Origin of the sequence: Algoriphagus sp. (assembly GCF_029254265.1) — a bacterium.
Taxonomy (GTDB): domain Bacteria; phylum Bacteroidota; class Bacteroidia; order Cytophagales; family Cyclobacteriaceae; genus Algoriphagus.
Genome location: NZ_JAQWXX010000108.1, coordinates 1 through 55,178 on the forward strand (window position 1 = coordinate 1; position 55,178 = coordinate 55,178).

Here is a 55,178-nt window from a genome sequence, read left to right on the forward strand (position 1 = left end):
CAGAATTACCTAGACGAGTTTTGTTACAAGCTCAACAGAAGATACTTCGGTCAAAAACTCTTTGACAGACTCATCATTGCTTCGATTTAATCATACTGGCAAGATTGCGGATATACATACTTTATTATTATCATTTTTAAAGAATTTTTTAAAAAAAACTCTAAACGATTGCTCACCAGAATGTCCAAATGGGGGATTCCCAATATCATGCGCAAGACAAGCAGCAGCTACAATATGACCAAAAGTTGAAGGCCCTATTTCTCCAGTACCCTCATCAACTTCTATCTTTGGTTCATTTTTCAAAATAAAAATACCCGCAAGTTTGCCAAGGGAGCGTCCGATACTTGAAACTTCAATACTGTGAGTTAGACGATTATGAACAAAATCGCTTTTGGGTATAGGAAAAACTTGAGTTTTATCTTTAAGTCTCCTAAATGGAGAAGAAAAAATTATCCTATCCAAATCTCTTTCAAACTCAGTTCTAGCATCTGTGATTACATCATAAGTTTTAGCACCAAATCGCTTGGGTGTAATTAATTTACTCCAATCAAGTCTCATATTATAAAAATTTTAAGTAGTCAATTTCTTTTTCTCTCCCTTAATCCTCTCTAACAGCTTCTCCGCTGGCTCCCAGTCCGCTTCCTTGCGGCAGGCTTCCAACTCCACTTCAGTAAGCAACTTGCCTTCAAAGGCTTGCTTCAAGATACTTTGTCGCAGTGATTCTGATTTCAGTAGATTGATCTGTATAGTCTCGGCCAACTTATCCGCCACTGATAGACGGGATTCGATTTCCTGAACGATTTGGGTTTGTAATTCCAATGCTGAAGGAAAAGGGATAAGATAATTTTTTAGTGAAGTTGAGTCTACGCTTTCCACTGTTGTACCATCCTTTGCACAAGTTTCCCTAATATCTCTTTCTCTGGATTTGCAAAACCAATAAACAAAAACTGGATCTAAATCTGAATTTGGAGTAAATGCCTGTAAATCTTGATTTACAGTAAGATCAACTTTTGAAATTGCAATAGGTAAGGTCCTTCTTAAAATTCCACTCCTTACAACAAATAATACTGAACCTCCACTTATCCATTTTGTAGAGGAGTTTTCAATTGCTTCTTCTGTAATTTTGTCAATAGTATTTGATATGAACTTTTCTTTCATGTCTTTAGGCGAAACCCACAAGACCGTTCCACTTTCCCAAAAAGAATGATTTGCCTTTGATGGGGTACCCCCACCTTTCCAAGAACCGCAATCCCTGAATTTTTTCCATTGCCATTTTTCACCATTAGTAAATCCCCCCTCAAAAGCCTTTTTCAGTACGGCTTGGCGGTAGATTTCGAGTTTGGCTTGGGCGGATTTGAGATTGGCGATGGCATGATCCAACTCGCTAAACAACTCCTCGATCCGGGCTACAATCGCTCTCTGCTCGGGGAGGGGGGCAACCTGAATTGGTAATATTGAAAACTTTGATTTGTTTAAAATTGGAAGGGTTGTAGATGAAGATGAATGAACAATCTTATTTTGAAAATCCTGGCTTATTATCTGATAGTACAGAAATTTACTTTCTATACTTCCATTTGGGATTATAGCATTTATTTGTTGATTGAAAGATCCTTCTCGTTTGATAAACCCAGTTTTTCCAATCGTTGCACCTATGCACGTTACAAGAATTGAATTTTTAGGCGCTTTTCTAGCACTTGCATATGCCTTCGATGACAAAAAATCATTCGACTCAACAGTAAGGATTCCTTGATTTAAATCTGTTGGCTTATAAAATGGGAAATCTTTGGAACTATAATTAGAAAAATCGTTTTTGGAAGGAGTTCCTCCAGTAACTATTTCTCCTATTGTTTTTAACTCAACCTCAATCCAGTCTTTTTTCATCCGAATAGTGAGGTTTGAGCTTCTTTCTTTGGATAAAAGACTCCAATTATCACGAATGGATTATTAGCTCTGCGTGTATGCCATTCTTTGGTAGTTCCCAGAAAAAAGTAAAGTTCTTTGTTTTCCAAAAAATTGGTTTCGTATTGCTGGCGCACTTTTTCCAAAGCGACATCTTGATCACCATCGGCATCTCTAAGACAGTTCCAATAGAGCTGACCAATCTCCCAATCCTCGATCATAAGCTTGGAAACTCTACCCTCATCATCTTCAAATTCGTACTTGAATTTCCAAGGTACTTTCGGGAATATTTCTTTTGCCTCTGCTTTGGGTTCATTAAACATATCCATCTGATCTTGTAAGGCCTTCCAAACTGGTTTCCAATCAGCTTCATCCTTCTCAATAATCAGACGCTTTATCTTTGTCGGTTTGAAAGTTGCCAAAGAGATATTTTTAGGATCTTTAGAGTCTTCTATTAGTTGAGTTAGGTTGGTATAGACATTTTGCAGGCATATGATCTTTCTGGCTGACCAGTTACTTTTGGTGTCTATCGTGTCTCCAATGACAATGTCTTTGAATTCATAATCCTGAGGTGAGTAGCTCTCAGGACGGAAATCATCAGATCGTTTTACCAGATCCAATTCTATCCATGTATATTTTCTGGATTTAACTTTCCCGGTAGATTTCATTCCTTTGAGATAACTTAATGGCATTGGATAAATTCTTATCCAAGTACCATCTTCCCGCATTCCTGCCGTGCAGACTAATTCATCATAGCTTCTTGAAGGCAAAGGATAAGTGGTGACTGTCAAAAGTATCTTTTCTCTAGGCATACTTTATAAATGTAAAAGTTCGTACTCGAAATCAGGTAATTGACAAATCGCCTCTGCCAAATGCTTGCGATGGCACTGGCAGATATTTGCTTCAAAACAGGTAATTGCAACCCGATAATGTGTCTTGATCAGCTCCATTATTTCTTCCTGTTGGGATAAAGTCTGAGGAAGTACTGTCTTTTTGTAGTCTTCAAAAAGTACATCATAATCCTGCTGGGTATTCAGTTCTTTTCTTTTGTTAGCTACAATTCCCACCTCGGGAATATGGATAAACCGAATTCCTACCCCATCACAAGCCATTTGTAATTGGGATTTATTGAAGCCATACTTCATACTGAAAGAGTTCTTCCTCACATCACACAGCACTTTGATATCAGCCGCCAGAAGCTTATTCATGTATTCCTCTAAGCTGAGTCCTTCATAGCCAATAGTAAAAAGTGCTTTTTTGGAAGATTGGGGTATCACAGATTTGACAATTGCCATTTCCTTGGTATTCAGATATCGGTCAGCTACGGTACTGTTTATGGCATAGTAAGGGAAATTAACATAGGTATAGCGGATCAGTTCTCTGGAAGTCTTGCCCTCAAATTTTGTTTTAAGCTTGGTCACTGCTATTCTATCCTCAGGCTTTAAATTTTTCCAATAGAGAGCCTGATCGAGTTTTTTCCAAGTTTTGTCACTTTCAGCAACCTGTTCGTACTTCCTCATGGTGGAAAGATCTGCGTTTGCCTGAAAAGAAAAACAGCCAAATTTGTAGGGGACAAAATGAAAACTTTTATCCTCTTGATAGGTAGTGAAAAGCATCAACAGCTTTTGTAGCTGAAGTTTTTCCAGTTCACCTCCAAAAGCTTCCAAAATTGCCAAAACCACTTTTCTTCTATAATACATCATTGTTACAAAGGTAATCCTAACTTTTCTTTAAGCTGAAAGCTCCTTATTTAACTCCTCAAATAAGTTGGCAGTTTCTGTCCCAAACATTTCCCACATTTTTCCTCTTCCGCCCTCACGATCAAAAGGAGTATAATCCAGATCATCCATTCCGATATGGAAACTGGAAGCAATATGATCTTTGATCATTCGCAGCCAAGCCAGTTGCTCTTCGGTGAACTTGTTATGCTGTCCGGCATTCTGCTGGAAAATCCACTTGCGAAAATTCTCATTTACCGTCGCATCATAAGATGTAAGCTGAGCGTCTATTCCAACTACTTTTCGGATCAGGGAAACCAATGTGATCAATTCTTTTTTGGGTGAGTTCTCCTTCACCTGTTCCAGTTGCTGATAGGCTTCCCAGATATAGTTAGGAGCAAGCAGTGGTCGATCCAGTTTGATTCGATCCAGAAGATCCTTCACCATTTTTAGGGTCAGTTCTCTTCTTCGGTAAGGTTGATCATAGAAGATCTCCAAAGCGATGATTTCATCTTTATGCGCATGAATGTATTCGGTAAAATCCTGAATGACCTGTTCTGCTTTTTCGGTGGTGAAGGTATCCCATTCTGCTTTGGTCACCTTGTCTAAGTTGACTCCATCGATTACCTGATCATGAGCTTTTCGTACTTTCTCTACATATTCGGTAAGTTCTCCTGTAAAGACTTGCGCAGCAGTAGTCCGAAGCTGATCCACCTCTAGTGTAATTGCTTTGGATATTTCATCCGGAGCCTCCCCTATTTTGTTTTGGGCTACTTCGGATTCGATCCGTTCGATCTCATCTGGATTGTAAGCATTCAGTAGGTTCTTGATTACGGTTTGTAAGCTTTTCCCCTCTGCCAGTTCAGAAAACTTCTCTTTCTCCGAAGGACTCAATTCTTTTTCCAGACGAAGCAATCTGTTTGCAAGAGAAAGAAACAAGTCTTCATCCTGTGCACCCATTTTGATTGCACCAAGCAAATCCTTTAAAGGCACTGTTGGTTTGCGCTCCAACGGTCTGCTGTCTGTTTTCTTTGATTTGATCGCACCAATGGCATCTACGATGACAAAATGTGTTTTGGTATGTTTGGCGGTACGGGTTACTTTTTGCAGATCATCAAAGTTGATCGTTCGTGTTCCTCTGCCTTTCATCTGCTCAAAGTAATTGCTGCTTTTCACATCCCGCATAAACAGCAAAACTTCCAATGGTTTTACATCCGTTCCGGTTGCAATCATATCCACTGTTACAGCAATGCGAGGAGCCCAGGAATTACGAAAACGGTTCAGTACAGACTTGGGATCTTCTTCGATCTTGTAGGTGATCTTTTTGCAGAAATCATTGCCTTCCCCAAATTCCTCTCGGACGATATTGATGATATCATCTGCATGGCTATCTGTCTTTGCAAAAATCAATGTTTTGGGCACTTCAAACTCCCCATCCTCATCAAATCGATCTGGGAAAATCGTTGGTAACGCCTCTTTAAATGCTCGGACAATTGTTCGAATCTGACTTGGATTGACTACATCCTTATCAAGTTTGTTTGGGGTATAGACCAAGTCATCATCCAGCTGTTCCCACCGTTTCTTTCGAGTAAGCTTTTCCCGTTTGTCAACAAACTCTTTCGCTTTGATGATCGACCCTGCTTTTGTGATTTCTGTTTCAATGGTGAAAACATCATAAGGCACATTCACACCATCTGCAACAGACTCTTCATAGGTGTATTCAGAAACAACATTTTGATTGAAGAAAGCAAAGGTGCGCTTGTCAGGCGTTGCAGTCAAACCAACCAGAAATGCATCATAGTAATCCAACACCTGTTTCCAGAGATTGTAAATCGAACGATGACATTCATCGATGATGATAAAATCAAACTGTTCAATCGGGTTTTTCTGTGTGTATGCAACAGGCAAAGGATCCTTTTTCTGCCATGTCCATCCTGATTCATTTGGATTCTCTTCTTCAGCAGATTCCTCCAGCTCCTTGCCCTGCAAGATGGAATACAAACGTTGTATGGTTGAAATACAAACCTGACTATCTGAAGCAATGTAGCTTGAAGTCAATCGCTGCACATTATATAATTCGGTAAACTTCCGGTTGTCATCTGTCGGTTGATATTTCAGAAATTCCTGTTCGGCTTGTTCGCCCAGGTTCTTGGTATCTACCAAAAACAGGATACGCTTTGCTTTGGAGAACTTCAACAAACGGTACACAAAGGTGCAAGCAGTAAATGTTTTACCTGCACCAGTCGCCATTTGAATCAATGATTTTGGGCGATTGTCTTTGAAAGACTTCTCTAAGTTCCGTATTGCTGTGATCTGCGCTGGACGTAACCCTGCTTCATCTAAAACAGGAGTATCTAAGAGTCTTGCACGAAGGGTTTCTGCATGTCCATTCCATTCAGCCAATGTTTCGGGCTTGTGAAAATGAAAAACAGGACGTGAACGAGGCTTTGGATCATTGTAATTCGTGAAACGTGTAATTGTCCCCGTGCTTTCATACACATAAGGCAAATCATCATGTTTCAGGTATTTCAGCTTGCTAGTTGCATATTCCCGTGATTGATCCTCCACCACCGTCAATCGCTCTCCCTCCTCTTCTCGTTTTGCTTCAATCACTCCAACAGGTTTGCGATCAACAAATAAAACATAATCTGCAGGACCGGAAGAAGTCTGGTATTCACGGATTGCAACACCCTTACCAGCTGAGAGATTAACCTCGTTTTTTGATTGCACCAACCATCCAGCCTGCTCTAATTGTTTGTCAATTAGATCTCTTGCGATTTGCTCAGGGTTTTGGTTGGAACTAGGAGTCATGAAAAAGATTTAAAAAGAATTTCAAATTAGAGATTTAATTTGAAAAAGCTAATGTGGTTTTTAGTAGTGGCTAATTATTTCTTTAAAATCTTTTCTCCAATAGCAATATGGACAAAGGAAAATGAATCTTAGTTATTCGGAAGATTCTTAGATAAAGATAGGCACCAAGAAAAAACTAAAAATACCCTGTACAGGGTATTTTATCTAAAAGACTAAATAACTAATTTGCAAACTGAATTATCGTTTACCAACCAAATTATTTAATACTGGTTGCTTCTTTTTTGTAGAACTTGTTCTGGGTCATTCCTTTTACATCACATACCAGCAAAAAACGACGGCTAATCAATCGCCTGAATCAATAAGATTTAAGGTTTTAAATTTTAAGCTTTTGAAATATTTACATGAGTAGGTTTCCAGCAAAAAATATATTCTTTCCAACAATAATCATTCTTCTTGGGCTCACTTATGCCCTAGGCTCGGGATTAGGAAAGACCATTTTCCCTCAGCCTTTGAAGCTTTTCTATTCTAATTCAGAAGATCCGGTAGCCGACTTTTCCTTTACTCCTGATAATGTCTGTGCTGACACCCCTATTAAATTCACAAATTTATCCACAGGCACAGATCTAACTTATAGCTGGGATTTTGGGGATGGAACTCCGGCATCAACGGTCAAAGACCCTACTCACACCTTCAATACAGCAATTGGCGGCGGAACAAAAACATTTACGGTTACTTTAACTGTTACCGAAAATGGAGTTCCAATTTCGGTTAAAAAAGATGTGACTATAAAAGAAATCCCGTCGATGAATGTGACTAGTGACAAGGGAGATACTGACTTTGAAAATCTGAAATATTTTATCGTTTGTGAAAATCAGCCATCAGAATTCACCTTTTACAATGCAGCAGGGACAAATGAGAAAAACACACTATACCAAATTGAATGGGGAGACGGTAGTCCGGGTTTTAGCGGTACAAATTGGACAGAATTAAAGCATATCTACGCTGTCGGTATTTACAATCTGACCTATTCAGTCACCTCAGAAAACGGATGTAAAATTTCCAAAAAATATGGTGTATTTATTGGTTCAAATCCAGCCGTAGGACTTGGAAACCCAGGAAACACCAATGTCTGCGTTGGTGAAGCCTTAACTTTCCCTATCACAGGGACTGAAAACAATCCAGAAGGTACAACTTATACAGTCACCTTTTCAGATGGATCAACCCCTCAGGTTTTCACACATCCTGCTCCACCATCTGTCACACATATATTTACGAACACATCTTGCGGCTCTGAAGCCGATGGATTCCAAAATTCATTTTCAGTAAAAATTGTCGCTCGAAACCCATGTTCAGCCTCTCAAGCTTCGGTAGTACCAATCTATGTTTCAGAACCTCCAAAACCGGTAATTAAATTACTTGAAGAAACCATATGTGTAGAACAAAGCATTACGATTGAAAACACGACTGTTTTTGCAACGGAAGTAAATAATAATGGGCAGTGCAGTCAAGAAGGAAAGTTTGTTTGGGAAATATCACCAGCAACAGGTTGGACCTTGCAGAGTGGAACATCTCTAGGAACCCGTCCAAACCCAAACACCCCCAACTCATGGATTTCTGGGTCTAAAAACATTACTCCAAGATTTGACACTCCTGGCATATATACAATCAAGTTGATTACCGGAAATCGATGTGGAATCAAGGAGGAGATCAAGACGATATGTATTATCCCAAAACCTGAGTCATCATTCACTTTAGATAACATGGAAGTATGTGGTCCTGCAACCGTAATGGCTACAAACACCTCCAATATTTTGGGGACATGCGGCACTGCAAATCCAGAGACTTTCAACTGGACTGTTTCTTACTCCAATGGAACTTGTGGAACAACTTCCGATTGGGAGTTTACCGATGGATCAAATAAAAATTCTGAGAGCCCAAGTTTCCTTTTCAAGAACCCTGGAATTTATACAATCAGGTTGACGATTGATGCAAGTTGCGGCAATGTCTTCAAAGAAGAAAAAATCACCGTGACTGCACCACCTGTAATAAATATATCTGCTATTCCTGATTCATGTGGGCCAACAACTATTACTCCAAAAGCAACAGTGGGAGTTTGTGATTCCGGCACCCCAACTTATAAATGGACTTTCGAAGGTGGAGTTCCTGCAACTTCTTCCAGTTTGGATCCAGGCCCTGTTACGTTCTCAAGTCCTGGACTTAAGAAAATCACTTTAGAGGTTACCTCTACCTGTGGAACGACCATTTCCGAAAAAACATTTACCGTAAATGAGCTACCTATTGCGGATGCAGGACCAGACACAGAAATCTGTAATGGAGAAGAAGTAAATCTAGACGGGACTGTACCCAGTGGCACAGGGCCGTTTATTTATCAATGGACCAGTACGCCTGCTTCACCAATACAGGATGGCAATTCGGCTACCCCAACGGTTAAACCAAATCAAACGACTGTTTATAAATTAACAGTGAGAGACCAAGTAACGAACTGTATTGCTACTGATGAGGTCGAAATCAAAGTAATCCCAGCACCAATAATCCTATTTGAAATTGCAAATCAGGAAATCTGTTCGGGTGAGAAAAGCAATTCGGTGAAAATCACTTCTAATCCACCAGGAGAAGTAATTGAGTGGACTGCGATCTCGGTAGGTGTAACAGGACTGACGAGTTCAGGAACATCAGAAATTCCCGCTCAAACTTTAGTCAACACAACCGGATCTCCACAGGATGTTATTTACACCGCAACAATAAAGGCTCCTACCCAGGGAAATTGCATAATTACTCCAGTGAAATACATTATTAGAGTAAATCCAGAACCTATTTACGTAGACGAAAATTTGGCTGTTTGTAGTGACCAGGAATTTGATTTTCAACCCAAAAATTTATTATCAGGCACAAAATTCACTTGGACGGTAAGTGCTCCAGCCGGTTTGCTTGGCGCTTCCAATTCAAGCTCTCCTCAAGGCTCGATTAAGCAAAAACTCCTAAATGAAACCATCAATACCATAGATGTAACCTATTCAATAATTCCATTTCTGGGAGATTGTCCGGGAAAACCATTCGATTTAATTGTTACCGTAAAGCCTGCCCCAAGTCTCATTTACGACCTGCCTAATCAAGAAATTTGCTCCGGAGACCTTTCCATGCCTGTCAAGATTACCACAAATCCTGCGGGCGGATCCATCACTTGGATATCAACCGATAATGGTGTCCAAGGGGTGGTCACGACAGGAACCGATGAAATCCCTGCTCAGACTTTGATAAACAATACCGGCGCTCCAATTGAAGTGATATTCACTGCGAAAATCGCAAATTCTACTACCGGAGAATGTAGTCTTGCACCTCCTAAATACACCATACGAGTAAATCCAAACCCCGCTTATTCGAATGAAACAAGGGTTATTTGTAATGATCTGGAATTGAATTTCCAGCCTAAAAATTTGGTACCAAGTTCATTATTTACCTGGACTGTGAATGCTCCAGTTGGAATAAAAGGAGCTTCAAATTCTACGAGCCCCCAGACTGCAATCAAGCAAAATCTCCTTAATGAATTGACAATTCCACTTGAAGTTACTTATACCCTCACACCTTCACTAGGTCCTTGTACTGGCCAGCCTTTTGAATTGAAGGTTACTGTCCAGCCTTCTCCCTCCATCAACTTTTCCAGACAAGACCAAGAAATTTGTACTGAATCTCAAACAGAAGAAGTGAGCCTAAGCTCGGAGGTTGCTGGAGCCCAATTCTCCTGGACAGCAGATCCAAAAGGTGTTCAAGGTGTTACTTCCTCAGGTACTGGAAATCAAATCCCTGTTCAAACTTTAATCAATCCCACCACTGCTCCAATTACAGTTGAATATAAAGTAAGCGTGAGCACAAATACTGGAGGTTCTTGTTCAGGGGTACCAAAGACTTACCGAATTACGGTTAATCCTTCCATTACTTTGACTGACCAAGTTTCAGATTTTAATGGATTTGGAATAAGCTGTTCAGGTGCCAATGATGGATCAATCAAACTCAATCCAACGGGTGGAAATGGAGTTTTTACTTATTCATGGACTGGTCCAACTGGCTTCACCTCAAATTCAAAAGATCTGGCAAATCTTAAACCTGGATCCTATCAAGTTAGTATTTCAGATCAGTTTGGTTGCTCCATTTCAAAAACATATCAGATAACTGAGCCACAGCCAGTCCTAGCCAATGTGGTTTCAAAAACTAATATCCTTTGTGCAGGTGATGAATCAGGAGCTATTGAAATCTCTGTATCAGGAGGAATAAGTACTATTCCTTATCAGTTTGAATGGACAAGAAATGGAGTTTTATTTTCTTCAACCTCTCAAAATTTATCCAGCGTTCCAGCAGGTACCTATGACGTAAAGATCATTGATGCTAACGGATGCTTTAAAATTCTTTCAGGAATTCAGCTTACAGAACCTGCTGCTGCATTGGTGATCAATTATCAAAAAACAGATATCAGTTGTTATGGAGCAAATGATGGTGCACTGGATTTGGACGTGAGTGGCGGGCTACCTCCCTATTCAATAAGCTGGTCCTTTGGTTCAGGTCAGAATTCTTTTGACAATCTTGGCCCCGGAGATTATACCCTCATAGTAGCTGATCAAAGTGGTTGTACAAGATCTCAAACCATTACCATAGAGGATGCTCCTCTATTTGAAACTATCCCTGAGATAACGCAGATTTCTTGCTTTGGAGAACAAGATGGGTCTATTAAACTCAATTTGAATGGTGGTGTAGGCAAAACAACAATCCGATGGGATCATGGACCCGAACTTGAAAATCTTTTCAATCTCCCTGCTGGTTTTTACGCTGTGACAGTGAAAGACGAAACTGACTGTGAGATACGAAGTGAGTTCAATATAGTCGAGCCAGCGCTGCTTCAACTTGAACCAAGGGTGACAGATGCACTGGACTGCATTAATACTCAAAGTGGAGAAATAAGCTTAGGGATTACAGGAGGAACCCCTCCTTACACCGTTCAATGGAGTAATGGGGGCACAACTGAAGTTTTAACAGGGATTACCTCAGGTCAATATGCTGTGACCGTAAAGGATGCTTCAGGGTGTTTTATAAATCAGTCCTTTGATATTAAAAGACCACCCGCATTAAGTATCGTTGGCTTCCGGTCGACGAATGTTCAATGTAGTCCTAGATTGATAGAGGAAGAATTTCAAATAACAGTCACGGGAGGTGTAGCCCCTTATACTATTCAATGGTCCGGCGGAAACGTATCAACTGACGGGAAAACTATGGTTACTAATTCTCCAGGATTATATGAAGTGGTAGTCACAGATGGAAAAGGATGTGTTAAAAACGAAACATTTGAAGTCGAAAGTCTTGACGTAATTCCTGAGGCTGAAATTGAATCGGCAGCCTTTGAGCAGTACAATTCCTACTTGGTGAATTTCGAGATTCAGTTTTTGAACAAATCATTTGGTCAAATAACCTCCTACTTCTGGGATTTTGGAGACGGTACGGAAAGCTTTGAAGAAAATCCAAAACATACCTACACTTCTGAAGGTGAGTATGAAGTAATTTTGACGGTCACTGATATTTTTGGATGTTCTGCAGAAGTAAAAAAGAAAATCTCTGTTTTCGATTATTATTTGGTTGTCCCAAATGTTTTCACTCCAAATGAAGATGGTATCAACGATTATTTCTTCCCGAAGTATATCAATATCGAATCACTTGAATTCTGGATCCTTAATAAATGGGGTGAAACCATCTTCTATACTGATGATCTAAATTCACAAGGCTGGAATGGAAAAATTAACCAAGAGATAGCCTTACCCGGGAATTATGTCTACAAATTAAAATTCAAAACTCTGGATGGAAGAACCCAAACCCAGACGGACCTCTTTATGCTGCTGAAATGAGAAAGTTTTTGAAAATAGTAGTTTTAGTTTTAATCATCAGCTTTGATGGGAATGCACAGGATTTTCATTATTCTCAGTTTTACGCTGCTCCTCTCTATCTAAATCCCGCACTTACAGGAAGTACAGAGCTTTCACGGATAGGACTTAATTATCGTAAACAATGGCCCGGTCTTGACCATGACTTCAATGCCTATTCTGCCTATTTTGATCATTATAGTTTTGACCTGAGAAGCGGGATTGGATTTGCAGTAAATAGCTTTCAGGAAACCAATATGAAAGTCAATACCACAGATGTCTCAGCTTTTTACTCTTACAACCTTCAAATTTCAGATTCTTGGAATTTCAGAATGGGAACACAAGTTTCATGGGTAAGAAGAAGTGCCGACTTGGATAATCTGATTTTTGGCGACCAAGTGGATTTGTTAAACCGAACCATTAATTCTGGAACAATAGATAATGTTCCTGATTTTGAGCCCTATTCTTATCTTGATATTGGATTTGGAGCACTATTGAACAATGAAAATTTTTGGTTGGGCTCTTCCTTCCATCATGTCAATGAACCGGGATTGAGTTTTTATCCGGATGATGAAGTTGGTTTTCTTCCCATAAAATGGAGTGTTCATGGAGGCTGGAATTTCCCTTTGGGAGCCAATCAGTTCTTTGGATCCAAGTTTGACAACATGGCCTCTGTCATGGTTAACTACAAAAAGCAAGGACCTTTTCAACAATTCGATATTGGGAGTCAATTCCTTTATAGATCTTTGATTACTGGTCTTAGCTACCGGGGAATCCCAGGTATGCGTGGATTACCCAATCAAGATTCAATCATTTTTTTAGTAGGCTTGAAACTCGATACAGGAATGGTGATTGGTTACAGCTATGACTTTATGGTTTCCAATATTGGCAGCCAGACTAAAGGTGCCCATGAAATATCCATCCGATACCAGTTCTTTATGGGTGATCCTAAATATCGAAATCAGAGATCGACCATATTAAGATGTTTTGATTTTATGATGTAATCCATAACTAATCTAGCGGGACTAAGATTCTTAAGAAAAAAGAATGACCATGATTAGCTCTTCAATCAAAATCCGAAAGCCAATCTTTCACCCCAAATCACTCCCCTTATTTCTTAGAATCATTTAGCACCAAAAGGGGATAATGCGTGATAGAGGCCATGTCTTGGGTAAAATGATGGGGGAAAAGTCCACCGGAATCCCGGGCTACCATTGCTATCAATCCGGTATCGCTGTTTTTGCTGAGGTAAAAATTAATCCCCTCCAATACTTTATTGCTAAACACGGTGACAGGCTCAGTCTCCAGGCTATGATTGAATCCGGAGACCAGAGCTTTCCTCACCAAGCCCTGTTGAAAGTTAAGTTTTGTGTTTTTTGGGCGGACGTTTACGATCCGGAGCCTTGGTTCTATCATTAGTGAAGTGATGTCTTCCAGGATATCCAAGGTTGTCTCATGTTCCAACTCTTCCAAGTCAGTAGCAAGGATCACGCGGTTCTTCCCATTTCTGTTGAATTCTTCAAAGCGGACAGTTTCCGGAATGACAAGGATAGGCAGCTTAATGCTACCGATGACTTTCATTGTGTTGCTTCCTATAAAAATCTTTTTTAGTCCACTGGCACCTTTGGTACCCATCACAATCAGATCTCCCCCTTCGCGCTTTATCCAACTGGTCAATACAGAAATGATATCACCTGTTACTATTTGGGCTTCACAACGAAGATCAGCACCAAAGTTATCCTGAGTAGTTGCCAGGAGTTGGCTTAGCTTCTGTTTTGCTTCCGCTTCATTTTCATCAGCTGGGTTTGCATGAATGATCGTTAGTTTTGCCGAGGCTCTTTTGGCTATTTCAGCAGCAAACTTCAAGGAAGTTCCTGCCTCATTTGAAAAATCTACAGGAGCGATAATTGAACTTAGCATAGGGATAATTTTAAAACTTAAAATCAAAATATAAAAGAATTTGGATAAATCGAAACGAATTCAATTCCTAAGTCAATGAAAACCCTTTTAACTGCAGCTTTCCTGTTTTTCTTTTTCTCCAAAGCATTTACCCAAGATTATCGGTTCAACCCTCCTTGGAATTCACCTCCTGAAAGTGCCGTCAATTTTACTATTCCTGGGATTGACAATGTTCCAGATCTTTATGGGGACATCAATGCCCCCCAATTAGTCGTTTTATTTGCAGGAAATCAGTTTATGGTAATGAATAATCTGTTTGCTGCTGGGTGAGGTTTGAAACTTTGCCCTACTATACAAACCATCCCGACAATTGTAGGGACTACACCTAGACCTAATCACGTTCCTACTACTTCTAGAAGGGGAGGAATTAATCTAAAACAATAAGTCTATAACCCAAAACTTCACATCAAACCTAATCTCTTATACCTATCCTCCAAGAGACTTTCATAATCATTTTGCATCTCCCTCCAGCAATCCCAAGTCAAGAGGAAGATAAAAAGTAGGTTTATTTAGGGTTTATAGAGGGATTTGTCAGATTTTATTTAGGGTAAGTACAATTTAAACGTAACTAAACCCTATCTAAAGCTTCTCTTATTACTCTTGTATTCATTAAGTTAGATAGACTAATATTTTTTTTGTTTACTTTTTTCTAACTTAAGGTTATCGTTGTGTGACCTTTAGACTTTTAAGCCATGGCCATCTTATCTGATCAAAACCTTATTTTACCAAAGGGAAAACTCGGCAATCTAGTTTTCTATACCCTCAATGGCAAAACGGTGGTTCGCAGCAAACCATCCGGCAATCATAAAAACAAATTCAATCCCAGCCCACTTCAATTGATTCAGCGGGAAAAGCTGACTACCATTAATGGTTTTTTGAAGCCGATCAAGCAGGTCTTGAACTTTGGCTATCAGCAGTTTCTAACCCAAAGTAAAAAGGGAATGCATTGGGCTTTTTCTGAACTCAGTGCAAAAGGCTATAATCATACTTTGGAGACTAAAGTCGATCCTTCCTTTCTAAAGATAAGTAAGGGAAATCTTTTGGGACCTGAAGATTCACAGCTAAGGTTAGAAGGCGGTACTATCCAAATCACCTGGAAAGACAATTCATTTGAAGGAAATGCCAGGGCAAATGATGAAGTCTCGGTGCTTTGCTATAATGTAGAAGAGAAAAGGTATAAATGGTTTCAAGGCTTGACCCGAAGAAATGCAATACAGGCGCAGGTTCCATTTGATATTGAGCTGGGGAGAGGATCATGGCATATTTATCTGATATTTGCTCAGGAAAATGCCAAAACCAGGCAATACCTTCTGGCTGATTCGGTGTATTTGGGAAGAATTTAGGATAAAAAATGCTATGGTAAAGATTACTCAAGCAGGGATATACTATCCCTGCTTGAGCAATCTAAAAGACTCTTTTATAAAATAGATTTTCAATAGGTTAATTCTAGCTTCAATTTACCGCTAAGTTTAGGGATAGTAGCTGTTCTCAAAATTAATCTCATTTAAATAGGAGATTAAAGCTCCTTACTTCTTTTTCAAATTCTTGTATTTGCCAAACCTATATCCAATCAAAAACTGGTACTTATAACCCAGAGACCAAGTGTCCAATGTCCCCGATGAATCCAATTCATTTTCATTAAGGAATTCTTCCAGCAATGGAAATTTATTGAGCAATCCTTGAAGGATTTCATTTTGAACATCTTCCGAATCAAACTCAAAATCACCTTGTAATTGTGCCTTAAAATTATACCTGGAAACGGAAGGACCAACCAAAACCAAATCTAGAGTCCAGCGATCATTGAAAACAAATTGGTATCCCAACTGTGCTCCGATACTTAAGATATTTAATCTTGAATTCAAATTTGCTTCTTCAGGCATTTCAGCCCCAGAATAAACTATTCCTCTGTCCGATTTGAAACCAAGTGCTGTGACATATGGCCCAATATAAACACCTCTAGGTGCCGCAAATTTATTTTCCTTTTTCAGGTAAAACCTATACTCCCCCCCTATTTTGTATCCGCCTTTATTTTCCTCTCTTTTCCCCACAATGTTTTCTCCAAAATTCGCTATTCGGGGAAACTCTAGATAACCAGCAGTCACTACAAAACTTTGATTTTGCTTTACAACTCGCTCAAATGATAAATTAAAGTGGTTGGCATAAATCAAATTACCTGTCAAATCGATTTTAATGGTATTCCGTCTTAAGCTAATTGCAGTGCTATCTTGAGCTTTGGAAAATTGTGAAGAGAATACCGCCAAAATGAAAAAAAGGAAAAGTCTCATAATTAGGAAAGGTTGGATGGATCATGTTTATCTCTTAAAGGTCGAACTTTATCCCTGAAGTTTTTGAAAATCAGACCAGACTTCATAATGATAAAAGTCATATTTCGTCAAATTAGGGCAACATATTCCTCATTTTCCGATCTATCTAGTGTCATATTAAAAACATGTATTGTGTTCAGAAAAATTCGACAACAATATATTTCAGGGCATCTGGATTTGTAAACCTAAGTTTCCTCCAAAAAAATAACCTGCCCGAATACTCAAGCAGGTTAATAGATTAATAAGAAAGGACTGATTTTACAATCTTCCTCTTCTTTTCACCAATTCTTTTCTGATTTCATTTGCCTTATCCTCTGTGATATTATAATTCCACATGGTAAGAATAGCTAATAGAGCTGTCACCACCGGAACAATAACATCTGCGATTCTGAGATTAGTTAAAGTTTCCATGGTTTGTGTAGGCATATTTTGATCCCAACCGACAATAGATAAGATCAAACCACTAAGGCCAAGTGCAAGTGCAGACCCTATTTTTACCATCAGCCAATACACTGCTCCAAAGGTCCCCTCTTTTCTAGGCATTCCATTATTCAATTCATCCAGATCACAAAGATCCGCAGTCATACTCATCATTAGAGTGAAGAGACCACCAATTCCAAATGACATAAATGGTACTTGGATAAACATGAGCCAGGTAATCTCTGGATTAAATCCCCACCACTTCATACTATATCCAATTATTGAAATGAATGTTGAAATAATAAATGCATTCTTTTTCCCCCATTTCTCAGCCATTTTGGTAATAATGGGAATCACCAAAAACATGGTAGAAGCTGCCGCTAAGGTATTGTACCAGGCAGGCCACTGCCCAGCTGCTCCATAGTCTCCATTAAACATGTAATAGACTATGATGAATAGCGAGAACTGTGCAATAATCTGAAAGCCATTAAACACTAAAAAGGTGGCTCCGCATACTCTTAAAAATTGCTTATTAATTAATATCTCTTTCATTCCTTTGAAGAGATTCAACATATTTTTCTTGAAATCCTTTAGAGACAGATCGGATCTACCAGTGAGATTGGTCTGATCTATTTCCTTACAAAGCAAAGCTGGTAAAAGTGCAAGGAACAAACAGAGGATTCCCGTTATTATTGCGACCGTTCTTACTCCTTCGGTTTGGGTTGGAAATATATTTGGCTGTGCAATCACCCACCAAATCCAAGGTGCTATCATCCATGCCAATTGCCCAATGATTTGAGATGAAGCCATTAGACGGGTCCGCTCATTGTAATCCGAAGTCATTTCGTAACCCAAGCCTATTAGGGGGGTTGCAAAAATCGTATAGCCTATATAAAAGACAAATGACAAAAGAAGAATGTACCAAAAATGAAAAGTGGATGAATCCTCTGGATTTAATTGCCACATAATGATAAATGTGATCCCTGTAATAAAAGCCCCAAGAAAAATGTATGGCTTTCTCCTTCCCCACTTGGATCTGGTATTATCGGTAATATAACCCATGATTGGATCAGTAATGGCATCCAAAAGTCTAGGGATAGAGGATAATAAAGCTGCATCCAGCGGATCCATTTTATAAGCCACGACCAAGTAGTACATGAATGCTCCTAGCGCTGCGGGAAAAAGTTGATTTGCTAAATTTCCTGCTCCAAAGGCAAATTTCTGCATCAAAGGAACGATGTCCTCGGGAGCGGTTTTGTAGTGGGACATATTTTGGGTTTAAGGTTATTTAATAAATGAGAATGAAGTACTCAAAAATCATTTAGGTTTCAATATTTTGAAAATCAACAAGTTTCTAAGATATAGGAAAAATTCAAAAAAATTAATCCTTTAGAATGATTCTCATTGGATTCAATTCCATTTTAAACACTGTATATCTTATCGATCATAGGCCTCTTTCACCACTTCGAAAGTTAACTTTTTGTTTCTATCAACATCTACAATTCCCCAGTACTCTTCGTTAGGAGTCCCATCATAAGGAACTCCGCTACTATTGGGAGCCCATCCGCCTTGATCTAGCACAGCTGGGTTTCCGGCTTTCCACAGCTCATCCGAGAATGCAAAGAGGGTAACTCCAGATCCCACTTCTTGATTCGCAAAGACAGATTTCAAAATATTTCTATTCGCATCTGCCTGTGCTTTTTCATTTACGCCCTGTTCATATCCCGCTTTGGAGATGGTCATGTAACTATCCCCTCCTGCTTCAGACAAATACATAGGTTTATCACTTACAGCTTCCCATTCTTTATAAAGATCAGTCGCATCATCCCATCTGTAGACATTCATCCCCCAGACATCAATTTCTGTCCCCATACTGAGCGCTAATGAATCAGGCAGATCGCCATGCGCGGTCGTTACAGGATGATTCGGGTCATTTTGATGAATAAGTTTAGCAGCATCATTCATGGCCTTGTACCAATTCTTAATGTCATTTTCAAACCACTGAGGATGATAATTATACTCATTTCCCACCTCCCACATTAGGATAGCATTGTGATCTTTAAACCTATTGACGTAATCAATAAAAGTTCCTGAGAGAATATCAAATTCACCATCCTGATTGTACCCGAAACCTATGATCACTTTCATCCCCGCCTTATCCATTTCATCCAATACAGCTTTTTCCTCTATTGGCGAATAAACCCGGATTGTATTGATTCCTGCCTCTTTCATCAGGGCTAAATCTTCAGTGAGCGGTTTAAAATTCCGAACAGTATCACCTTTAGCAACCGGGTTGTAACAAATACCCTTGATAAAATAAGGAGATTCATTGACAAGTATTTTTCGGCCCTCCAGACTTATCTGGTCTTTTTCTTTTTCAGAAGTGCAGGCAATAGAGATAAGAAAAAAGAGAAATAGCAGCTTTGAGTAAGTATTCATTTTGTTTGGTTTCAATTGTTAATCCTTGGAAGGGGGTACTAAAACATCCTGCATCAGTGAATCGAAATTTCCATTGTACGTTTTAGTGATTTTTTCGCCACCACGAGTTAAGCCCTCAAACTTGCCTTCATCCACCATTTCCCAGAGTGGATATTTTGCCTGGCCTGATAAATTGATCAACCCAAAATGATTTTCAGATCCTTCAGGGTTTTTTGCATCCTTCCATTGCTCGTCAAAAGCTTCAAAATAAAAGCATGAAATACCCTCTGTATTTGTCCACTCTCTCATATGCTGATAATATAAAGCTTGCTTGTATTCATCTGTGGCTCTAGACCCTTCAGGCCCATAAAACCCGTCAGAAACTGTGGCCCAGCCAGTTTCTCCGATATGAATTGATTTCTCCACTCCTATACTTTTCATATAAGATCGAACCGAATCATATTGTGACTTTGCAAAATCTCTTGCCCGGATCATTGCAGCATCAATTTTCTCTTTTTCAGAAAGGTCAGCTAGACTATCACTTTCCCTCCAAAATGCAGGGTTATAATGGGTATTGTGATAAGGATAGGTATGCATAGATATAAAATCGACTGCTTTGTAAAGTGCTACCAAATCTTCTGTATGATACGATGCGTCACCTCCACCCCAAGAAGAAAAATCATCTGAACTGGTAATCCAAATATCAGCTGGAAGCCCCCCACTTTTTTTCAGGTCCTGAAGATGATTAACCCATTTTAAAATGTATTTAGGTTGGACGAAATAACTGGTTGCCCACCTTACCATAGCCTCGTTTCCGACGGCTATCATTTTTAGAATGTCAGGATATTGATTGGCCAGTTTTACTACTCTTTCTATTTCTCCCGCGTTTGCCGGACTTTCTGCTTCATGATTAGGTTCTAGGTCAGTCCATGCATTTTCACAGTCTATCCAGGCACCCATCATTACATACATTTCAAAGTTTGGGTCCTCGGATTTCATTTGAGAAATGGCTTCCAAAAGATTGGGAACTTCCATGAATTGAACGTTATACGTTCGAAGCACTTTTATATTCATTGCCTCCAGAATTCTCAAATCTTCTTTAAGTTCTTCCATCGTAGGTTGAATATCTCTGCTTTTTGCCCTGTAGCCACCGTATGAAATGGCCTGATAGTCAGGGCTCCCTAAAATATCAGCAGCAGATACTGTTTTTCCTCCCTCTATCTTTTGATTACAACTCAACAGCGAAAAAGTGAATAAACTTACTATCAGTATGTTAAATCCTATTTTCATGTGTTTATAATTTGTTTTCAATTGTCACATGGAATCTCGAATGGTTGATAATCATACCAGTGTGTGACTTTTTAGTCATGCTCGATTTCATGTGATTACAATTTTTCTTTAAGGCCATCCCGATAGCTATCGGGAGGAATCTCGCATGGTTGATAATCATACCAGTGTGTGACTTTTTAGTCATGCTCGATTTCATTCCTCTATTTGTTTACAAATACATGAATCTGCTCAATTTCTCCAGTCCTTTGGAAAAGCATTTGACTAAAATCCTTACCTAGTTTCAAGGAAGAAATTATTTTACTCGATTCATTTTTGAAGTGAAGTTCTATTCGCTCTTCATTGGATAAATGATAAAGAATCGGCACCTGACAATAGGTGAAAGCCAAAGCACCAATTGGTACGGGTATCTCCATTGGTGAGAAATCAAGATCAAGGTAGGAAAATGCTTCTTCATGCTTTAAAAACTCATTCTTTTGCAATAAATCAGGTTTAAATTCCACAGAGCCATCCAGTACACGAACTCCCAGTTCTCCGAAACGAGTTAGAATATCCTCTTTCACCTGTCCTGTCATTCCCGGCTGCTGGGCACCTTTTCCTCCAGGAGTATGGGAATATGGATCAGTTGGAAACGCCCCATAGAGTTCAGGTGATTTATGCACACCTATTCCCTCATTGATTTCATAATAATGTTCCACCAATTGACCAATAAGCCTCTTATTGTTATTGTTTTTAATTGCCTCGATACAGCACTCCTGTGCCGCAACTGCAAGTTTGGAAACCATATGCCAATAAATAGATCCAAGTCCTTCATAGCCATAAAAAGTACCGGATCTTCCGGTGAATGCTTTATGATTGAAAACCTCCTCAAAAATCTTCAGAAGAGAATTACTCTCGGCTTTCACCAATTCATCATACTTTGAATCAAGTCCATTGAGCGCTGTTTTAAGGCTTTCCGCATTATTGAAATTTCCATTAAAGTGGAAATCTCCCAGGACATCCTTTTCAATTATTTCCCGGTTTCCATCATGGAGCAAGCTTTGAAGCAATTTCGATTTTTCAACTGCCTTAGCTGGAATCAGGTTTCGATTGACAAAAAGCGGTAGTTCTTTATTGGGGTAAAGGATAAAGCTATTCTGATCCGCTCGGTATAGATTACTTTTTCTAAGCGCATCCAATACTGAAAGACTTTCTTCAGAAGACAAGAAACCAGAACTCAAGGCTGCTACTTGCCCTTCCAACATTTCGCTTAAAAAGGAAATAGAGACTTCATTTTCATTTTCAACTGTCATCAAATTGTAAGCATGATACAAGTCGTCTGTCCGCTTATTTGCGCGGATAGAATGATCCAGATACCGAAGTGCCAATTTTGTGAATTGCTTTAGCTCTTCTAAATCAAGGTTAAATTTTCTTGCGGAGAATCCGGAAGAATAGATTTTTGCTCTAAAACTACTAGCTGATTCACCCAATCCATCCATGATTTTTCGACGATCTTGGTCAGAAACCGGGCCTGACAAAACCTGCTCATTATTGATTAGGGTATCCATTATACCCTTGAATAAATGACTTAATTCTTCAGAAAGCGAAACCTCCACAAGATTGGAATCATGAAGTAGATTTTGGAAAAAGGATAGAAATCTCCTCATATAATATAAGGTGACCATCGAGACTCCATTTCCTACCAAAGCATTGTTTGCATCATTCCACTCAGGACGCTGCGTATTCATCCAAATTCCGCCCTCTGGGATGAAATTCGATACTTTGGAAAGTACGGTTGCCAGAATCTTTTCAAGAAAATTGACTTTGTATATTTCATTTTCAGAACTAAATAAAAGCGCTCCGTCACTACCCATTTGCTCTCGCTTTAGACGGATTTCATGATCTGACTTTTCATCGAATTCGATGGTGTCTTTGGGATTCTTGATAATATCCTTGTAGGGCTTGATTTTGTAAGGAACATTCGCATAGACGAATAAATCAGCATTAAACAACCTTTCAAGTCCGCCTTTTTTGTGATTTTCAAGAAACTCCAAAAACTTGAGCAAATAGATAATCTGATGATCACCCCAATAACCAATATAAGACCAGGGATCATCAGGCTCGATGATCTCCCAATCAAAGCCGTCTTTGGTGACGCGATAAGGATTATACCCATCGAAAGTACTCGCATTCAAAAACTTATGAATCATACTTTCAATATATTCCGGGTAAGAGTGAGCCAATGCTTCCCAGTTTTGAAAGATATCTCTCCAATTCCCCTGATAATCCAGGATTTTAGATCCGTCAGTTTCATTTTGGGTATTGATGGAGAATTTGTTCCATGGCCTACTTGGATCACCGTGTCTGCGACTGAATTTGAGCGGGAGGTATTCGAAGCATATTCTGCTGAAATCTTTATCCTTGCTTTCTCCGGCAAGTTTCATAAGCTCTTGATGTGAAAACTTCTCCGGTAACGCGTCTAAAACTCTTTTGCTTGAGTTAAACACATTTTTGTTGGCTTTAGAGAAGAATTTTGAAAAGTCTGCTTTTTCTATGTTGTAATTATCGTCAAAAATGCCCCCTCTCATGATATTGAACATCACATTAGCGAAATGTCGTGAGTTTTTTCGCCTGTCTGAGGTCAATTGGATTCCATCGGCAGAAGCAGTCAGAGCTTTTAGATTTTGAGTACCTGACCGAACATCTTCCTCAATTTCTTCCCATAAGTTCTGATTTTTCTTGATCGTTTCTGTGAGTTCAATCACAGCAGACGGACCTTTGTTGACATCAGCAAGTGTCATCCATGTTTTTTCTTCTCCACTAGTTAAGCTGAGTTCATTTAGAACAAAATAAGCTCCTCTTTCTGCGCGCACATCAGTCTCCCCTTTGATCGGAAGCCCCTTTCTGAAGTGATCCAATTGTAAAGAGGATAACAGTACTTCAGAATGATCCAATCCTAAAGACCAGGCAACATTTGCTTTTAGAGCCTCGCTTGGCTCAGCCTTATCGACAATGATAGCACTTAGTGTGAAAAGCCCTAAATGGGATTCCCCAATAAGTTCTGTCTTTTTATAGGCATCGATTAAGTTACTTGAAGACTGTTGAAGACCAGGATCCACTCCATATGGAAGCACATTTTGAATTCCATCGACAAGCTCCACTTTAAGTGTTTCTTTGGAATTGTTAACCAGTTTACATTTCCGTACAAAGCCAAATTTGTTGCTTGAATTCCAGCTGTATTGGAAACTCAGGCCCAAGTCATGATTGATTTCTTCAAAGATGATTTTATTCCCAAATTCACTTTTGTAAAGATTTCGAGTGAGGTCATAAACCCCTGTATATCGATCTGAAAAGGGTTCCCAAATTCTTTTTTCGCCGTTCTGATGAATTCGAAAAACACTTTTGCTCCCTGTAATATCATAGGAATCAGTGATCTTATCGTCTGAGTAATATGGGAAAAGCGCAAAATTGTTGTTTTTCCTACCCGCAGTCAACCCTCCATTGCTTGCAATAAACATCCAGTGATTGGAATCACTGACGATACTCATAAAAAAAGGTCTTAAGGAATCACTGTTTGTGATTTTGTAAAATGCTTCGTTGTTTACTAGGATATAATCCATTTAAAAGAGTTTAGGTCTGATATACCATTTATTATAAGCACTAAAATACAGTTCTATAAATCAAATAACCTTATTTAAGTACAGAACTAAAATGGCTCTTCAATATTATTTTTTTATTTGAGATCCACAAAACCTTCATTTTAAAACAGCTTTTGTAACATAATTGATAATTTTTTTATCAAAATCGAATAAAAAACACTCATAAAAGTGTCTTTTCTCACAGATTTTATCATATTCATGCGTTTTAAAGAATTATTAAATGCCTCAAGTCATAAAAAAAGGAAAAGAACATATTCGGATATGTCCTACCAACACCCTAAAAATTGAATATTCTGCCGATGGTGGCGAAACTTGGAACCTAAGATATATGGGTAATCCTGCAGGCCCAGGTAGTTTCACGGACTTAGAAGATGGAGGAAAAGAACTCCTTGCCACCACAGACAATGGCTCCTTCTACTCAAAGAATAAAGGTAAATCCTGGCTCAAAAGAGGATAAAATCTACCTCCCTTTGATTCTTTAGAGTCTAACTTCCGATTAAACTTATTTCAGTAGTAACCAATTTTGATCAAGTTTTAAAGTTGCCAAAAGGATTTTTCAATACTATAAAATCCTTTACGACTTAAATTAACTTCATAATTGAATCTGGCAATTGGATCAATTCCAAGAATTTTAACTTCTGTGGAGATGTAATTCTGTGCAAGTTGGAAAAATCAGAATAGCCTTTAAAAAATCATAGGTAATTTGTGCTATGGACAAACAAATCCTTATCGACCTTGTCACGAAAACTATGCCCTATGGAAAATATAAGGGCCGTTTACTCTGTGACATCCCCGAACATTACCTAGTATGGATGCATGGACAGGGTTTTCCGGAAGGCAAACTTGGGATGTGGCTTCATACCCTCTATGAAATCAGACTCAATGGTCTGGAAGGAATATTGGCAGAGCTGAAAAAGAACTATTCTAAAATTTATTAATCAGTTTTTTAATCTGGATCCTCGCTATTTTTTCTAATTCCAGTAGCCAGAAATTGATTTTACTTAAGTCCAAAATCTGATTTTTATACGGGTTCCCATGTCTTTTTTACCAAATCGTTTCGAAATTATTAGCTTTTTGAGATTGGAATAGTTTGAAGGAAATTTGCTTGAGAAAGCGGTTTATATATTCTACTTTAATACTCTTAATCAAAATTTTACCCAAATGACCTCCCGCTTCTCCCTAATTTTCTTTCTCGTAGCCGCAGTATTTTCACAGGCTCTTTTTGCACAGGAAAAAAAGACCTATAAGGAACCTAAGTTTGATTTTGATTGGAGTAATCCTACAGTTTATCCCGATCGAATCATCCTGAATATCAGTGAGGACCCAGCGCACAGTGCCAATATCACTTGGAGAACATCCGCTAAAATAAAATCAGGAGTAATTGAATATACCGAAGCTTCTGCAGATCCTAGATTCATTATGAATGCATTTAGACTGGCAGCGATCTCCACTTCATTTCAAAGTCCGGAAATTGAGGAAAACAAAGTAAAATCTACTTACCATTCAATTTCCTTAAAAAATCTAAAGCCGGCTACTACCTATGCCTACCGAGTAGGAGACAGTGAGCGCTGGAGTGAATGGTTTCAGTTTACCACGGCTTCAGAAAAAACTGAAGAAAAATTTTCCTTCCTATATGTTGGTGATGCCCAAAATTACATTCTTGAACTATGGTCCCGGCTAATTCGAGAAGGATTTAAAACCGCTCCGGATGCTAAATTCTTTATTCACGCAGGAGACTTAGTAAACAACGCGCATCGGGAACAACAATGGCACGAATGGTTTACTGCTGGTGGATTTATTCATAGCATGATTCCTTCTATGCCCACCCCGGGAAATCATGAGTACCAACCAAAATCACCTTCCGAAGAAGCCTCCAAATACAGAAGCCTTTCAGTACAGTGGAGACCTCAATTTAATCTGCCTGAGAATGGTCCAAAAGGACTGGAAGAAACTGCCTATTTTGTGGACTATCAAGACGCTCGTATCATCTCTCTAAACTCAAACGTAGAACTTGAACGTCAAGCGGAGTGGTTAGATAGCCTCTTATCCAAAACCACTAAAAAGTGGATTATCCTCACCTATCACCATCCAATGTATTCTGCTTCCTCAGGTCGTGACAATCCTAAAATCAGAGAAATCTGGAAGCCTATTTTTGACAAGTACCATGTGGATCTGGCCCTACAAGGTCATGATCACAGCTATGCAAGAGGTCGGGTATCTCCAGGGGAAAATCTACTTGAAGGTGTAAACCTCCGGGATCAAACAGGCACTGTCTACGTGGTATCCGTCAGCGGAGGTAAGATGTATGAGGTCGGAGGAGATTGGGACGAATTTGGTGCACAAAAAGAGCGAAGCGGTGGTAACACTCAGCTTTTTCAAGTGATCACAATTGAGGGAGACCGATTACTTTTCGAGTCTTACACGGCAATCGGTGAGCTTTATGATTCCTTTGAATTGATCAAAACCCCAAATGGACCAAATAAATTTATTGAGCTTCGTGCCAATGCAATACCGGAACGGGTAGAAACTAAAAAATAAAACTAAAAAGGAAAATATGGGCTGAAATTCGATTTTTGCTTTCGTTTAAGATTTCAGCTAATTTTGATCAATTCATTTTTACCTAACCCCAGCTAATATGTTGAAGAAAATTTTAATCGGCCTCGGAGTCTTGTTCCTAGCTTTTGTTGCATTCTTTGGTTACGGAATTTTATTTCCTACAAGTCCTCCTACTACCGCAACTTTCTCCGGTCAGGGTGTAGATATTACAGTTAATTATTCCCAGCCTTCCAAGAAAGGCAGATTGATCTTTGGCGATGAAGCCTCTGGTGCTTTACAGCCTTATGGCACTTATTGGAGATTAGGGGCGAATGCAGCCACGGAAATCACCTTCAGCCAAGATGTTAATTTTGCCGGACAGGCGGTAGCAGCAGGGACCTAAAGAATGTACGCTGTACCTGGAGCAACATCTTTTGAGATTTCCCTAAATTCAGAATTAGGAGTTTTCTTGGGTGTTCAGGAGCCTGATTATTCCAGAGATGTAGTAAAAGTGAACGTGCCAGTTTCTACCCCGGCTGCGGAAGTGGAAGTATTCACTATCAGTTTCGAGGAATCCGGTTCTGAAATACTAATGAATATCGCTTGGGAAAATACCTTAGTGGCTGTTCCGATCAGCGTACAATAAACCGTATTTAAATGGCTTTTTCAGCAAAAAAATGGGTACTCCTGCCAATAGGGGTACTCATTTTTCTTGGTATTACTTATTGGATCATCGGGCTTATCCAGTACCGACTCAATGTGATGGATGTGGAAGAATATGATCCCATCTCGACTTTGGTCGTACCCGAGCATCCGCTTACCAAATCTAAATTTCCTTTTATCGATGTCCATAATCACCAATGGATCATGCCAATCCAAGATTTGGAAGATTTGGTTGAGGAAATGGATTCGCTAAATATGGGCGTAATGGTCAATCTGAGTGGTTTTCGCGGTAAAATCCTAGAATGGTCTTTAGATAATGTAGCTGAAAATTACCCAGAGCGATTTGTAGTTTTTCTTAATATCAATTTCGAAAATCTCGATGATCCAGGTTGGCCGGAAGAGCCCTTGATGATGTTGGAGGAAGGGGTAAAACAAGGAGTAAAAGGGCTAAAGGTTTACAAAGAACTTGGGCTGAATGATCAGGATAATGATGGAAATCGGATCCCTGTCAATGACCCTCGCCTCGATCCGATCTGGGCAAAATGTGGTGAATTGGGAATTCCAGTGTTAATTCATTCTGGTGAACCTAGCTCATTCTGGGAACCAAAAGACAAGTTCAATGAGCGCTGGCTTGAGCTAAAGCAATATCCGAGTCGCTACCGAAACCCTGAAACGCTTCCTTCCTTTGATTCGGTTATGGCTGAGCAACACGCCGTATTCAGAAAACACCCCGACACCAAATTTATCAATGCCCATTTGGGATGGTACGGAAATGACCTGAAGAAACTTGGAGAACTCATGGATGAGTTCCCAAATATGTACACCGAAATTGGAGCCGTTTTGGCAGAATTAGGGCGACAGCCAAAGGCAGCAAGAACTTTTTTCATCGCGTATCAGGATCGGATTCTTTTTGGAAAAGACACCTATAAGATGGAGGAATATTACACCTATTTCCGAGTACTGGAGACCGAGGATGAGTATTTCGATTACTACAGGAAGCGGCATGCCAACTGGAAGATGTATGGAATGGGATTGCCCGATTCAGTGCTTCGGAAGGTTTATTATAAAAACGCGATCAACGTTATCCCTGGTATAGATCGATCAGTTTTTCCTCTGGAAGACTAGTTTTTTTTAATAAAAATTCAAGGTCTTCAGTGAAAACCTCCATGCAATTTGCGGTTAAAAAAGCCAATCAATTTTTAAACACTTATTGCGTTTCGTGGAGACACGAACTGCGGCGATGAATGTGATTCCGGGAATCGATCGTTCAGTTTTTCCGGTTGAGGAGTAGTGAATTATTAAATCCCCCTAACCCCCTTTGGAAAGGGAAATTTAGGTCCGCGTAGGAATGAATTTTTGACTACAAATGGGATTTTATTTTTAAAAAAATAGAAAATTACACCTCCTAGGTTTTAAGATTGAGGTTTAGAAAATGCGATTCCCCCTTGTTATGGGGGCAAGGGGGATTGAAGCCATTCTGCTTTATTCCTAAATTAATCCTGATTCTGAAAATATTGATAAAAAACAAATCCTCCTTGTGATACCAACGGTGGGCTAAGGGGAAAATAACGATAAGCAAAATCTTTCATCTGATAGGCGCGTTGGGATGACGCAAAAGCGGGCCGGCGTTCGGCCTAGTGCGGTGGAAGCTTTTTTGCGTCTTGGCCTTTTGGTTCTTTTGGGCCAAGCCAAAAGAACAATAGAAAACCCTCAATCTAACTTTTCAAATTCTGATTCTTATTTTACTTCTAAAACCTTTCCAAGTATCTATCCTTGCTTATCCCCTGATAAAGGAATAATTTGTCCTTCAGGTAAATACTTATCGCTCCAGCCCAAAAACCTATTATCATATGAAGAGACATTCTGCAATCCTCGCTCTTGCACTAAGTTCATTTTTTGCCTGCACCGAATCCAAGCCCAAACTGACTGACGAAGAATTCGCCCAACTCAGCGATGCTCAAAAGCGTTCTGTGGAATTTGCCTTAGATGGTATCGAAGTGCCTGATGAGCGATTAGTACTGACACTTTTCGCATCTGAACCGATGATGACTAATCCCACGAATATGGATGTAGATGATCGTGGCCGGGTCTGGATCGCCGAAGCTTATAACTACCGTACTAAACTGAATCCCCGTAATCCAACCAAAGCAGAAGGTGATCGAATCCTAATCATGGAAGACACCGATGGTGATGGCGTAGCGGATACTTCGAAAGTTTTCTACCAAGGAAATGACATCAATGCTGCTTTAGGAATTGCAGTCTTGGGCGATAAAGTTTATGTTTCCGTCAGCCCTTATCTCTATGTATTTACTGATGCAGATGGGGATGATGTTCCAGAAAAGAAAGAGATTCTATTCTCTGGTGTGGGTGGTGAGCAGCATGATCATGGGATGCATGCGGTGACTTTTGCACCTGATGGCAAACTGTATTTCAACTATGGGAATGCCGGCGAAGGACTCCGTGATGCGCAAGGCAACCCAATCATTGATCCGATCGGTAGACCGATTACCAATGAAACCCAAACCTATCAGGAAGGAATGGTATTCCGAATGGATCCGGATCATACTAATGTCGAGATATTAGGCTGGAACTTCCGTAATAACTATGAAGTCGCAGTAGATAGCTACGGTAGAATGTGGCAATCAGATAACGATGATGATGGTAATCGAGGAACTCGAATTAATTACGTCATGGATTATGGGAATTATGGTTTCAAAGATGAAATGACTCGAAGCGATTGGAGGACACGCCGAATCAATATGGAAGATTCCATTCCGCTCCGACATTGGCACCTGAATGATCCAGGCGTAGTGCCAAATCTTTTACAAACTTATGCGGGCTCCCCTACCGGAATCTTGGTGTACGAGGGAAAACTTTTGCCTGAAGAATATCAAAATCAAGTAATACATGCCGATGCAGGTCCAAATATCATCCGCGCTTATCCAGTGAAGGAATCCGCTGCCGGTTTCACGGCTGAAATCATCAATCTGATGGATGGAAATAAGCGGGACAATTGGTTTAGACCTTCAGACGTAACAGTTGCTCCCGATGGATCAATCTTTGTTTCCGATTGGTATGATCCGGGTGTAGGTGGACATGCGATGGGTGATCTGGACAAAGGTCGTGTCTACCGACTTGCTCCAAAGGGCGTAAAGTACAACTTAGAAAAGCCAGACTATTCTAATGTGGAATCTCTGATTAAACTCCTCCAAAATCCAAATCGAGCCACCCATTTCAAAGCATTTATGGCTTTAAAGGAAATGGGCACCAAAGCTGAAACAGCCTTGAAAGAGCTTTATGAAGGCGAGGATCCCCGGATGAAAGCACGCGCTTTCTGGCTCCTTACCAAGCTTCCAAATGGACAAGAATATATTGCAGCGGCTGCAAAAGATGAAAATCAAGATATCCGAGTAGCTGCTGTAAGAGCTTCTAGAATCAACAAAACCAATCATGCAGATTTTCTCTTGCCTTTAGCAAATGACGAATCTCCGCAAGTCAGGAGAGAAGTAGCTTTAGCAATTCGCTATATCGAAATGCCTGCTGTTTGGGAAAGATTAGCTGAAAACTATCAGGCTGGAGATCGCTGGTATTTGGAGGCACTTGGGATTGCGGCCGAAGGATTCTGGGATATTTATTTGCCCACGTATTTAGAAAAAGTAGGAACTGGTTGGACCGAAAGTCAGGAGGCTACCGATTTAGTTTGGCGATCCAGAAGTGCCAATACAGCCACGCTTTTGGGCGAATTGATTCAGGAGAAAAAGTCCCCAGCAAATTTACGATACTATCGAGCATTGGATTTTCAATACAAAGATGCAAAAAATCTGGTTTTAAAATCCCTACTAAAAACGAGTTCTCCGGAAGAGCAGATTATAGCCCTTCGTCAGTTGGTGTTCGATTCTGGATCTCCGGATCGGGAGATTTTAGCTTTGGCTTCGCAAAAAGCAGGTGAAATCGCCGATGATCAGGATTTTCTTGAGATTGTTAGCAAATATGGCTTGAAAGAGCAAAAGGCTCGTTTGCTTGACCTGGTCATGGACTCACCTGACCAGAACATTTCCCAGACTGCTGCCAAAACTTACATTGAACTCTATGGAGTAGCTGAAATGCCGGGTTATTTTTCCAATTCGGATGAAACTAAAGCGATCCAAGCTATTGATAAATTTGGAACCGTGGACAATGTCGATATGGCCAAAAGCTTAGCTACTGTCTTCACAGATACTAAGCGAAGCCTTGCTGTAAGGGAAGCGGCGACACAAGCTATGAAAGGCTACAACAGCGAAGGCTATCTATGGGAAATGGAAAACAAAAATCAGATTCCAGCTGATATGATGCCTATTGCGCAGAAGCTTTTGATGTCCACTTGGAACTCCGAGATTCGTGCTGCCGCCACTGAGAAATTCGGAAATAGTGCTGGGCCTAAAGTAAATGTAGCTTCCCTATTAGCAAAGTCTGGAAGCATAGAAAAAGGGAAAACCATCGCTCAAGGCTATTGCTTGGCTTGTCATAAAATCGGAAATGAAGGAATTGACTTCGGCCCCGGCTTGACAGAGATTGGGGATAAGCTCTCGAAGGAGGCTTTATATAATTCCATCCTAAATCCTTCCGAAGGTATGGGCTTCGGCTACGAAACCCAACTTGTGAAATTTAAAGATGGAAAGGAAATCCAGTGCATTGTAAACTCCAAAACTGAAATCGATCTGATCGTGAAACTCGTAGGTAGTGGAGAACAGACGATTTACAAGCTAGCCGATATCGCGTCTGTAACACAGCTTACCGAGTCCTTGATGCCAAAATTCCCACTTAGTGAAACTGAGTTGGTGGACTTGGTAAGTTATTTGGAGACGCTGAGGAAGTAGGGAGTTGGAAGTAGGAAGTCGGGAGGTTGGAAGCGGGAGGTTTGGAGGTTGGAGGTTGGAAGTAGGGAGGTTTAAATTTCTTGTCGGTTAAAAAACTTATATCTAATATCATAAATCTTAATTCCTATGAAACTCGGCGCATTTTCAATCTCTCTTTCGGTCAAGGACCTGAAGGTTTCCAGAACATTCTACGAAAACTTAGGCTTCAGCAAATTTGCTGGAGGTGAAGAAATGAACTATCTCATCATGAAAAATGGCAATGCCCTCGTGGGACTTTTCCAGGGGATGTTTGAAGGAAATATCCTCACTTTCAATCCAGGTTGGGATGAAAATGCACAACCTGTTGAAAACTTTGACGATGTACGTGCAATCCAAAAATCTGTCAAATCCAAAGGAATCAAACTTGAAAGTGAAGCCGATGAGTCCACTCAAGGGCCAGCATCATTTGTTGTGAAAGACCCGGACGGAAATATGATATTGATTGATCAGCATGTTTGATATTTCCTTAGCTAATCACGCATTTTAAATATGTCGTTTCTCAAAACGCCCCTTCCACTTTTCTTTATTCAAAATCGAGAAATCTGATTTCCAGATTGTTTTGTTTTTATTCATTCATAGGGTTACTTTTTCTATGTTGATGAAAATCATATTTACTATCATACCGAAGTCTTATTTTTAAGAAAACACTCAGGCTGATTTAGCTTGACTGGATTCAGATTTATTTATGAAAATTTTATGGTGCAATCATGAAAAATAACATTGATAAAATAGAGCTGGTAATTCCTTTAAAGAATCTCGATTTGAAAGGGATTTTAAGAAAAGCGGTTAATCCTAGAGGGATGATTATTTTTTGTCATGGGAGTGGAAGCAGCAGACTTAGCAGCAGAAATAATTTCGTCGCAGACCAATTACTTGAGGCTGGGTATTCCTCACTATTATTTGATCTGCTAACTGAAGAGGAAGATCTAACTTATGAAAACAGATTTAATATAGATCTTTTGACGCGACGCTTGGTTGACGTCACCGAGTATATGATAGAATCAGAGAATCTGAAAAATATTCCTATAGGCTATTTTGGAGCGAGCACGGGTGCAGCTTCAGCACTTTTTGCAGCTGCGACTTTGGGTCAAAAGATTGGAGCAATAGTCTCCAGAGGAGGAAGACCGGATATGGCCATGCCTGTTCTAGACAAAATAGGAGTCCCTACCCTATTAATCGTTGGAGGAGATGATTATGAAGTGATTGAATTAAATCAAAAAGCTTTTGATCAATTGGATTGTATAAAAAAATTAGAAATCGTTGAAGGGGCAACTCACCTATTCGGAGAACCCGGAAAACTTGAAGAGGTTGCGCAATTAACCATTGATTGGTTTGATACTTATTTAACTATAAAATAAAAGTGATGAAGTTCAAGAACAGAGATGAAGCCGCATTACTATTAGCTGAAAAATTAAAGGAGTATAAAGATGGAAATGCTGTGGTCTTGGCCATCCCCAGAGGAGGTGTGCCTCTTGGTTATATTATCGCCAAATCGCTTAATCTACCACTAGAGATTGTACTCTCTAAAAAAATCGGCCATCCCTTTCATAAAGAATATGCAATAGGTGCGGTAACATTAAAAAATAGAGTTCTTAGCAATGCCGCCAATGATATTCCCGAAGATTATATCGAATCAGAAACCGAAAAAATCAGAGAAAATCTAAGGCTGCGCTATCAGAAATTTTGCGGAGCTAAGGATGAGCTGAATCTGCATGGTAAAATTCTGTTGGTGGTGGATGATGGAGTCGCTACTGGCAACACCATGCTTTCAATCCTTGAAATTTTGCATGAAGAAAAGCCGAAAAAAATTGTAGTTGCAGTTCCTGTGTCTCCGCCAGATGCCATTCAAAACTTCCAAAATTCACCGTTTGTAGATGAAGTAATATGTTTGATGATACCACATGACTTTAGAGCTGTTGGCCAATTCTACGAAGATTTTGGTGAAGTTGATGATGAGCAGGTTAAGCAATTGCTGGACGTTTCGAATAAAGAGGTATCATAGACAACCCCATTGTGATAAGATTAGAACCTTAAATCGTATGTGGTCATGCCCCACAAAAAAAGGCATAGTCAAATGATTTTCTAACAAGTCTCTTTTAGTACACCAACAAGGTATTCCTTTTTAGAAAATTTGAACAATTTGCTATTTTTTCCCAAACCCAGCCTTGATATACTCTACCGCTTTTAGATGAGCGGGGGTCTCTTTACGGACTGAACCCCAAGTCGTCACATCATGTCCGACACCTTCATACATAAAGCTTTCAGTAGACACTCCCGCATCGTTCAGTTTCCTCAAAAACAACTCCTCCTCTACTCTTGAAATCTCATATTCACCCAGAATATTAAATGTCGGTGGAAGTCCCACCAGATTTTTAGCCCAGAGGGGTGAACCATAGTCACTTCGCACGTCTTCTATATTTTCAAAGTATAAATCTTTACATACTGACCAGGACGAGCCTCCCCCATCGATAGCGGCATAAACAAGTAATTGAAAAGAGAATTTGGGACTGTTTTTAGTTTCCCTCGCTTTTAAAGTGGTCGCTGCGGCAAAATATGCTCCGGCACTTTCTCCGGAAATGGCAAAGTTTGCCGTATCTAAGCCAAGTTCACCTGCATGATTCCATAACCAGTCCGTCACTTCATAGACATCATCATGAGCAGCTGGATATTTATGCTCAGGCCCTAATCGATAATCAATGGCGATCACCGTCACATCACTCTTCTCAGCTAAATACCTACTTATCTCATCGTGACTGTCTAAACTTCCCGCTACCCAACATGCCCCATGTACATAGATCAAGGTGGGTTTTAAGCCAGCAGTTTTTGGTCTATAAATTCGAATAGCTACCTCACGACCAGCTAAAGGGATAGCCTGATCAGTGATCAAAAGATCAAAACGCGAGGTAGCTGGTTTGATCCTTTCTACCTGTGCCCGAAATTGATTAATGCTTTCCGGAGTTGACAACCAAGCATCCTGAGCGAATAGTATGGAAGGCATTGCCAGTAGAAAAAGGGTAATCGTAATTAATCTCATATGCTTTTATTTAAGGATCGATCCTTGATTATTTTTGACTGTGATTGATCATGTTTTACAACTTTACTCTGGCCTTAGCAAAGCACTCCAAAAGATGGAGAATTGGGAAACACCTGAATATAACTTAGAAGATACAGTTTTTAAATTTTGTCAAAGCCAATAACCCGATTGTCATTCAAATTCACCCATCTAATCCAAAAGAAGATACCCAAAGAGCAGGATGCATGGTCTTGATACTTTCTTTCAGAAGGATTACAAGTACTGATTGATGTAGTTTAGCCTACAATCCATTCGCTGAAGGACTGCCAAAATTCAAATTTGTAAAAATTCAAAACGGAAAAATGGTACATCAAAACCACAAGTAAGGCAAATGGGAAAAGATTCCATCGCTTGTGCGATTTCCAATCCCAAATACTCAGGGCTACTAAAATCAAATCCGCCATAAGAAAGCCAACCACTGGTAAAATAGGTAAACCAAAAACCAATCAAGACTAAAACAAAAAAGCCCGCAAAAAAGAAATAACTCCGCTAGTTAATCTGCTTTTCTAATTTCATGTGTTTATAATTTGATTTTTAATTGTCACATGGAATGCCCTGATCCTGATATTTATCGGGACATCCCCCTCCCGAAACCAGTTCGCGACAAGTTGTGTGAGAAGCACTTCTCATGGGCATTTCATGCCTTTAAAGTTTTACCCTTTGATGAAGATTCCTTGGGCGATTTTGGGATGATTGAGTTTGCTGCCTGTGGCAAGTTGGCTGGTATCCATATCTAAAAAAAGGTTTTCAAATAGTTGTAAAGTAAGAAAGTTATTAAATTCTGTAACTTCTGGTAATTTCGATCCTTATCATTTCAATGAAAAGATTTCTCGTCCAAGGCATTTCAGTTTTCTTAGGCTTCACTTTTTGGGGATCGGGAATGGCGAAGCTGTTCTTTGAGCATAAATTCTTTGGATGGATGGGACCAGTCTGGTTGATAGATGAACTGACGAAATATGACCTTGGGTTTTATGGCGCTTTTATCGCCTATTCTCAGGTCGTCATCGGCTACTTACTGGTGACTACCCGTTATAAACTACTCGGGAGTATCATGATGCTTCCACTATTGGCCAATATTCTAATGGTGACTATCTCGCTGCAATGGCGCGGCACCCCTTATGTGATTTGCTTTTTTCTAATTCTCAATATGACCTTGCTCTGGCAGTATCGTGACTTTTTCCGGCCCTTGATAGACGAGGGAAAAAGTAATGCAGACATCAACCGCAGAACTCCTAAAACTTGGTCAGGACACTTAGTTTGGCTGACGGGTTTAGGTTTACAGATTCTTGCAATCGCGGTGTCTTATTACCATTGGCCCCTTTCCTTAGGGATTTCTCTGACGGGTTTGGTCATTTCTTTTATGAGTTTTAGGGTGGATAAAAATCATAACCGGAATTAATAATTTCTCATCTATCCTATTTTGCTTCTTGGCTTTCCAATATTTTCTCAAAAGAACCAAAAGGGTGATACTTAAAATTATTCTTTTCTTAACATTCTGGCTTATTTCTTGGTCTTTTATTTAGGATATTCAAACTTAGTGATTGACACATGCTTAATCAGAAATTATAAAAAAGTACCTGCTCAAATCTTTGAAGATCCTTGGCATTTCAATAGCTAGCCTATTGATTCTCTTCGTTGCCTTGATCTTTTTTATTCGAAGCCCATGGGGTCAGGGGATAATAGTGGATAAGGCCACCACCTATCTTCATGACAAAACTGGCGCTGATGTAAGTGTTGGGAAGCTTTTTATCACATTCTCAGGAAGTATCAGCCTTGAAGAGTTTTACATTTCGGATGTTGATGGAGACACCTTGGTATATTCTAAAAATCTGGAAGCTGGAGTTTCATTTCTTCCACTGATTCAAGATGGTTCTATCCATGTAAGCAATTTCGATTGGGAAGGCCTTACTGCCAGAATTAATCGACCTGAAAGTACCGGTAAATTCAATTTTGAATACCTAATTGAAGCCTTTTCTTCTTCAGAAGATGCGACAGTTTCTGAAAGTACGTCGGAAGAAAGTGCAGCTTTAAACATTTCACTTTCGCCAATTACGCTCAAAGATTTTGACATCACCTACCTGGATGAAGTCACGGGAACTGAAGCTCAAATAAAGCTTGGGGATTTTGAATTGGCTATTCCAACCTTGGATTTGGAAAATAATGTTTTTGGGATTAAGTCTATTTCTCTAGAAAAAAGCAGCATTCAATACAAACAAACCAAACCTTTTCCTCCTTCTGAAGAAACTGAAGAGGAGTCGATTTTACCGATTATCCGAATTGAAAATCTAAACCTACGCGACATCACTTTGGATTACAATAATCCATTGGAACAGCAACTGGCAGAGGTGAAAATCGGAGAGTTAATACTTCAGATTCCTGAAATAGATTTGCCAAATCAAAATGTGGAGATTAATCAAATAAGCCTTTCGGAGTCCAGTATTTTATACCATGATTTTTCGATTCCTGATAGTCTTTCTTCCAATTCTATAGAAGCTGATTCTTCTGAATTCACCTGGCCAGACTGGATAGTAGACATAAAATCGATTGCGCTTGAGAACAACCAGATTGAATATAAAACCAAAGATCAAGAAGCTCAGTCAGGAATTTTTAATCCAGAAGTTATCCTTCTCGAAAATTTGACTTTGATAGCTAGCGATATCTCCTTGGCAGATGAATCAGTGAGCCTAAACCTCGAAAATTTTCAGTTTTTAGAAGCCAGCGGATTTGAATTGAAAGACTTGATTTTAGCCTTAAAAACTACTGGCAAAGGGACTGAAATTTCAAGGTTCTTTATAGAAACCAACCGAAGTCTTGTTGATTCAAAAGCTGATTTCACTTACGAATCAATCCAGCAATTAATCGATAATCCTGAGCAGTCTAAATTGAATTTAGAAATTTCTGACCTAACCCTTGATGTAAGAGATAGCTACTTCTTTGCTCCTGAATTGGCAAAGGACACATTGATCCAGGAACTAGCAAAATTTCCGTTTTTGGGAGATTTATCGGTTAATGGGAATCTGGCACAATTGGAAATTCCGCAATTAACTATCTCTTGGGATGAAACCGAATTAACAGCGAAGGGAAGTATTGCAAATGCCTTGGTAATTGACTCTTTGTTTTTTGATTTTCCTGAACTCAACCTTAAAACCGATCGAACCACGATCAATCGATTTGTATCGGAGTCAGATTATGGAATTCAATTACCAGAGCAATTAGATCTCCATGCGAATGCAAAAGGTACTTTGGATGATTTGTTGGCAGAATTGGATTTGTTGACTGATTTAGGGGAGATTAAAATGGCTGCCAGTTACCAGAATTTAGATAAACTGGCATTTGATCTGGATCTTGATTTGAGCGAATTACAACTTGGCGTTTTACTTCAAAACCCAGACTTGGATACCTTATCGCTAAGTCTACAGGCCCATGGAAATGGTACTAGTATCTATGAGCTGAACGCAAGTCTTCAGTCCGATTTTGAAAAATATAAATCTATATGGATCTGATTATTCCGGGCTTCAATTAAATGGAGATCTTACCAATGGGGCCGGCGATATCAGCCTTTTGCTTGATTCAGACTTTTTGGATTTTGATTTACTAAGTTCCATCACGCTGGATTCTATAAATTCAAAAGTTGACCTTGCGCTGGACCTTAAAGGTGTAGATTTTTATGAGCTTGGATTTTCCTCAAAAGAATCCAGAGCTAAATTAAAACTGGAAGCAAATTTTGAAGGGAATTTAGATGATTTCAAGGCCTCTGTTTTTTTACATGATGGTTTGGTTTTGTATGACAAAAAAAATTACCCAACTGGCCAGCTAGATCTTAGGGCACTTGTGAAACCAGATTCGACAAACGTTTCCATTGACAGTAAACTTGCAAAAGGTTTTATACAGACTAACACCGATCCAACTGCATTGGCCCAAGCCCTTGAAAATCATTTTCTGCAGTATTTAGGGCAAGTTGATTCGACCAATTTAGCCCTCGATAGCAACATCGTTATGAATATGGATTTATCAATTTATGAGGATCCTATTTTAAGTGACGTTTTGTTACAAGGGCTAGAACAACTTGATTCTGGTAAAATACAAATGTCATATTCCCAAAATTTAAATTCCTTCACTGCATCTGTTGATTTCCCTTATATCAATTATTCAGGTTCCCTGATTGACAGTCTTGAACTTAATCTAAGTTCAAATTCGAGTGATCTGAATTTTGATTTTGGTTTTCAAGATCTGGAATCTGGCCCTTCAAAAATTGGCAATACTTTCCTCACTGGTGAATTAGAGGATTCAAAAATTAAATTTGAATTCAACTCTTTTGCAGAGGAAACGCAACTTTATCATATCGGTTATGACATCGGCCTAGCTGGCGATACAATAAGTATTCATATCGATCCAGAAGATCTAATTCTGAACAAAAATAGCTGGACCATTCCGACTACCAATCAAGCACTCTATTCTGAAAACAACTTAAACTTTCGAGATTTCAGCTTTACCCAAAATGGTCAAGAACTTTCTCTCAAAAAGAATATTGAAGGGTTTACAGATGAAAACATAGCTATTCTTTTTCAAAATTTCAGGCTTTCTACCCTTACCAGTCTATTAAATCCGGAGGAAATTCTAGCCGGAGGAAAATTAAATGGACAGTTGGTCCTAGAGAACCCATTTGGAGCTATAGGCCTAATGGGTGATCTAAAAATTGATAGCCTTAGGGCCGTGGGTGTACCACTTGGCAATTTAAATCTAGAGGCCACAGCGAAAAGCTTAGGAGAATATATTTTAGCTTTAAAATTAAGAGATGGAGGTATCGACCTGGATATGGATGGAGAATTCATCGCAAATGAATCAGGTGCAGAATTCGATCTGACAATAGATCTTCTCAAAGCAGAAATGACAAAAATAGCTGCCCTTTCCCAGGATCAAATTTTAGAAGCTTCAGGTTACCTGCAGGGTAAAATAAGTGCAAGTGGAAAGACGAGCGATCCAAAATACCAAGGAGAATTTCAATTTCATGAGACATCATTTGTACCGGCACAACTTAGCACCAAGTATCTTTTATCGGATGAAAAAATCACATTGGATAATGATGGGGTTTATTTCGATCAGTTGACAGTAAGAGATGCGGATGATAATACATTTACAGTTGATGGTGAAATCTCAACAAGTGATTTAACCAATCCTGGTTTTAATTTAAACCTAGTTGCCAAAAACTTTATGGTGGTCAATTCCACCAATATAGAGAATGAATTATTATATGGGCGTGGCACTATCGATGCAGATGTTTCGATAAAAGGAAATCTAAATCTCCCGGTTGTCAAGGCCAATTTGAATGTCAAAGAAAATACAGATTTGACATTTATTATTCCTGAGTCACAGCTTGACCTGGTAGAGAGAGATGGCGTGGTAATATTTGTAAACAAAGAAAATCCCGATGACTTTTTAACCAGGCAAACAGAAGAAAAAACTACAGCTTTTTCCGGGTTTGATATCCAAGCTATATTGACTGCTGATCCGAAGGCGAAATTTAAAGTGGTAATAGATCCAAAAACTGGTGACAACCTTTTAATATCAGGAAGTGCCAACCTGCAAATGGATATTAATCCCAATGGCAGAGTCACGATTAGTGGAGCTTATGAAATAACAGAAGGACATTATGAAATGTCACTTTATAACTTGATCAGTAAAAAATTCTTGATCAATCCCGGAAGTAGAATTACTTGGAATGGTGATCCGATGGATGCAAATCTGGACATCCGAGCTATTTATGAGGTAAAAACTCCCCCCACAGAATTAATGTCTTCTCAACTTACAGGAAGCAGCCAGCAGACAAAGTCTCAGTATAAAACACGTCTTCCATTTTTAGTATATCTAAATGTAGCAGGTGAACTACTGAAACCTGAAATTTCCTTTGCTTTAGATATGCCGGAAAATGATCGTGGAGCACTAGGAGGTAGTGTGTATTCACAAGTCCTCCAAGTCAATGAACAAGAAGATGAATTGAACAAGCAGGCATTCTCTCTTCTGGTTTTGGATAGATTCTTCCCGTCTCAAGGAAGTGATGGATCAAGTGGCGGTGCAGAGGCTATTGCTAGAAATAGCGCTAGTCAGCTACTATCTAGTCAAATGAATGCTCTTTCGAGCAAATTGTTTGGAGATAGTGGGTTTCAAGTTGGATTCGATTTTGACTCCTACCAAGATTATCAATCAGGAAGTGGACAGAACCGAACTGATTTAAATATTAATGCTCAACAAAGCTTATTCAATGATCGTCTCGTGGTTGAAGTTGGCAGTCAAGTAGATCTGGAAGGAAGCTCTCAAAATAGCGGTCAAGCAAACTCCCTACTAGCGAATATCAGTATTGAATATATTTTAACTGAAGATGGCAGATGGAGTATAAAAGCATTTAGAAAAAATCAATTTGAAAGCATTATTGATGGGCAGTTAATTGTCACTGGTGGTGGTATTATTTTCAATCGAGAGTTCAATGAATTCCGGGACCTTTGGAAGACTCCTGTCCAAAAAGAAAATAAAACAAACCCAATTGACGAGTTGAAGGAAAAGCAACAAAATAGGGAGAACGATGAAAATTAATAAAAACATACTCTTCTGTTTTTTGGCTGTTATCTCAGTCTCAGGATGCCAAATAAAGAAGCATATACCTGAAGGAGAATTATTATACACAGGCGCTTCCCTAGAAATTGAAAGGCCAGAAGATTTAGAAGATTTCAAGGTTGTCGAAGAAGAGCTGAACAGCTTGCTACGTCCAGAACCTAACTCGAAACTCTTAGGAATGTACTTTGGCCTTTGGGCCCATTACAAATCAGAAAAAGAAAGACCCGGCTTTATCAATCGTTTTTTTAACAAAACATTTGGACAAGAGCCTGTTTATTTCAGTCAAGTGGATCCAGCTCGAACCGAGGAGCTCATTCTCAATAGACTGGAAAACAGGGGCTATTTTTATGGCTCGACCAGCTCTGAGGTAAACCGAAAAGAAAAGTTTGCTGATGTAAAATATGCTGTAAAAGTATCTTACCCATATGTCTTATCAGAACTGGAACTTGAAAGAGACTCTCTTCAAATTGAGCATGAAATACAAGAAATTCTAACCGAAACAGAGTTAAAATCAGGAAGTCGATTTGATATAAACACTTTAAATCAAGAAAGAGACAGAATTGATGAAGCGCTAAAGAAAAGGGGTTATTACAACTTTAATAATGATTATTTAATCTTTGAAGCAGACACGAATATTTCTGATACGGCCAGATTATTTAAACTCTATTTAAGACTTAAAACAAACACCCCTGAAAATGGCCTTTTGCCCTATCAAGTAGATCAAATTCAAGTATTTCCTAATTACTCTTTGGATGAAAGCGGAGAAAAACTAGATACAGTTAGTCTTGAGGGAAAAGATTTCATCCAAGGCAATTTTGTCTTTAAACCAAAGCTCCTAAATGATTACATTCTAATCGAAAAAGGGAAGAGATATGATCCAACCAAATCTCGACTCTCCAGCAATCGATTAAGCTCCATTGGCAATTACAAATTTGTAAACCTTCGGTATGAAGAATTGAATAAGAAAGATTCACTCGGGCATCTATCCGCAAGTTTTTACCTCTCTCCCATGACGAAGAGGTCAGTTAGAGCAGAGCTTTTAGCAGTATCCAAGTCCAATAATTTTGCAGGTCCCGCTCTAAATCTAGTTTATAGAAATAGAAATTTATTTCATGGTGGAGAGACCTTTAATCTGACCGGCAATATCGGATATGAACTCCAAATCGCCGGAGGAGAAAATAGGTCAAAATTAGAATCTTTTCAACTCGGTTTAAAGGCGGATTTAATTTTCCCAAGAGTGATCTTCTTCGTTCCCATCAAAGAGAAATTCAGCTATTCGGTGCCAAAGACTAAAATAAGTCTGGGTACAGAATATTTAAGCAGAGGAGGATTATACAGACTCAATTCATTTCTCACATCTTATGGTTACTTCTGGAATGCAAATAAATTTGTCTATCATGAAATCAATCCAATCAATGTAAACATTGTAAACCTTTCCCAGTCTTCACCTGAGTTTGATGAAATACTTGATAATAATCCTTTCCTTAAGAAAAGTTTTGAACAGAGTTTTATTGCTGGAATCAATTATACTTTTAACTACAACAAGCTCAATGACCGGTTCAGAACTCATGGATATTTCTTTGGATTAGGTCTAGACTTCGCCGGCAATACAATTCATGCACTTGATAAACTTGTAGGAAAAGGTGATGGAAAGGTCTTTGGTCTTGAGTATGCGCAGTATGCCAAAATAGATTTAGACTTTCGATATCACTTCAATTTCACAAATACCCAAACCGTAGCTACGCGACTTTTTGCCGGTGTAGGAGTCCCAATTAACAACTCTTCTTCTCTTCCTTTTTCTAAACAATATTTCTCCGGTGGACCAAACAGTATTAGAGCATTTAGAATCCGTTCCATTGGACCTGGAAGTTACCAGCCAGAGGTAATCGATGATAATTCTTATTTTGACCAATCGGGAGATATTCGGCTAGAAGGAAATATCGAATACAGATTCCCAATGGTATCTTATCTGAAAGGAGCACTATTCTTAGATGCAGGGAATATCTGGCTGATGAATGAAAACGAAGCATTGCCTGGAGGAAAATTCAGCTCCAGTTGGTGGAAAGAAATTGCGATGGGAACTGGATTCGGCTTGAGAGTCGATATTGAATTCTTTGTAATCCGATTTGACATTGCTACGCCTTTGAGGAAACCATTTTTACCAGAAGGCGAACGCTGGGGAAACTCATTCGATATTGGCAGCAAGACCTGGAGAAAAGAAAATCTGATCTTTAATTTTGCGATTGGCTATCCATTTTAATTAATACTTCTATATGATTACCTGTAATGATGCCAGTAGGCTTATTTTCTTTGTTTTACTGGCTGGAAGACCGATGACGGATGACCGAAGTGGCCTAAAACCTAGAGTTTAACTTATTCTTAGCTGCTTTTAGATCTTTGCTGGCAGAAAAGCGGATATACATATACTTCTAAAAACAACAGCAATTTCAATCTGGCAACTGGAGTAATTAAGATAATTTAAAACTCCCGAAGTATACAGGACTTTTTGCTTGGATTTAAAATCTCTAATTTACTTTTCAAATAACCCGGTAATGAAATTTCCTTCCATAAATCAACTTCAAGAGGACTCCTTCAGAGCTGCCAAACGATTTCCGCTCAGCCTGATTGCTGCAGTAATTGGGACGGGGCTAGCCATCTATCTAGTGGAGTTAGAACTTTTCGAGGAGGAATTAGGGCTGGTAAATCTACTTCTTACTGCAGCACTTGGCATCCCCTTGTTTTTCTGCATCCGAATTCTAGGCGAGCAGTTGCAGCTATCCAAAAAAAATCAAACTCTGATTCAAATTGGAGGACTAGCTTTTCTTGGCCTGATCTATTGGAGTTTTCCGCTGGAACTCAGCTTCGACACCAACCGCGCTCCTTATATCAGGTACCTGATTTACAATCTGACGATTCATCTTTTCGTAGCGATTTTACCTTTTTCCAAAAGCAAAAGTCAACTTGGTTTCTGGAATTACAATAAGGTGCTTTTTCTGCGCTTGGTCTTAGGGGCGCTATATTCCGCGGTCCTCTTTTTAGGAATTCTCTTTGCCCTACTTGCGATCATGGCCCTTTTTGATGCCGAGATTGACCCCAAAACTTTCGCTCAACTCTTTTTCTTCACCGTAGGGGTGTTTAATACTTGGTTTTTTCTTGCAGGTATTCCCTTGGAATTTAAAGACTCGATCTCTGAGCAGGAATATCCTAGGGGTTTGCGTGTGTTTACGCAGTTTGTGCTGATCCCGCTTTTACTTTTCTACCTCGTGATCCTTTATGTCTATGGAGGAAAAATCATATTGACCTGGGATTGGCCTCGAGGCATCGTAAGCTACATGATCATAGCCATCTCAGTACTGGGTATTTTTACGAATCTTTTACTTTTTCCTTCTCAGGAATTTAAAGAAAGTGGCTGGATCAAACTCTTCTACAAGACCTTTTACTTGCTGCTTTTCCCACTGATCATCCTGTTGTTTTTTGCCATAGGAATCCGAATCGAGGAATATGGTCTTACTGTGAATCGTTACATTATTGCTCTTCTTGGGATTTGGCTGAGCTTTATCGCTATTTATTTCTCATTTGGAAAAAAAGACATTAAAGTGATCCCGATCTCCCTAGCATCTTTTATGATTTTCGCCTCATTTGGTCCTTGGGGCATGTTTAGCCTGAGTGAATTGAATCAAACCAACCGTCTCATTCGTGTTTTGGAGAAAAATAAGTTGCTTGTAAATGGGAAAATTCAAAATGAGACCCAATGGGAAATCAGTGAAAAAGGGGCCATTAAATCCATCGATAACGGTGAGGAAATAAATCTAGATCAGGAAAGCTTGAAAGAGGTGAATTCAATTATCCAATATCTGGGGGATTATCATGGTTTGAAAGATTTAGAACCATGGTTTGACCAAGATTTGAAATCCATCATGCAAACCTCAGCCAGCAATTCAAAATCAAACTCCCCTTCTATGGATTGGGATGAGCTTTTCATCAAATCCATAGGACTGGATTATATCCCTTCTTATGAATTGAAATATGATCAGCCAGAAACCAAGCAGCTAAACTTTGTAGCAACAGGCGAATTCAGGTATCCAATTGAAGGATTTGACCAGTTAATCAAGTTTGATGCAAGTAGATATGCAACACCTAAATCAGACGAAAACAACTTAGTCATAAGCCTCGATAAGGAAGGTGAATCAATATTGGTTGTGATTTCAAGCAGTGGGGAAGCCCGAATCGATTTGAAACAGTTTATCCAAGAACTACAACTTCTCTATACTAACACTTACAACACTGTAGAATGGGAAGATTTGAGATTTGAATACAATTCCGAGGACTTGAAGCTAGTTCTGTTTTTTGAAAATATCGATGCCCGTAGCCAAGATGGAGAATTGATTATTGAGTCTTTGAATGGCTTTGCACTGGTGGGTAAACAGGATTTAACAAATGAAAAACCATGAAATGCTCATGAGAAAAGTTCTCACACAGGAGAATGATTATCTAAGGCATTCCATATGACCATTAAAAAACAAATTATAAACACATGAAATCGAGCATGTCGTATTCGACACACAGAGGGATGATTATCAACAATGCGAGATTCCATATGACCTATAAAAATCAAATTATAAACAGATGAAAAAAATAGCTGACAACGAGATTCGGTGGGGAGTCCTTGGTGTAGGAAATGTCTGTGAAGTGAAATCTGCACCCGCCATGCAGCTAATCCCCAATAGCAAAATCGTAGCAGTGATGCGTAGAAATGGAGAAAAGGTGAAAGATTATGCTTCACGACACCAAATCTCCAAATGGTATACTCATGCCCAAGAGCTCATCAATGATCCAGAAGTCAATGCCATTTACATCGCTACTCCACCCAATGTGCATTTGGAACTCTGTACTTTGGCGGCCAAAGCTGGGAAGCCCGTTTACGTGGAAAAACCCATGGCAAGAACGTTCTCGGAATGTCAGAAAATGATTGAAATATGTGAACAGTACAATGTCCCGCTCTATGTGGCTTATTATCGAAGACGGCTTCCCCATTTTATGAAAATCAAAGAACTGATCGATTCAGATGCAATTGGGTCGGTTCGAACGGTTCACATAGATCTAAAGCAAGCTTTACTACCCGGGCTTGTTGCTGGCTCGGACGAGAACTGGCGAATCGATCCGGAAATCGCCGGAGGAGGTTACTTTTTTGATTTGGCTTCGCACCAACTTGACTTATTGGATTTCTTTTTTGGTCCAATTACACAAGCTTCCGGATACTGCAGTAACCAGGGAAAAGCTTACCGAGCCGAGGACATTGTAGTCGGAAATTTCGTTTTTGAAAATGGAGTCTTAGGGACTGGGAATTGGTGTTTTACCAGTGCTGAAATAGCAACAATTGATCAAATAATCATTTATGGCAACAAAGGAAAAATCAGTTTCGAGACTTTTGGTAAAGGTGAATTCCTTATGGAAGTCGACGGTAAAAAGACTGAGCGTTTCAGCTTCGAACTACCAAAGCATATTCAACAACCTTTGATTGAAACAATCATCGGCGATTTACTTGGTACAGATAATTGCCCCAGCACAGGAGTTTCTGGAGCCCGAACCAATTGGGTAATGGATGAATTGACAAAAAGAAGAATTGGCTAGTATAACTCAGGCTTTATCCTCCACTTTCTGATAAAGATCAAAGTCAATAATCATTTTCTGATTATCGATGATTAATTGACGAAGAAAGAAATCTTTCAATTTTTCTTCTTGAGGCATTCGATCAAAATCGATATGAATCCGATCCGATTCTTTGTCCCAGATAATTCCAGGCTTATTTAAACTGACAAATCGATCTGCAAAAAAATTAACAACAGCATTCATCTTGTAGCTAAAAGTCAGCCTTCTTGGTTGTACCTCTTCCAATGAAAGTTTGATGCTCACTTTAGACACCTTTACTTTTAGCTGATTTTCTCCGAGAAATTCAATACTAGGTTTTTTAGCAGAAAAATTCCCCGCCAATCGTTCAAGTTCATCTGAAGTAAATACAAATAGCATAGTTTAAAAATTTTGTATTTATCTACTTTTCAAATTAAAATTAAACTAATATCGATTAATTCAGTCAAAAAGACTAATTGGAATTCTTAAGAAAGTATTAAGAAAAAATACTGCGATATTGAATTAAATTGAAGTCCTATTTAAACCCCCAGAACCATGCTAAAGAAAATCTCCATCGCCATTTTGATTCTATTTATTGGAATCCAGTTTATTCCATACGAGAAAAACACCAGCAACGACCTGACTTACGACATCTCAAAAAGTTACGATGTGCCGGATAATATTCAGACTATCTTCAAAAATGCATGTAATGATTGCCATTCTAATAGTACGGTCTATCCTTGGTACAGTAAAATTGAACCAGTCGGATATTGGTTAAATGATCACATCGTAGATGGGAAGCGTCATTTGAATTTTTCCACATTTACAAAACTTCCGCTGGCGGTACAAAACCACAAGCTGGAAGAAACCATAGAGATGGTAGAGAAAGGTGAAATGCCTTTGGAAGACTACACGAATTTTGGACTTCATGCAGAAGCAAATTTGAGCGACGGACAACGTCAGGAAATCATCGACTGGGCCAAAGCCCAAATGGCAATGTTGGCAGCCACTTATCCTGCTGATAGCCTTGTCATGAAAAAAAGAAACTAAGGATTAGTTAGTATCCTTTATGATTTCTTGAATAGCTTCCAAAATCTGAGCTTTAGGTCTAAGATTTCTGTCAAACAGTAAAGGGTAGTTAGTTCTGCCCTTTACTGGCCAGTTATTTAGCCAGCTTGCTTTATCGTGAGTTCCCCAGAAAGTAACCCGACTGATTTTATCTCGATGCTTGTAGTAAAGTTGGAAAATATCAGCGTACCGCTGGCTGAGCTCCTTTTCAATTTCTAAAGGAAGCCCCTTTTCATAGGGATTATATTCAGTTTGAAACTCATAAGTCTTAGCTAAATCTGCCCCGATCGCTTCTTTTGGTCGCTTTAGTACGTCGACATCCAACTCGGTGATCATCACTTTGAATCCCGCTTCGTGGATATCAAGTATTCCCTTTTCAATTTCGCCAATAGAAGGAGTTTTAAGCATATAATGTCCCTGCATGCCGATTCCATCTATTCGAATTCCCTCAGCCCGCATTTCTTGCGCTAATTTTAAAATTGCCGATCGTTTTTTTGAATTGAAGACATTATAATCATTGTAATACAATTCAGCAGTTGGGTCTATTTCATTTGCTTTCCGAAAGGCGGTTTTAATAAAATCTACGCCAGCGATCTGAAACCATTTTGACTCTCTGAATTCACCATTGTCGGCAATAGCCTCATTTACTACATCCCAACCATTAATTTTCCCTTTGTATCGACCTACTACGGTTTCTATATGATCTTCAAGAGTTTTAAGCAATTCTGCCTTAGTCTTTGGGTTTCCATCTGCTTTTTCAAAAACCCAATCCGGTACTTGTTGATGCCATGCTAGGGTATGTCCCACCACAAAGGCATTTAATTTTTCACCCAAAGCCACATATTGATCTCCAAACTCAAAATCATATTGATCTGGTTCCGGGTGAATTTTGATCCATTTAAGTCCATTTTCTGGACTGATGCTATTGAAGTGTTGTTTTAAGACTGGAAAGGCCCTCTCCTCTTGCCCATTGACCTCATTATAATTGAGTGCAGCACCTACAAGAAAACTTTCTCCAAACATTTCCTTCAAAGAATATTCTCTTGGAGATTGAAAAGCAAAAATCAATATTGAAATCAAACCTATAATGGCAAATAAGGAATAGCGATCAGAATTTTTCATGATTTTATTTTAAAGAGGAATTTCGATTTTTTTTCTGAAAGACCAGTCTTTTCATACCACTTACTTTTAGTTTTTTTCAAATCCACACATACTTTCTTGAATAAAAACTTTTGAAAAAAATTCTTAATATATTTTTTTATCTAAGTAAGATTCATAAATCATATTCTTAATCGAATATTAAGAATTAAGAGCAACCTTCTTGAAATTATCGCCGTTTCGAAAAGCAATAGAGTATTTATTTTAAAGAAGATTAAATTTTTGGCTCGATTTTAGTTTTAGTATGCATGCATCCTTTCTAGTAAAAACTGCATCTACAAAGTAAAAGGAAGCTGAAAAAAGAAAAGCCAACAACCAACTATTTCTCACCAAAACCACAATAACTATGAAAACGCAAGACTTCAAAAAATGGACTAAGGCCTTGTTGGTTTTACTCTTGAGTTTTGGTTTCACAAGCTTGAATCGAGCGGAAGCCAATCCTTTTCCTGGTGTTTCTTTCCAAGTGTTTTATGATGAATTGGCACCATATGGAGATTGGGTCATGGATCCGAATCAAGGCTACATCTGGCTTCCATATGCTGAGCAAGGCTTTCACCCCTATGGTTCAAATGGCCATTGGGCAATGACTACTTATGGTAACACCTGGGTTTCTTACTACGATTGGGGTTGGGCGCCGTTTCACTATGGACGTTGGTATTTCGATAATTACTACCAGAGTTGGGCCTGGGTACCAGGTTATGAATGGGGACCAGCTTGGGTGAATTGGAGAACTGGTGGCGGTTATTACGGTTGGGCTCCTTTGGCTCCTGGCTTTTCCATAAATGTAGCGGTGAATTTGCCCAGCTTCTATTTCGTATTTATCCCAAGAAATCGAATCTATCATCAGTATGCTCATCGCTATTATGCACCCTATCGCAACCGGGTTAGAATCTATAATCAAACTACCATCATCAACAATACGGTGATTTATAACAATAATCGCTATGTCGCAGGACCAAATCGAAGAGAAATCGAGCGGGTAACCAGAAGAACAGTACCTGTTTATCAAGTCCAAGCTTCTGACCGTGCAGGAAGAGCAGCAGTTTCCAGAAATTCTATTAGCCTCTACAGACCAGAGCTTGAAAATAGCAGAAGCCGAAACACAGAAGCTAGACCATCTAGAGTACTGGATGCGAATACAGCTAGATCAGCAAGAAGTCAAGCGGCAGACCGATCGGTTTCCAACGGTTCACGATCAGCCAATTCAAGTGCTGGAAATGCTTCAGTACCTGCAAGTAGATCTGAGAGGACTGTGAGATCTAGTGCACCTGCTCAGGAATCGCGTTCATTCGAAACCAGACCTTATGAGGAAAATAGAAGTAGAACTTCAACTCCATCACGGGAAAGTCAAGGAAGAACGCAAGTCGGAACAAATGGATCCAGAAATAATACCCCTGCAAGCGGAAGGACTTCTCCAAGTGTACCACAAAGAACACAAACGAGAACTCAATCTGCTCAACCTGACATGAGATCAAATCAAGGCCAACGATCTACTTCTTCAAGACCTGAAGCAAGACCTGCACAGACTCAGCGGAGTCAAAGTCCTCAGCCTTCGGTAAGATCTGCTCCTCAACAGCGGAGCAGTCCCCAAGTGAGATCAACTAGCCGAACTGCTCCTGCAAACTCCAGAGTAAGTACTCCTTCGAGTAATCAAAAGAATGGTTCTTCTCGAGTAAGCACTGCTCCTAGAAAGGAATCTAGCACTAGCTCAACATCAAGAAGCTCTTCGAGCAGAACTGTAAAACCAAAAGGGAATTAATCCTGAATTATACTAAACCAACTATTCCAAATAAAAGCATGGTCATTTTTGATCATGCTTTTTTTTTATTACTGCGGGATCTAACACTTTTTCAAGGGTTTTTAAGTATCTTAAAACCTTAAAAACCATTCAACCCAATGCGAAAAATTCTACTTCTTTTCTTTTTGGCTAGCTGCTTTTCAGCCATAGCACAAGAGCAACCCACTGACACCCCGCCTTTAAAATATCGAAACATTGGCCCCTATCGAGGTGGTCGTTCGGTTACAGCAACAGGAGTAGTCAATGATCCCTTAACTTATTATTTTGGAACCACCGGTGGTGGAGTCTGGAAAACCAGTGATGCCGGTCAGCATTGGGAAAATATCTCTGATGGCTTTTTTGAAACCGGCTCTGTTGGTGCGGTAGCCGTCTCAGAAAGTAACTCAAATATTGTATATGTAGGAATGGGTGAGCATGCTCCTCGTGGTGTGATGACCTCTTATGGCGATGGTGTTTACAAGTCAACCGATGCTGGAAAGACCTGGAAAAAACTTGGTTTGGAAAAGACGCAACATATATCCAGAATCCAAATTCACCCAACCAATCCTGATATCGTTTACGTAGCTGCACAAGGAGCGTTACATGCTCCAAATCCAGAAAGAGGAGTTTACAAATCCATCAACGGAGGTGAAACCTGGGAAAAAGTGCTTTACCTGGATGAGAAATCCGGTGCCGTAGAACTATCCATGGATATGAATACTCCTGAAGTACTTTATGCAGCACTTTGGGAACATCAGCGAAAGCCTTGGCAAGTGATTTCCGGTGGTCCAGGAAGTGGACTTTATAAAACCACCGATTCTGGAAAGACTTGGAAGAAAATCCACGAAGGACTTCCTGAAGAAAAAGGAAAAATGGCAATATCAGTCTCAAGAGCTAATTCAAATAAAGTTTATGCCTTAATTGAAAGTGATTCAAACAAAGATCTTGGCGGTTTATTTGTTTCCGATGATGCCGGAGAAAGCTGGACGCTTGTCAACAAAGACAATAGACTGACCCAAAGGGCTTGGTATTACATTGAAGTTTTCGCTGATCCAAACGATGAAAATACAGTTTGGGTACAAAGTGCTCCAATGCTCCAATCAATAGATGGAGGAAAGAGCTTTGAGCAAATCAGTGGTGCGCATGGCGATTACCACGATCTTTGGTTTAACCCAAAGAACTCCAAGAACATCATCCTAGCTGATGATGGTGGGGGAAGCATCACCTTTAATGGAGGTAAAACTTGGTCCACACAATCCAATATGCCTACTGCCCAATTCTACCGAATCAATACGGATAATCAGTTTCCTTACCGAATTTACGGAGGTCAGCAGGACAATACATCTGTCGTAATCAGTAGCATGGCACTGGGAAGAGGTGGTATTTCGCAGGAGCATTGGAATTACTCCGCAGGTGGTGAGTCCGCATTCTTAGCTTTCAACCCAGATGATCCACGCTACGTCATGGGTGGAAGCTATCTTGGGACAATCGACTTACTAGATATGGAGTCCGGAGGTTCTACCAATGTAATGATTGCTCCTATCCAATACCTTGGAAGAGATGCATCAGACATGCGTTATCGTTACAATTGGAATGCGCCGATCATCTGGTCGCAGCATGAGCCTGGCACTTTTTACCATGGTTCGCAATATGTACAACGAACAAGAGACAATGGAACAACCTGGGAGGTTATTTCTCCAGACTTGACTAGAAATGAAAAGGAAAAGCAAGGAAAAGGTGGTGTTCCTTATACCAATGAAGCAGTAGGTGCAGAGAATTACGGAACACTTTCTTACATCATTGAATCGCCACTTGAAAAAGGAGTATTCTATACCGGAAGTGATGATGGTTTAGTTTACCTAACCAGAGATGGTGGTGAAAACTGGACAAATGTAACCCCGAAAGGACTTCAGGAATCTTTGATCAATGCGATCGAAGTATCCCCTTCTGATCCTGCTACAGCATACATTGCAACCACTCGCTATAAATTCAATGACTATACACCGGCGATCTACAAGACTACAGACTATGGAAAAAGCTGGACTAATATCAGTTCGGGAATTCCTTATGGAGCATTTACTCGGGTTGTTCGAGAAGACACCAAAGATAAAAATCTGCTTTACGCTGGAACAGAAAAAGGCATCTACATTTCCCGAAATGGAGGTCAAAAATGGGAAGCATTTCAGCTTAATTTACCAGTCACTCCAATCTTAGATTTGAAAATCGCTCATGAGGATTTAGTGGTAGCGACTTCCGGAAGATCTTTCTGGATTTTAGATGATTTGAGCGCAGTTCGAGAAATGCAAAAATCTGTGACTGCAGCCAAAATCTATTCACCTGAGGACACCTACCTCGGAAGTTGGTATAGCCAACTGAGTAGAAGTAATTCTGATTTTGATGGTACGGATCCATTTGAAGGAGTGAATCCAGCAAACGGCGTAGTTCTTTATTATCATCTACCTGAAAACACTACAGATTCAACCAAAGTAAGTCTGGAAATTCATGATGCGTCAGGAAAATTGATTCGAACTATAAGCTCTGAAAAAGATGCTTCTTTTAAGTCTTATGACGGTGGTCCATCTCCTGAACCTACCCTGACTGTGAAAAAAGGAATCAACAGATTCGTTTGGGATATGCGACATCCAACTATGCCGGGAATTCCAACTGCTTATCTTGAAGCTAGCTACCGTGGTCATCAGGTGATTCCAGGCACTTACAAATTAATACTCAAAAGCGAAAGTCAAACTTCTGAAACCTCTGTTACCATCAAGCCAAATCCGTTGTATGAAATTACAATGGCTGATTACGAAGAGTATGATGCTTTTATGAAAGCCCGGGAAGCTGAATTAACTGAAATGCACAACCTTGTGAATGAAGCGATGGACTATCAAACTCAACTAAAGGCACTCTTGGCTAGAACAAAAGGAAAAGAAGAACTCAAAGCATTGACTGAAGCGGGAGACAACTTGCAGAAAGGCCTTCAAGCCTGGGATGAAAAGATGATTCAACGAAAGTCCACCGCCTATGATGATGTGGAAAACTTCCCGAATAAGTTTACGGCCAACTACCTTTATATGATCAATCAAACCGAGAGTTCGATTCCTAAAGTAAATAAAGGCTCCAAAGATCGCTACGCCGAACTTTGGGAAGAGTGGAAAGTATTAAAAGCTGAAGGAGAAAAGCTGTTGAAAGAGGGAATTCCTGCTTTCAATAAAGCTGCTCAAGAAGCCGGAGTAGGAGTTTTGTTTGTGAAATAAAAAAATATGTATATCCGCAAAGATGCCAGTAGCCAAATAAGTTAGAAGTGACAGCCAGTGACAATCGCTTTCTTGCGATCTTAACGGGTACTAAATTAGGTCAAAATAAACGGTTTTGAC

The 55,178-nt window shown here is 39.5% G+C and carries 35 protein-coding genes and 1 pseudogene; 22 read left to right on the top strand and 14 right to left on the bottom strand.

Going from position 1 to position 55,178, the window contains the following annotated elements:
* Positions 1 to 90: 90 nt before the first annotated feature.
* The 5 genes from P8O16_RS16245 to P8O16_RS16265 are packed head-to-tail and all read right to left on the bottom strand — an operon-like array spanning position 91 to position 6,428.
* The gene (locus tag P8O16_RS16245; protein WP_367182827.1) at positions 91 to 558 is read right to left on the bottom strand and encodes an HD domain-containing protein; all 468 of its coding nucleotides are present in this window, start codon (positions 556 to 558) and stop codon (positions 91 to 93) included.
* 12 nt (positions 559 to 570) lie between these two features.
* On the bottom strand, positions 571 to 1,881 hold the full coding sequence (locus tag P8O16_RS16250) for a restriction endonuclease subunit S (RefSeq protein ID WP_300316489.1): 1,311 nt from the start codon (positions 1,879 to 1,881) through the stop codon (positions 571 to 573).
* On the bottom strand, positions 1,878 to 2,711 hold the full coding sequence (locus P8O16_RS16255; RefSeq protein ID WP_300316490.1) for a hypothetical protein: 834 nt from the start codon (positions 2,709 to 2,711) through the stop codon (positions 1,878 to 1,880). Before P8O16_RS16255 ends, P8O16_RS16250 begins: the two co-directional genes overlap by 4 nt.
* 3 nt (positions 2,712 to 2,714) lie before the next feature.
* Positions 2,715 to 3,602, bottom strand: a complete 888-nt coding sequence (locus P8O16_RS16260) for a DUF488 family protein (protein WP_300316491.1) — start codon at positions 3,600 to 3,602, stop codon at positions 2,715 to 2,717.
* Between the two features lie 27 nt (positions 3,603 to 3,629).
* Positions 3,630 to 6,428 (bottom strand): DEAD/DEAH box helicase family protein, encoded by a 2,799-nt coding sequence (locus P8O16_RS16265; RefSeq protein ID WP_300316492.1) that lies wholly within the window; start codon positions 6,426 to 6,428, stop codon positions 3,630 to 3,632.
* A 401-nt stretch (positions 6,429 to 6,829) separates the two neighbouring features.
* Here P8O16_RS16265 and P8O16_RS16270 point away from each other — a divergent pair, with 401 nt between their 5' ends.
* Positions 6,830 to 12,334 (top strand): PKD domain-containing protein, encoded by a 5,505-nt coding sequence (locus P8O16_RS16270; RefSeq protein WP_300316493.1) that lies wholly within the window; start codon positions 6,830 to 6,832, stop codon positions 12,332 to 12,334.
* Positions 12,331 to 13,353, top strand: a complete 1,023-nt coding sequence (locus P8O16_RS16275) for a PorP/SprF family type IX secretion system membrane protein (RefSeq protein ID WP_300316494.1) — start codon at positions 12,331 to 12,333, stop codon at positions 13,351 to 13,353. Before P8O16_RS16270 ends, P8O16_RS16275 begins: the two co-directional genes overlap by 4 nt.
* A 106-nt stretch (positions 13,354 to 13,459) precedes the next feature.
* On the opposite strand, the gene P8O16_RS16280 is transcribed toward P8O16_RS16275, so the two are convergent.
* Entirely contained in the window at positions 13,460 to 14,269 is an 810-nt protein-coding gene (locus tag P8O16_RS16280; protein ID WP_300316495.1) for a universal stress protein, read from the bottom strand.
* Positions 14,270 to 14,344: 75 nt separating this feature from the next.
* On the opposite strand from P8O16_RS16280, the gene P8O16_RS16285 reads away from it, so the two are divergent.
* Positions 14,345 to 14,578: a hypothetical protein gene (locus P8O16_RS16285; RefSeq protein ID WP_300316496.1), complete on the top strand. Its 234-nt coding sequence runs from the start codon at positions 14,345 to 14,347 to the stop codon at positions 14,576 to 14,578.
* A gap of 422 nt (positions 14,579 to 15,000) precedes the next feature.
* Positions 15,001 to 15,651, top strand: a complete 651-nt coding sequence (locus tag P8O16_RS16290; protein ID WP_300316497.1) for a DUF6266 family protein — start codon at positions 15,001 to 15,003, stop codon at positions 15,649 to 15,651.
* 183 nt (positions 15,652 to 15,834) lie between these two features.
* Here the strand turns inward: P8O16_RS16290 and P8O16_RS16295 are convergent, their stop codons facing one another.
* The 5 genes from P8O16_RS16295 to P8O16_RS16315 form a co-directional block, all read right to left on the bottom strand.
* Entirely contained in the window at positions 15,835 to 16,593 is a 759-nt protein-coding gene (locus tag P8O16_RS16295) for a DUF3575 domain-containing protein (RefSeq protein WP_300316498.1), read from the bottom strand.
* Between the two features lie 297 nt (positions 16,594 to 16,890).
* Positions 16,891 to 18,321 carry an MFS transporter gene (locus P8O16_RS16300; protein ID WP_300316499.1) on the bottom strand — a complete coding sequence of 477 codons (1,431 nt, stop codon included), beginning with the start codon at positions 18,319 to 18,321 and terminating at the stop codon, positions 16,891 to 16,893.
* A gap of 168 nt (positions 18,322 to 18,489) precedes the next feature.
* Entirely contained in the window at positions 18,490 to 19,491 is a 1,002-nt protein-coding gene (locus P8O16_RS16305; RefSeq protein ID WP_300316500.1) for a glycoside hydrolase family 2 TIM barrel-domain containing protein, read from the bottom strand.
* 18 nt (positions 19,492 to 19,509) lie between these two features.
* Positions 19,510 to 20,760 (bottom strand): glycosyl hydrolase family 17 protein, encoded by a 1,251-nt coding sequence (locus P8O16_RS16310; RefSeq protein WP_300316501.1) that lies wholly within the window; start codon positions 20,758 to 20,760, stop codon positions 19,510 to 19,512.
* Positions 20,761 to 20,960: 200 nt separating this feature from the next.
* Positions 20,961 to 24,356, bottom strand: coding sequence for a hypothetical protein (locus P8O16_RS16315; RefSeq protein WP_300316502.1), 3,396 nt, complete (start codon positions 24,354 to 24,356; stop codon positions 20,961 to 20,963).
* A gap of 259 nt (positions 24,357 to 24,615) precedes the next feature.
* On the opposite strand from P8O16_RS16315, the gene P8O16_RS16320 reads away from it, so the two are divergent.
* The 9 genes and pseudogenes from P8O16_RS16320 to P8O16_RS16360 all read left to right on the top strand — a co-directional run bounded on the left by P8O16_RS16320 (position 24,616) and on the right by P8O16_RS16360 (position 34,490).
* Positions 24,616 to 24,852: a hypothetical protein gene (locus P8O16_RS16320; protein WP_075349688.1), complete on the top strand. Its 237-nt coding sequence runs from the start codon at positions 24,616 to 24,618 to the stop codon at positions 24,850 to 24,852.
* Between the two features lie 253 nt (positions 24,853 to 25,105).
* A complete protein-coding gene (locus P8O16_RS16325) occupies positions 25,106 to 25,333 on the top strand; it encodes a DUF3820 family protein (RefSeq protein WP_300316503.1) in 228 nt (75 codons plus the stop codon).
* Positions 25,334 to 25,556: 223 nt separating this feature from the next.
* A complete protein-coding gene (locus P8O16_RS16330) occupies positions 25,557 to 26,933 on the top strand; it encodes a metallophosphoesterase family protein (RefSeq protein ID WP_300316504.1) in 1,377 nt (458 codons plus the stop codon).
* A gap of 97 nt (positions 26,934 to 27,030) precedes the next feature.
* A pseudogene (locus P8O16_RS16335) lies at positions 27,031 to 27,576 on the top strand (DUF2911 domain-containing protein).
* 11 nt (positions 27,577 to 27,587) lie between these two features.
* Positions 27,588 to 28,718, top strand: coding sequence for an amidohydrolase family protein (locus tag P8O16_RS16340; RefSeq protein ID WP_300316505.1), 1,131 nt, complete (start codon positions 27,588 to 27,590; stop codon positions 28,716 to 28,718).
* A gap of 725 nt (positions 28,719 to 29,443) precedes the next feature.
* Entirely contained in the window at positions 29,444 to 32,449 is a 3,006-nt protein-coding gene (locus tag P8O16_RS16345; protein ID WP_300316506.1) for a PVC-type heme-binding CxxCH protein, read from the top strand.
* A 126-nt stretch (positions 32,450 to 32,575) separates the two neighbouring features.
* The gene (locus P8O16_RS16350) at positions 32,576 to 32,947 is read left to right on the top strand and encodes a VOC family protein (protein ID WP_300316507.1); all 372 of its coding nucleotides are present in this window, start codon (positions 32,576 to 32,578) and stop codon (positions 32,945 to 32,947) included.
* A gap of 248 nt (positions 32,948 to 33,195) precedes the next feature.
* Positions 33,196 to 33,846, top strand: a complete 651-nt coding sequence (locus tag P8O16_RS16355) for a dienelactone hydrolase family protein (RefSeq protein WP_300316508.1) — start codon at positions 33,196 to 33,198, stop codon at positions 33,844 to 33,846.
* 5 nt (positions 33,847 to 33,851) lie between these two features.
* A complete protein-coding gene (locus P8O16_RS16360) occupies positions 33,852 to 34,490 on the top strand; it encodes a phosphoribosyltransferase (protein WP_300316509.1) in 639 nt (212 codons plus the stop codon).
* Positions 34,491 to 34,631: 141 nt separating this feature from the next.
* On the opposite strand, the gene P8O16_RS16365 is transcribed toward P8O16_RS16360, so the two are convergent.
* Entirely contained in the window at positions 34,632 to 35,522 is an 891-nt protein-coding gene (locus P8O16_RS16365) for an alpha/beta hydrolase (RefSeq protein ID WP_300316510.1), read from the bottom strand.
* An 856-nt stretch (positions 35,523 to 36,378) separates the two neighbouring features.
* Here P8O16_RS16365 and P8O16_RS16370 point away from each other — a divergent pair.
* The 6 genes from P8O16_RS16370 to P8O16_RS16395 all read left to right on the top strand — a co-directional run bounded on the left by P8O16_RS16370 (position 36,379) and on the right by P8O16_RS16395 (position 47,801).
* On the top strand, positions 36,379 to 36,960 hold the full coding sequence (locus P8O16_RS16370) for a hypothetical protein (RefSeq protein WP_300316511.1): 582 nt from the start codon (positions 36,379 to 36,381) through the stop codon (positions 36,958 to 36,960).
* Positions 36,961 to 37,150: 190 nt separating this feature from the next.
* Positions 37,151 to 39,064 carry an AsmA family protein gene (locus P8O16_RS16375; protein WP_300316512.1) on the top strand — a complete coding sequence of 638 codons (1,914 nt, stop codon included), beginning with the start codon at positions 37,151 to 37,153 and terminating at the stop codon, positions 39,062 to 39,064.
* Positions 39,036 to 42,149: a translocation/assembly module TamB gene (locus P8O16_RS16380; protein WP_300316513.1), complete on the top strand. Its 3,114-nt coding sequence runs from the start codon at positions 39,036 to 39,038 to the stop codon at positions 42,147 to 42,149. Before P8O16_RS16375 ends, P8O16_RS16380 begins: the two co-directional genes overlap by 29 nt.
* Positions 42,139 to 44,430, top strand: a complete 2,292-nt coding sequence (locus P8O16_RS16385; RefSeq protein ID WP_300316514.1) for a BamA/TamA family outer membrane protein — start codon at positions 42,139 to 42,141, stop codon at positions 44,428 to 44,430. Before P8O16_RS16380 ends, P8O16_RS16385 begins: the two co-directional genes overlap by 11 nt.
* 292 nt (positions 44,431 to 44,722) lie before the next feature.
* Complete coding sequence (locus P8O16_RS16390) at positions 44,723 to 46,621, top strand: DUF4153 domain-containing protein (protein WP_300316515.1); 1,899 nt, start codon at positions 44,723 to 44,725, stop codon at positions 46,619 to 46,621.
* Between the two features lie 175 nt (positions 46,622 to 46,796).
* A complete protein-coding gene (locus P8O16_RS16395; RefSeq protein WP_300316516.1) occupies positions 46,797 to 47,801 on the top strand; it encodes a Gfo/Idh/MocA family oxidoreductase in 1,005 nt (334 codons plus the stop codon).
* Between the two features lie 6 nt (positions 47,802 to 47,807).
* Here the strand turns inward: P8O16_RS16395 and P8O16_RS16400 are convergent, their stop codons facing one another.
* Positions 47,808 to 48,197 (bottom strand): hypothetical protein, encoded by a 390-nt coding sequence (locus P8O16_RS16400; protein ID WP_300316517.1) that lies wholly within the window; start codon positions 48,195 to 48,197, stop codon positions 47,808 to 47,810.
* A 156-nt stretch (positions 48,198 to 48,353) separates the two neighbouring features.
* On the opposite strand from P8O16_RS16400, the gene P8O16_RS16405 reads away from it, so the two are divergent.
* Entirely contained in the window at positions 48,354 to 48,848 is a 495-nt protein-coding gene (locus tag P8O16_RS16405) for a heme-binding domain-containing protein (RefSeq protein WP_300316518.1), read from the top strand.
* 3 nt (positions 48,849 to 48,851) lie between these two features.
* On the opposite strand, the gene P8O16_RS16410 is transcribed toward P8O16_RS16405, so the two are convergent.
* A complete protein-coding gene (locus tag P8O16_RS16410) occupies positions 48,852 to 49,988 on the bottom strand; it encodes an endo-1,4-beta-xylanase (RefSeq protein WP_300316519.1) in 1,137 nt (378 codons plus the stop codon).
* A 382-nt stretch (positions 49,989 to 50,370) separates the two neighbouring features.
* Between P8O16_RS16410 and P8O16_RS16415 the strand changes: the two genes are divergently transcribed.
* Both P8O16_RS16415 and P8O16_RS16420 read left to right on the top strand, forming a co-directional pair.
* Positions 50,371 to 51,783: a DUF6600 domain-containing protein gene (locus P8O16_RS16415; RefSeq protein WP_300316520.1), complete on the top strand. Its 1,413-nt coding sequence runs from the start codon at positions 50,371 to 50,373 to the stop codon at positions 51,781 to 51,783.
* 137 nt (positions 51,784 to 51,920) lie between these two features.
* A complete protein-coding gene (locus P8O16_RS16420; RefSeq protein ID WP_300316521.1) occupies positions 51,921 to 55,058 on the top strand; it encodes a glycosyl hydrolase in 3,138 nt (1,045 codons plus the stop codon).
* Positions 55,059 to 55,178 lie beyond the last annotated feature (120 nt).

Coding starts and splice junctions, on each gene's coding strand:
- P8O16_RS16245 (WP_367182827.1), bottom strand. CDS start 558: ATGAGACTTGATTGGAGTAAATTAATTACACCCAAGCGATTTGGTGCT.
- P8O16_RS16250 (WP_300316489.1), bottom strand. CDS start 1,881: ATGAAAAAAGACTGGATTGAGGTTGAGTTAAAAACAATAGGAGAAATA.
- P8O16_RS16255 (WP_300316490.1), bottom strand. CDS start 2,711: ATGCCTAGAGAAAAGATACTTTTGACAGTCACCACTTATCCTTTGCCT.
- P8O16_RS16260 (WP_300316491.1), bottom strand. CDS start 3,602: ATGATGTATTATAGAAGAAAAGTGGTTTTGGCAATTTTGGAAGCTTTT.
- P8O16_RS16265 (WP_300316492.1), bottom strand. CDS start 6,428: ATGACTCCTAGTTCCAACCAAAACCCTGAGCAAATCGCAAGAGATCTA.
- P8O16_RS16270 (WP_300316493.1), top strand. CDS start 6,830: ATGAGTAGGTTTCCAGCAAAAAATATATTCTTTCCAACAATAATCATT.
- P8O16_RS16275 (WP_300316494.1), top strand. CDS start 12,331: ATGAGAAAGTTTTTGAAAATAGTAGTTTTAGTTTTAATCATCAGCTTT.
- P8O16_RS16280 (WP_300316495.1), bottom strand. CDS start 14,269: ATGCTAAGTTCAATTATCGCTCCTGTAGATTTTTCAAATGAGGCAGGA.
- P8O16_RS16285 (WP_300316496.1), top strand. CDS start 14,345: ATGAAAACCCTTTTAACTGCAGCTTTCCTGTTTTTCTTTTTCTCCAAA.
- P8O16_RS16290 (WP_300316497.1), top strand. CDS start 15,001: ATGGCCATCTTATCTGATCAAAACCTTATTTTACCAAAGGGAAAACTC.
- P8O16_RS16295 (WP_300316498.1), bottom strand. CDS start 16,593: ATGAGACTTTTCCTTTTTTTCATTTTGGCGGTATTCTCTTCACAATTT.
- P8O16_RS16300 (WP_300316499.1), bottom strand. CDS start 18,321: ATGTCCCACTACAAAACCGCTCCCGAGGACATCGTTCCTTTGATGCAG.
- P8O16_RS16305 (WP_300316500.1), bottom strand. CDS start 19,491: ATGAATACTTACTCAAAGCTGCTATTTCTCTTTTTTCTTATCTCTATT.
- P8O16_RS16310 (WP_300316501.1), bottom strand. CDS start 20,760: ATGAAAATAGGATTTAACATACTGATAGTAAGTTTATTCACTTTTTCG.
- P8O16_RS16315 (WP_300316502.1), bottom strand. CDS start 24,356: ATGGATTATATCCTAGTAAACAACGAAGCATTTTACAAAATCACAAAC.
- P8O16_RS16320 (WP_075349688.1), top strand. CDS start 24,616: ATGCCTCAAGTCATAAAAAAAGGAAAAGAACATATTCGGATATGTCCT.
- P8O16_RS16325 (WP_300316503.1), top strand. CDS start 25,106: ATGGACAAACAAATCCTTATCGACCTTGTCACGAAAACTATGCCCTAT.
- P8O16_RS16330 (WP_300316504.1), top strand. CDS start 25,557: ATGACCTCCCGCTTCTCCCTAATTTTCTTTCTCGTAGCCGCAGTATTT.
- P8O16_RS16340 (WP_300316505.1), top strand. CDS start 27,588: ATGGCTTTTTCAGCAAAAAAATGGGTACTCCTGCCAATAGGGGTACTC.
- P8O16_RS16345 (WP_300316506.1), top strand. CDS start 29,444: ATGAAGAGACATTCTGCAATCCTCGCTCTTGCACTAAGTTCATTTTTT.
- P8O16_RS16350 (WP_300316507.1), top strand. CDS start 32,576: ATGAAACTCGGCGCATTTTCAATCTCTCTTTCGGTCAAGGACCTGAAG.
- P8O16_RS16355 (WP_300316508.1), top strand. CDS start 33,196: ATGAAAAATAACATTGATAAAATAGAGCTGGTAATTCCTTTAAAGAAT.
- P8O16_RS16360 (WP_300316509.1), top strand. CDS start 33,852: ATGAAGTTCAAGAACAGAGATGAAGCCGCATTACTATTAGCTGAAAAA.
- P8O16_RS16365 (WP_300316510.1), bottom strand. CDS start 35,522: ATGAGATTAATTACGATTACCCTTTTTCTACTGGCAATGCCTTCCATA.
- P8O16_RS16370 (WP_300316511.1), top strand. CDS start 36,379: ATGAAAAGATTTCTCGTCCAAGGCATTTCAGTTTTCTTAGGCTTCACT.
- P8O16_RS16385 (WP_300316514.1), top strand. CDS start 42,139: ATGAAAATTAATAAAAACATACTCTTCTGTTTTTTGGCTGTTATCTCA.
- P8O16_RS16390 (WP_300316515.1), top strand. CDS start 44,723: ATGAAATTTCCTTCCATAAATCAACTTCAAGAGGACTCCTTCAGAGCT.
- P8O16_RS16395 (WP_300316516.1), top strand. CDS start 46,797: ATGAAAAAAATAGCTGACAACGAGATTCGGTGGGGAGTCCTTGGTGTA.
- P8O16_RS16400 (WP_300316517.1), bottom strand. CDS start 48,197: ATGCTATTTGTATTTACTTCAGATGAACTTGAACGATTGGCGGGGAAT.
- P8O16_RS16405 (WP_300316518.1), top strand. CDS start 48,354: ATGCTAAAGAAAATCTCCATCGCCATTTTGATTCTATTTATTGGAATC.
- P8O16_RS16410 (WP_300316519.1), bottom strand. CDS start 49,988: ATGAAAAATTCTGATCGCTATTCCTTATTTGCCATTATAGGTTTGATT.
- P8O16_RS16415 (WP_300316520.1), top strand. CDS start 50,371: ATGAAAACGCAAGACTTCAAAAAATGGACTAAGGCCTTGTTGGTTTTA.
- P8O16_RS16420 (WP_300316521.1), top strand. CDS start 51,921: ATGCGAAAAATTCTACTTCTTTTCTTTTTGGCTAGCTGCTTTTCAGCC.